Raw genomic sequence first — 57671 nt, 5'->3', positions numbered from 1 at the left:
GCGACGGTCAGGGCGACGTCGCGGCCGTGGTCCTCCTCGACGAGGGCGAGCGCGAGGTCGATTCCGGCGGTGACTCCGGCGGAGGTGGCGAGGCGGCCGTCGCGGACGTAGACGGCGTCGGGGTCGACGTCCACCTTCGGGTGGGTGCGGGCCAGGCGGGCGGCGACGTGCCAGTGGGTGGCGACGCGGTGCCCGTCCAGGAGGCCGGCGGCGGCGAGGTAGAGGGCGCCGCTGCACACGGAAACGAGGCGGGTGGTGTGGGGGGCGTTCCGGCGGAGCCAGGTGGTGAGGCGGGGGTCGAGGGTCTCGGTGCCGGGGCCGCCGGGGACGAGGAGGGTGGTGTGGGGGGTGGTGTACGGGGACGGGGGTGGGGTAGGGCCTTCGGGTGCGGCCGGGGGCGAGAGGGCCGGAGGCGGGGTGGGCCCGGATCGGGCGGGCCGCCCCCTTGCCCGCCCTCCCCCAAGCTCTCGGCTTCGCTCGAGCAGGGGGTACCCCCCTCGACCCCGGGGGGCGGCCCCGCCGCCCAAGGGGGCTACGGAGCCCGAGGGGGCGGGGGTGGTGGAGGGGGCGGAGCCCGAGGGGGCGGAAGAGGTGTCGCTTGAAGGGGTGGGGGCCAGGTTCGGGAGGGGGAGGTCGGGGAGGAGGGTGAGGCCGCTGCTGGTACGGACGGGGTGGCCGTCGAGGGAGGCGGTGCGGATGTCGTACGGGGTGCCGGAGGCCAGCGCGGCGCCGGCGAAGACCTCGACCGGGCCCGTGACGTCGAGGCTCTGCATGCCGTCGAAGAGGACGACCAGTACCTCTCGGCGTTGCTGTGTCACGGTCCGGTTCCCCTCCGTCGTCGGCGTCATGTTCTTCATCGTTGGCGACGCGCGGCATGGCCGCAATGACGAGTTCCCCACCTTTCCTGCCGTCCGGGCCCGCCCTGTACGACGTACTAAGCAGTCGGTAACGTGCGGGCATGACGACTTCCTCGCTGCCCGCGCGTGCCGGGCGACGCTGCCACAATCCGCTCAACTCCCTGCATTCCACGGTCTACTTCTCGCCCGAGTACGCCAAGGAGCTCACCGCGATCGGCATCGTGGACGACGAGGCCCCGTTCCTGGTGGGACGGGCGGCCGCGCTCGGCGCGGTCGGCCCCGGTGTGGTCGCCGCCGCCTTCTACAACTACAGCTACGACCAGATCGCCAAGGTCGTCCCCGCGGTCTGGGAGACCGCCTCCCCGGAAGCCGTGCTGGGGGCACGCGTGCGGGCCGCCGACGCGGCGCTGCGCAGGCTGCTGGGCGAGGACGTGATCGGCTCGGCGGAGATGACGGAGGCAGCCGCGCTGGCGCGGAAGGCGACCGAGGCGTGCACCCGCCACGCCCGGCCGCTGTACGCCGCCCACGCCGACCTGCCGTTCCCCGATGAGTCCCATCTGGCGCTCTGGCACGCGGCGACCCTGCTGCGCGAGCACCGGGGCGACGGGCACCTCACGGCACTGCTGAACGCCGGCCTGGACCCGGTGGAGGCGCTGGTCAGCCACACCGCCACCGGGCGGGGCATGAACCCGCGCTGGGTGCTGCGCACCCGGGGCTGGACGCGGGCCGACTGGGAGGCGGCCGCCGACCGGCTGCGGACGCGCGGGCTCCTGGACGCCGAGGGCGAGCTGACGGAGGCCGGTACGCAGCTGCGGGCCGACATCGAGGACGTCACCGACCGGCTCGACCTCGCCCCGTACGAGCACCTGGGTGCGGAGGGCGTGGAGCGGCTGACCGAACTGGGCCGCGGCTTCCTGATGACGGCCGCTGCGGCGGGCGCTTTCCCGGAGACGCTGCTCGGCAAGGGCTGAGGTCCGGGGCGTTCCGGGGGCGGGCGCGGGACCCGCCGGGTGTGAGCCCGTGAACGGCTTGTCGGTGCCGCACGGCAGAATGCAGGTGCACCCTCGGTGACCCCACCGTGAGGCGCACCATGCACTGCCCGCAGGAGAAGGCGAGTCGGTAACACCGTGACGACGTCCATCGAAAGCATCGAAAGCAGGATCGCCGAGGAACTCGGCGTCAAGGAGCGGCAGGTCAAGGCCGCCGTCGAGCTGCTCGACGGCGGCTCGACCGTGCCGTTCATCGCGCGCTACCGCAAGGAAGCGACCGAGATGCTCGACGATGCGCAACTGCGCACGTTGGAGGAGCGGCTGCGGTACTTGCGGGAGCTGGAGGACCGGCGATCCGCGATCCTCGATTCCGTACGGGAGCAGGGAAAGCTGGACGCCGCCCTGGAGGCGCGGATCCGCAGCGCCGAGACCAAGGCGCGCCTGGAGGACATCTACCTCCCCTTCAAGCCCAAGCGCCGTACGAAGGCGCAGATCGCCCGGGAGGCGGGGCTGGCTCCGCTGGCGGACGGGCTGCTGGGCGACCCGTCGGTCGATCCGCTCGCCGCCGCTGCCGCGTTCGTGGACGCGGACAAGGGCGTCGCGGACGCCGCGGCCGCCCTGGAGGGCGCGCGGGCGATCCTGACGGAGAAGTTCTCGGAGGACGCCGACCTGATCGGCGAGGTCCGCGAGCGGATGTGGACGCGCGGGCGGCTCGCCGCGAAGGTGCGCGAGGGCAAGGAGGAGACGGGCGCGAAGTTCGCCGACTACTTCGACTTCGCGGAGCCCTTCACCGCGCTGCCCTCGCACCGGGTGCTGGCGATGCTGCGGGGCGAGAAGGAGGACGTGCTCGATCTCGTACTGGAGCCGGAGGAGCCGAGTGAGGCCGCCGGGCCGACCGCGTACGAGGGCATGATCGCCCGGCGGTTCGGGATCTCCGACCGGGGGCGGCCGGGCGACAAGTGGCTTGCGGAAACGGTGCGTTGGGCGTGGCGGACCAGGGTGCTGGTGCACCTGGGCATCGACCTGCGACTGCGGCTGCGCACGGCCGCCGAGGACGAGGCGGTACGGGTCTTCGCCGCGAACCTGCGCGACCTGCTGCTCGCGGCGCCCGCCGGGACGCGGGCGACGCTGGGTCTCGACCCCGGTTTCCGTACGGGTGTGAAGGTGGCGGTGGTGGATGCGACCGGCAAGGTCGTTGCGACGGATGTCATTCATCCGCACGTGCCCGCCAACCGGTGGGACGAGGCGCTCGGGAAGCTGGCGCGGCTGGCGAAGGAGCACGCGGTCGAGCTCGTGGCGATCGGGAACGGGACGGCTTCGCGGGAGACCGACAAACTGGCCGGTGAGCTGATCGCCAAGCACCCTGAGTTGAAGCTGACGAAGGTGATGGTTTCGGAGGCGGGGGCATCTGTCTATTCGGCTTCCGCTTTTGCTTCGCAGGAATTGCCGGACATGGATGTTTCGCTGCGCGGGGCCGTTTCCATTGCGCGGCGGCTTCAGGATCCGCTGGCGGAACTGGTGAAGATCGACCCCAAGTCGATCGGGGTCGGGCAGTACCAGCACGACTTGTCGGAAGTGAAGCTGTCGCGGTCGCTGGATGCGGTGGTCGAGGACTGTGTGAACGGGGTGGGGGTGGACGTCAATACGGCGTCCGCGCCGCTGCTTTCGCGGGTTTCGGGCATTGGGTCCGGGCTGGCGGAGAACATCGTCGCGCACCGGGACGCCAATGGGCCCTTCCGGTCGCGGAAGGCGCTGAAGGACGTGGCACGGCTGGGTCCGAAGGCGTACGAGCAGTGTGCGGGCTTCCTGCGGATCCGGGACGGGGAGGACCCGCTGGACGCGTCGAGCGTGCACCCCGAGGCGTATCCGGTGGTGCGGGCGATGACGAAGTCGGCGGGGGTGGACTCGCTGGTCGGGAATGTGGCCGTGGTGCGGGGGCTGCGTCCGGAGGCATTCGTGAACGAGAAGTTCGGGCTGCCGACCGTGTCGGACATTCTGCGGGAATTGGAGAAGCCGGGGCGTGACCCGCGGCCCGCGTTCAAGACGGCCACCTTCAAGGAGGGCGTCGAGAAGATCGGCGATCTGACTCCGGGGATGATCCTGGAGGGGGTCGTCACGAATGTGGCGGCATTCGGGGCCTTTGTGGATGTCGGGGTGCACCAGGACGGGTTGGTGCATGTGTCGGCGCTGTCGAAGAACTTCGTGAAGGATCCTCGGGATGTGGTCAAGCCGGGGGATGTGGTGCGGGTGAAGGTGATGGACGTCGATATTCCGCGGAAGCGGATTTCGCTGACGCTGAGGTTGGAGGACGAGGTGGGGGCGGCATCGTCTTCGCCGCGTGGCGCGGGGGGCTCTGGTTCTGGCTCCGGCTCCGGCTCCGGTTCGGACCGGAGGGCGCCGCAGCAGCGGCGGGGTGGTGATGCGGGGCGTGGTGGTTCGCGCCAGCGCGGGCAGGGGGGCCAGGGTGGCGGGCGGTCCTCGTCGGCTCCGGCGCCGGCCAACAGTGCGATGGCGGATGCGTTGAGGAAGGCGGGGTTGGTGGACAAGGGGAAGCGGGGCTGAAGGCTCCGGGGGGCTGGGGTGCGGGGTGGTGGGTGGTTGCTGTTCCTGCCGGGGGCTCTGCCCCCGGACCCCCCGGTTTTCGCCCCGGCCCCGCCCCTTCACCTAAACCCGCGGGGCAATGGGGGGGTCTCTGTTCCGTGCGGGTGTGTCGTGGCTGGTCGCGCAGTTCCCCGCGCCCCTGAAGGGGCGCGGGGAGGGGTCAGGCTTCTGTGGTCTGGCCGGATGTCACCTGGATGCGGCGGGTGATGTGGACCGCGTCCAGCATGCGGCGGTCGTGGGTGACCAGGAGGAGGGTTCCCTCGTAGGAGTCGAGGGCGGACTCCAGTTGTTCGATGGCGGGGAGGTCGAGGTGGTTCGTCGGCTCGTCGAGGACGAGGAGGTTGACGCCACGGCCCTGGAGGAGTGCGAGGGCCGCGCGGGTGCGTTCGCCCGGGGAGAGGGTCGTGGCCGGGCGCATCACATGGTCGGCCTTCAGGCCGAACTTGGCGAGCAGCGTGCGGACTTCGGCCGGTTCGGTCTCCGGGACGGCGGCGGAGAAGGCGTCCAGGAGCGTCTCCGCACCGTAGAAGAGGCCACGGGCCTGGTCGACCTCGCCGACGACGACGCCAGGGCCGAGGGTGGAGTCCCCCGAGTCGACGGGCAGACGGCCGAGCATGGCGGCCAACAGGGTTGATTTTCCTGAGCCGTTGGCGCCCGTGATGGCGACGCGGTCGGCCCAGTCGATCTGGAGGGAGACCGGGCCGAAGGTGAAGTCGCCCCGGCGGACGGTCGCCTGACGCATCGTCGACACGACCGCACCGGAGCGCGGGGCCGACGCGATTTCCATGCGCAGCTCCCACTCCTTGCGGGGCTCCTCGACCACGTCGAGACGTTCGATCATGCGCTGCGTCTGGCGGGCCTTCGCGGCCTGCTTCTCGCTGGCCTCGCTGCGCATGTTGCGGCCCAGCTTGTCGCCGTCGGTGGACTTGCGGCGCGCGTTGCGCACGCCCTTGTCCATCCAGCCGCGCTGCATCTGGGCCCGGCCTTCGAGGGACGCCTTCTTGTCGGCGTACTCGTCGTACTCCTCGCGGGCGTGCCGGCGGGCCGTATCGCGCTCCTCCAAGTAGGCCGCGTACCCGCCCCCGTACAGCTTGATCTGCTGCTGGGCGAGGTCCAGTTCGAGGACCTTGGTGACCGTACGGGTGAGGAACTCACGGTCGTGGGAGATGACCACGGTGCCCGCGCGCAGGCCCTTCACGAAGGACTCCAGGCGGTCCAGGCCGTCCAGGTCGAGGTCGTTGGTGGGCTCGTCGAGGAGGAAGACGTCGTACCGGGAGAGGAGGAGGGAGGCGAGGCCCGCGCGGGCGGCCTGGCCGCCGGAGAGGCCCGTCATGGGCTGGTCGAGGCCGACGGTCAGGCCGAGGGACGCGGCGACCTCGTCGGCGCGTTCGTCGAGGTCGGCGCCGCCGAGGTCGAGCCAGCGGTCGAGGCTGGTGGAGTACGCGTCGTCCGCGCCCGGGGCGCCGTCGACGAGGGCCTGGGTGGCGGTGTCCAGGGCGAGCTGGGCGGCTGCGACGCCGGTGCGGCGGGCGAGGAAGTCCCGTACGGTCTCGCCCTCGCGGCGCTCGGGCTCCTGCGGGAGGTGGCCGACGGTGGCGGTGGGCGGGGAGAGGCGCAGCTCGCCGGACTCGGGGGTGTCCAGGCCTGCGAGCAGGCGGAGGAGGGTGGACTTGCCCGCCCCGTTGACTCCGACGAGGCCGATCACGTCGCCGGGGGCGACGACCAGGTCGAGGCCGGAGAACAGGGTGCGGTCGCCGTGGCCGGCGGCGAGGTCTTTGGCGACGAGGGTTGCAGTCATGAGGAGGCCGATCTTAATGGAGGGGGTGGGGGGTGCGGGTGGCCGTCGGGGCTCGGCCGGTACCGGAGGGTGCGGGCAGGGGACCGGTGCCGGGGTGCGCCCGGATCGGGCGGGCCGCCCCCTTGCCCGCCCGTCCCGCCCCCGGGGGCGACCCCGCCGCCCAAGGGGGCTACGGAGGTGGAGGGGGCGGCTTCGCCGCCAGGCGGGGGGGGATGGTGCCGGAGGGCATCCATCCAGGGGCGCGGGGAACTGCGTGACCAGCCACGACGCACCCGCACAGGACAGAGACCCACCACACCCGGCCGGAGGCCGGTCAGCGGGCCATCGGCGTGACCAGGACCGAGCCCAGCGTGCGGGCGACGATGTAGGACTGGCCGCGAGTGGCCCTCTCGTTCAGAGGGATGCGGTGCTTGCCCGGTTCCAGGAGGTCCTCGAAGACCAGTTCGGCGTGGGTGCGGTGCAGACGGTCCTGGCGGTACGCGTAGAGCTGGACGCGGCAGGCCGAGGTGACCTCGACGCCCGCTTCGTCGTCGGCCGCGACGAGGCGGACCAGACGGCGCTGCTCCGGGGGGCTCTGGTCCAGGGCGTTCTCGATCTGGGCGACCAGGACCGGGATGATCGGGGTGAGGCCGTCGAGGTAGACAGGTTCGGCGCCCGCGCGGTCGAAGGCGGCGCGTACCGCTTCCTTCTCGTGCTCCGCGATCGAGGCGCCGAAGAGGACCGTCGTGTAGGTGCGGATCTCCGTCGGCGGCACCCGGTCGGCGTCGGCGGCGATCTCCGCGCCGATGTTGATCGTACGGAGGGCGGCGGCCAGCTTCGCCAGGACGGCCACGCGGGAGCCGATGAGGAGGACGCGGCGGCGGAGGAGGGGGGCCGTGCCCTCGGGTGCGTCCTCGGGCGGGAGGAGGCGGGAGAGTTCCGCGCGGTACTGGGCGGCGTCGAAACGGAAGGGGCCGATGCCGTGGTAGCCGTCGCGGTCGAAGTCGAGGGTCTCGGTGGTCTGCCAGGCGAAGTCGCGCCAGACGATGTCGGTGTCCTGCTGCTCTATGACGGCCGTGACGGCCCCGCATTCGAGGCCCTCGCACTCCGGGCAGCCGTAGATCACGTACCGGTTGTCGGGGAGCGGCGGCGCGGCTTCCAGGAGGAGTCTGCGGACGTGCGTGACGAAGATCGCCGGTGGGACGTCGGAGGCGAGGGGCGAGACGGCGTCCAGGTCCGAGAGCTGGTGGAGGAGGGGGTGGCCGTCGACGACGAAGTCCATGAAGTCGCGGTGGAGTTGGTGGACCCCGTTGGCCAGGACTCCTCCGGTCCGGACGGCGGGGGCCAGTCCGAAGGTCGCGTGCGCGGCAGGCATGGGGTGAGTATTCCCCGTGGGCGGTGAATGTGTGCGGGGGTCGCGGAATTCGGTGATTCCCCGGCCCCGGACCGGTGCGGGGCGCCGGGCGGAAACCGCCCGCCTCCCCCCCGCCCCGCACCGCATCCTGCTCAGCCCTTCTCCACCACCTCGGCCTCCGTCGCCCCCGACTCCCCGTTGCCCGGGCCGATGCGGATCTCGAAGTCGCCGTCGTACTTCTGGTGGCCCTCGATGACGGCCGCCTCGACCGCCTCCACGCCCAGCTCGCCCCGCACGATCAGCGGATCGCTGCGCAGGTCGCGCATCAGCGCCCAGCACATGCCGACCATGACCACTGCGAAGGGGGCGGCGACCAGGATGGTGAGGTTCTGGAGGCCCTTCAGGGCGTCGTCCTCGCCGTCGCCGATGAGCAGCATGACGGCCGCGACGGCGCCGGTGACCACGCCCCAGAAGACGACGACCATCTTGGTGGGTTCGAAGGAGCCCTTCTGCGAGAGCGTGCCCATGACGATGGAGGCGGCGTCCGCGCCGGAGACGAAGAAGATGCCGACGAGGATCATGACCAGGATGCTGGTGACCGTCGCGATGGGGAACTCGCGGAGGAGGCCGAAGAGTTGACCCTCGGGGGTCGATTCGTCGGGCAGGTTGCCCGCGGCCTTCATCTTCATCGCCGTACCACCGAAGACCGCGAACCAGAGCAGGCTCACGGTGCTGGGGACGAGGATGACGCCGCCGATGAACTGGCGGATCGTACGGCCGCGGCTGATGCGGGCGATGAACATGCCGACGAAGGGCGTCCAGGAGATCCACCACGCCCAGTAGAAGACCGTCCAGCTGCCGAGCCAGGTCGCGACGTCCTTGCCGCCGGTGGCCTCGGTGCGGCCGATGAGCTGCGGGAGGTCGCCGAGGTAGGCGCCGATGGAGGTGGGGAGGAGGTCCAGGACGATGACGGTCGGGCCCGCGATGAAGACGAAGACCACCAGGAGCAGGGCCAGCACCATGTTGGTGTTGGACAGCCACTGGATGCCCTTCTCGACGCCGGAGACCGCGGAGGCGACGAAGGCGACGGTCAGGACGGCGATGACGGCGATGAGCAGGCCGGTGCCGGCCTTCTCCATCCAGCCGACCTCCTTCATTCCGCTGCCGATCTGGAGTGCGCCGAGGCCGAGCGAGGCCGCCGAGCCGAAGAGGGTGGCGAAGATGGCGAGGATGTCGATGAAGCGGCCGACTCCCCCGTTGGCGTGCTTCTCGCCGATGAGCGGGGTGAAGACCGCGCTGATGGTCTGGCGGCGGCGCCGGCGGAAGGTGCTGTAGGCGATGGCGAGGCCGACGACCGCGTAGATCGCCCAGGGGTGCAGCGTCCAGTGGAAGAGGGTGGTGGCCATGGCGGTCTGCATGGCTTCCGCCGCGTTGGCGGGATCGGTACCGGGGGGCGGGGAGGAGAAGTGCCCCAGGGGTTCGCTGACGCCGTAGAACATCAGGCCGATTCCCATGCCCGCGCTGAACATCATCGCGACCCAGGAGACGGTCTTGAACTCGGGCTTCTCACCCTCGTCGCCCAGCGTGATCTTGCCGTAGCGGCTGATCGCCAGCCACAGGGCGAAGACGACGAAGGAGGAGGCGGCCAGTATGAACGCCCAGCCGCCGTTGTGGATGAGGCCGTTGAGGAGCGTGGTCGACACCGATTCCAGGGATTCGGTGGCGAGGGCGCCCCAGAGCACGAACGCGAGGGTGAGTGCGGCGGTGACGCCGAACACGATGGTGTCGGTCTGCGGCCGGTGGGAGGTCTCGGGGCTGCCGGGCAGATCCGCCATGAGTGGCGAAGCTGCCCGGCCGTCGCCCGACGGCTGGTCGTCGTGGGACACGTGGTCACCTTTCGGGTAGGGAGGATTCCCTGCCGCTACCCGGTATCACAGGTGACGCACGTCACGGTCGGCTAACAGCGCGTGTCGGGTTGCCCCTTTGTGAGGTGGTATGTCGCCCCCGGGTCGAGGAGGAGCGGGATCAGGGCACGCTGGGACTGACGCAGGGGCACGTACGCCCCGTCGCGCGTGGTCCTGAACGCGACGCCGTGCAGGGCGAGTTCGTCCCGTACGTCCGTGATCTGATCCTTCGTCAGGCGGTAGCCGCAGGGCGGGTCGGTGAGGATGTCGGCCGGCTTGGCCGGGTCGTTGTCGGCTCCGCCGAGATAGACCGGGCCCCGGTCGGCGAAGCCCGCCAAACGGGCGCGTGCGGTGGACAGGGCGAGCGGGACGCGACGCTCGGCCGCGTAGGTCAGCGCGCCGTCCAGGGAGACGGCGTGCGAGGTGACCCGGCGGCGCTGGTTGAGGGCCCGGTCCTGCTGTTCGGCCTCGGTGAGGGCGTCGACGCGGCTCTCGATGAGCAGGCCCGCGGAGTGCTTGACGCCGGAGGCGTTGCGCAGGATGCGCTCCTGGCCGTCGCCCGCGACCTGCTGGGTGGGCTCGCCGGTGACGGGGTCGGTCCAGATGCCGTACGTGCCGGTGGTGAAGCCGGAGGCGTGGGCGGCGGGACGGACGTACCGCTCGGAGAGCCGCTGGGACTCGTCGTGCAGATGGGGGTCCGTGTTGAGGTTGCGGGGCCAGAGGTCGAAGAGGTCCTTGTCGTAGACCTTGGGCGTGGAGCCGTATTCGTGCAGGTCGTAGACGAGGTCGGGCTTGCGGTCGCGCAGGACGGCGGCCATGGCGCGGCCCTCGGCGGTGGCGAGCGCGATGTGGTCGCGGTTGATGTCGACGCCGTCGGAGTTGCCGCGGGTGTTGGCGGCGCGCCCGTCGGGGTTGGCGGTGGGCACGACGAGGACGGTGGTACCGCGCAGGAAGTCGCGGGTCCTGCGGTCGGTGGCGTACGCCAGGTCGCGGACCCGGCTCAGGCACGCCTCGCGTCCGGCGGGCTCGTTGCCGTGCTGACTGCAGATCAGGAGCACGGTGGAGGTGGTGTGTTGGCGTTCCGCGATGCGTACGAGCTGGAGCGGGCGGCCCTGTTTGGTGGTGCCGATGGTGGTGAGGGTGGTGCGGGCGCTGGCCCGGTCGACGGCCCGCAGGAAGTCCTGCTCCTCGGGCTGGGTGGTCCAGCGGGCGCCGCCCGAGGATTCGAATCCGGTACGGGGAGGAGTCGCGCCGGCGGTGTCGGCCCCGTGTGCGGGGGCGGCCAGCATCGGGACGGCGAGGGCCGCCGCACCGAGCAGGGTGCCGGTCAGCCGGGCCCTCATCGGGCCTCCCCCGGCATCCGGGACAGGTCCTGCGGGACCGGGACGGAGTCGCGGGCGCCCGGCGAGAGCGGGGCGGCCGGGGCGTTGCCCGAGGTGGCGCGCGCGAAGGCCCGCTCGCCGCCGACGACCGGGAGCCTCGCCGACGTACCGGAGAGCGAGAGGTCGACGGTGGGACGGCTGTCGGGGGCTTCGACCAGGCCCGCGTCGGTGCCGCCGACGATCAGGGCGAGGCGGTGGCCCGCAGGGACGACGTGGTCGGAGGCGGCGAGGTCGATGGTGATCTCGTACGTCTTGCCGGGGGTCAGCGGGCGGGCCCTGCCGTCGCCCCGGTAGTGGGCGAGGCTCGCCCAGCCGCGGCTGAAGACGGTGTGGTCGACGGCCTTGGTGTTGGCCTTGGTCTCCTTGAAGCAGGCGCTGTCGGTCTTGGTGCTCGCGCCCCAGCAGGTGCGCTCGGTGAGGGTGGTGATGCCTTCGCCGGCGGCCGCGTAGTTGCGGATGGTGTCGGGGCCGAGGTCGACCAGGACCGCGCTGAGGTTGGCGCTGGCGGTGGAGGGGGTGACCTTCAGGGTGACCTTGCCGGTGCCGGAGAGGCGCAGGTCGCGGGAGAGCGGCCTGGTGGCGAAGCCTGCCTTCTCCGGGGTGCCGGTGTCGATCTTGGCGGCCCAGGCATCCTCGTCGAGGGCCGGGTCGTCGGTGAAGGTCTCCTTGGTGCCGGGCTTGGCGGGCTTCAGGCCGAGGGTGCCGACTCCGGCCGAACTGCCCGTGTTCGGGCGGATCTTGGTGGTGTCGGTGGAGCGCGGGGGCCAGACCTTGTCGGTGGTCCACTTGTCCGGGGCGCGCTCGATGTCGGCCATGGGCTCGCGGTCGATGCCGTTGTCGTAACCCATCAGCTCGTGGTCGAACCAGCGGTGCAGGGTCTTGACCCACTCGGCGCGCCGGAAGTCGAACGGGTCGACGTGTCCGGTCTGGGAGAGCCACACCTTGCGGTCGACCCCGTTCTTGGCGAGGGCGTCCCACCAGGTGCCGAAGTTGCGCATGCGGACGTTGAGGTCCTGCTGGCCGTGCACGGCGAAGACGCTGGCCCTCACCTTGCTCGCGTCGGGGACGAAGTCGCGGTCGGCCCACATGGCGGTGCGGTCGCCGTTGAGGGGCGCGTTGTCGGAGAGGTACTTCTTCACCGGGGCGCAGCGCTCGGCGTTCTCCGGGTTCTCGATGCCTGCGGCGAGGTCTTCGGGGCCGCCCTGGTAGAGGTCGGCGCCCTGCTGGAAGTAGTAGTCGTACCAGGAAGAGATGGCGCCGATCGGCACGATGGTCTTGAGGCCCTTGACGCCGGTGGCGGCGGTGCCGTTGGCGATGGTGCCGTCCCAGCTCTTGCCGATCATGCCGGTGTCGCCGTTGGACCAGGAGGCGCGGGTGCGCTCGGTGCCGGTGCGGGTGGTGTAGCCGGTGCCGCGCCCGTTGAGCCATTCGATGACGGCTTTGGCGGAGGCGATCTCGGAGCGGCCGCCGATGTCGATGCAGCCGTCGGAGCGGCTGGTGCCGGTGAAGTCGACGGCGACGTAGCCGTAGCCGCGCGGCACGAAGTAGTTGTCGTAGAACAGCGGCAGCTGGAGGGGCTTGCCGTCGGCGTCGTAGGTCTTCTTCTGGCTCTCGTTGCCGCGCCCGCAGCAGCGGTAGTACGGGCTGGCGTCCATGATGACGGGTACGCGGCGGCCGGTGCCGTCGAGTTCGCGGGGGCGGACGATGTCCACGGCGACCCGGTCGGTCTTTCCGTCCTTGTCGCTGTCGATGCGGGTGTCGACCCAGACCGATTCGCGGACGGCCTTGTCGTAGTCGTAGACCGGTTTGCTCTCGGTGGGGCGGCCCGCGGCAGCGGGTGCGTCGGCGCCCTGCGCGGACCCGGTGGGGCCCAGCAGGACGGCCGTCATCGCGGCCACGGTCAGGGGGACGAGGGTGCTTCGTCTCGGGCGCCGGGCCCGCGCTGGTATCGGCATGGCCGGACGGTAACCCGGTCAACTCCCGTGCAAAAGAGGGCAGTAGAGAGACGGTGAAGGTCTCTGGCGGCAAATGGGGTGCGAGCGGTCATGTCGGCCGTATGGCAATCGTGTGACGACGCATGACAGGAGCGACCATGGACATGACTGGTGGCCGAGGGGCTGAATAGAGTGCCAATACGTCGCACCCACTGACCACTTGGAGCACTCGTGCACCGCAGATACATCGCCCCGGGCGTTCTCGCCGCGGCCACCATGCTGCTGGCGATCCCGGCATCGGCCGCCTCCTTCTCCCCCGGCGCTCCGGGGATCGGCGACCCCTACTACCCGGCCAGCGGCAACGGCGGTTACGACGTGTCGCACTACGACCTGCGGCTGAAGTACCAGCCGAAGACGGACCTCCTGGAGGGCACGGCGACGCTGAACGCGACCGCCAAGCAGGACCTGTCGCGCTTCAACCTGGACCTGGGGCTCGCGGTCAGCGAGGTGCGGGTGAACGGCAAGCTCGCGAAGTTCGCCAAGGAGGGCGACCAGGAGCTGGTGATCACGCCGGCCTCGCCGCTCCAGAAGGGCAAGTCCCTCTCGATCGTCGTGAAGTACGCGGGCAAGCCCTCCGAGGTGAAGATCGGCGGGTACACCGCCTGGGCCCGTACCCCGGACGGCGGCGTCGCCGCGCAGGAGCCGGACTCGGCCGCCTGGTGGTTCCCGAGCAACGACCACCCGCTGGACAAGGCCACGTACGACATCTCGGTCTCCGTGCCGGACGGCCACCAGGCCATCTCCAACGGCGTGCTCCAGTCGCAGAGCTCGAAGCTCGGCTGGACCCGCTTCAACTGGCGCTCCAACAAGCCGCAGGCCTCCTACCTGGCCACGCTCGCCGTCGGCAAGTTCGACATCACCACCGACAAGACCGAGTCCGGGCTGCCGGTCCTCAACGCGTACAGCAAGGACCTCGGCGACAACGACGGTGCGGCGCGCGCGAGCATCGAGCGCTCGACCGAGGTCACCGAGTGGCTGGAGGGCGTCTTCGGCCCGTACCCCTTCAACGCCATCGGCGGTTACGTGCCCAACGTGACCAGCGGTTTCGCGCTGGAGACGCAGACCCGCCCGTTCTACAGCCCCCGTCAGTTCGCCAACGGCGCGAACGTCTCGGTGGTCGTGCACGAGCTGGCCCACCAGTGGTACGGCGACAGCGTCTCCGTGCACCACTGGAAGGACATCTGGGTCAACGAGGGCTTCGCCCGCTACAGCCAGTGGCTGTGGTCGGAGAAGGAGGGCGAGGGCACGGCACAGGAGCTGGCCGACTATGCCTACTCCTCCCGTTCGGCCGAGGATCCGTTCTGGCAGGTCAAGCCGGGTGACCCGGGTGCGGACAAGCAGTTCGACATCGCTGTCTACGACCGGGGCGCGCTCGCCATCCAGGCGCTGCGCAACGAGGTCGGCGACGAGAAGTTCTTCGAGATCCTCAAGGGCTGGCCGAAGAAGTACGCGTACGGCAACGCCAAGGTCTCCGACTTCGTGAAGTACGCGGAGAAGGTCTCCGGCAAGCCGCTCGCCGAGCTGTTCGACACCTGGCTGTACCAGCCGGAGAAGCCGGCCGCTCCGGCCGCCGCCGAGTCGAAGATCGCACGCGGTCTGGCCAAGGCCCCGGCCGCGAAGCCGGTCCAGCCGAAGTCCTGGAAGAAGATCGCCGAGACGAACACGGTCCACGACCACTGACCGTCCGTCCGTCGCTTCCGCGCCGTCGCCCGCTGTCGTACGTACGTCAGCGGGCGGCGGCGCGGTGCTGTGCCCTGGCCCGCCGCGCCATCGGCAGATACCGCAGCCGTTCCGGCAGCAGGGGTACGACGCTGCGCACGACCCGGCTGAACCGGCGCAGCCTGCGCTCCTGCGCGGCCGACCACGCGAGGCCGAGCGCCTCGCGCGCGTCGGGCGGCATGTACCCCACCGTGACGAACGACCGGAAGGCGGCCAGCGGCGGAAGCAGCACCGGCCACAGGGCGCGCAGCGCCCACCGCACGGGCAGCGGCCCCCGGTCCGGCGGCGGCACCCGCTGCCCCGGGTCGGTCAACTCCTCGACCACACCGGTGCGTTCGATCTCCTCGGCGAGCATCCTGCGGTAGTACCGCCAGAACTCCTCGACGGTCTGCGGCATGTCCCGGTCGTGGATGCCGAGGATCCGGCCGACCTGGAGCCACTCGGCGTACAGCTGCCGCTCCTGGGCGGCGGTGAGCGGCCGGCGGTTCAGGTAGCGCAGGGAGTGCTGGTAGCAGGGGAAGCCCGTGGCGTGCACCCACGCGTAGTGGGCCGGGGTCAGGGCGTGGTACTTCCGGCCGTGCGCGTCCGTGCCCATGATCGTCTTGTGCAGGGTGCGGAGCCTGCGGCCCTCCTCGGCGGCGGCTTCGCCTCCGTACACCCAGAGCATCACCGACCGCAGCGAGCGTTCGCCGCGTCCCCAGGGGTCGGTGCGGAAGACGGAGTGCTCGTCGACGCCCGCGCCGACCGCCGGGTGGGCGACCTGCATGGTGAGGGCGGCGGGCAGCATCAGCAGGGCGCGGACGTCGCCCGCGACGGACCAGAGGATGCCGCCGGGCGGGGGCGGGGCGGGGTCCTTGCGGGGGGACGGGCGTATGCCGGATGCGGTGGTCATGCGGACGGCTTCCTGGGGGGGGGCGGGGCCGGGTTTGTGCGTGATCCAGTATGCCGGGAGGGGAGGGGATCGCCGAGATGTGGGAGTGACGAGGTGTGGGGGTTGCGCGTTGTCTACCGGGAAGTAACCGGGCCTGGTTTGATGTGCGGCACCAGCTCGTGCCGTACCTCTCGCCCCACCTTTCACGGGAGAACTCTGTGCCGATCCACCCTCGCTCCTCACGCCGCCGCGCCCTCGCGACCGCCGTCGCCGCCGCGGCCACGCTGGCGGCCGCCGCTCCGGGAGCCTCGGCGGCTCCGGCGGCGTCCGGCGCCTCTGCCGACGTACCGGCGCTGAGCGTCCTGTCGTACAACGCCTTCATCTTCAGCAAGAACCTCTACCCCAACTGGGGCCAGGACTTCCGCGCGAAGGCCATTCCGGCGGCGTCCTTCTTCCAGGGGCACGACGTGGTGGTGCTCCAGGAGGCGTTCGACAACTCCGCGTCCGAGGCGCTGGGGCGCAACGCGGCCGCCCAGTACCCGTACCAGAGCCCGGTCGTGGGCCGCAGCAAGAGCGGCTGGGACGCCACGGGCGGCGCGTACTCGGCGACTTCGGCGGAGGACGGCGGGGTGACGGTCTACAGCAAGTGGCCGATCGTGCGGAAGGAGCAGTTCGTCTACAAGCAGGCGTGCGGCAGCGACTGGTTCTCCAACAAGGGCTTCGCCTACGTCGTCCTAGACGTGAAGGGTGTGAAGGTGCACGTGGTCGGTACGCACCTCCAGTCCACGGACCCCGGGTGCAAGGCGGGCGAGGCGGCGGCGAAGCGCAGCGCGCAGCTGAAGGAGCTGGACGCGTTCCTGGACGCGAAGAAGATCCCGGCGTCGGAGCAGGTGCTGGTGGCGGGTGACCTCAATGTCGACTCGCACAGTGCGGAGTACGCCTCGATGCTGGCGGACGCGGGGCTGGACGGGGCGGATTCCCGTACCGGCCACAAGTACTCCTTCGACACGGACGACAACTCGATCGCCTCGGAGCGCTACCCGGACGATCCGCGCGAGGACCTGGACTACGTCCTGCACCGGACGGGACATGCCCGTCCGGCCGGATGGAACAACGACGTCGTCAAGGAGCAGAGCGCGCCGTGGACGGTGTCGAGCTGGGGCAAGTCGTACACGTACACGAATCTGAGCGACCACTACCCGCTGGTGGCGTCCGCCCGCTGAGCGAGCGGTCCTAACGGACCGGCAGGAACGTGGTGTTGAGGTGGGCCGTGGCGAGCAGCGCACGGCCCGCCCGTGCTTCGCGGAGGAGTTGTTCCCGGCTGCGGCGGGCGGTGGCGGGGTCCCTCTCGTAGCGGTACGGGACGGCCGGGTCGGCGAGTTGGACCGCGTGCACCAGGGCGTCGCCGGTGACCATGATGCGGCGGCCGCCCCCGTCGACCAGGACGGATTGGTGGCCGGCGGTGTGGCCGGGGGTGGGCAGCAGGACGACGGCTCCGGAGCGCCTCTTGCCCGCCCCCAACAGCCTGGTCCTGCCGTCGACTTCGTGGAGTTGTCCGGTGCGGCGCAGGGGTGCGACGACGTAGCGGTACGCGGTGTCCTTCTCGGTGAGGGCCGCGGTCTCGGCGCGTTGCACGACGTAGCGGGCCTCGGGGAGCATCGGGACGCCCGCGGGCGAGACCGCCCAGCCGTAGTGGTCCTCGTGGAGGTGGGTGAGGACGACGGTGTCCACGTCGCGCCGCCGGATTCCGGCGTCGGCCAGCACCTGCGGCAGGTGCCCGGGGACCGGGGCCCAGGGTGCGGCGGGCGAGTCGGCGGGGCCGACGCCCGTGTCGACGAGGGTGACCCGGCCGCCCGGGCGGCGTATCGCGTAGCAGCGGAAGTCCAGCACCCAGGTGTCGGCGGGGCCGAAGGCGCGCGGGTCGATGCGCTTGGCGCGGGCCCAGGCCTCGGGGGTCGCCCCGGCGAAGTGGTCGGTCTGCTTGCCGGGGAACGGGCCGTGGGCGTCGAGCAGGGCCAGCACCTCGAAGGGGCCGGTACGGCGGCGGAGGATGCGGCCGGTGGGGGCTTCGGGGTCGGGTGCGGAGGGGGTTGCGACTGCTTGTGGTGCGGCTGCATCAGCTTGTGGGGCGGCGCTCCAGAGGACGGCCGCCGAGCCTGCGGTGGCGGCGGCCGCACCGCGCAGGACGGTGCGGCGGGCGGGTCCCTCGCCGGTCGAGCCGGTCGGGCCGGTCGAACCGGTCGCATCGGTCGCATCGGTCGAACCGGTTGAAGGGGACGGGGTGTGTGGACTGTGTCGGGTCATGGCGTCATGCTGTCGCCGGGCCCGTGGCGCGGGCTTGAAGATTCTTGCGCGGTTGTGACGTGACGCTGTGGGAGGGGCCGACCATGCCGGTGGAGCGGCTGACGCACCTGGACCGCGACGGGCTGCACGTCGCGGGGGTGCGGTGCGAGGACCCCGGGTGCGGATGGACGGAGCCCAGGACGGCCGGGGTGTTCGGGCTGGTGCTGGTGCGGCAGGGGGTGTTCAGCAGCCGGGTGGACGGGGTGGTGCGGCTGGTCGACACGGCGAGCGTGTTCGTCGAACGGGCGGGCCGGGAGCAGCAGTTCGCGCATCCGCAGGGGGCCGACGCGTACACGGAGATCGTGGTCGACGAGCCGGAGCTGGCGGAACTCCTCGGCGGTGACCCGCACGTGCCCGAGGGTCTGGCCTACTGCACTCCGGACGTGGCGTTCGCCCATCGCATGCTGCTGGGCCGGGCGACCGCCGGGGCGGATTCCTTCGAACTCGCCGAGCGCTGCACGGATTTGACGGTACGTATCCTGACCCAGCTCGCTCCCGAGCGCCTCGCGTCCGGCCTGCCGCGCACGGCCGCGGCCCGTGCAGCCCTGGTGGACGCGGCACGGGGCGCGCTCGCCCAGGACCTCGGCCTCGGGCTGGACGCCCTGGGCCGGGAGGTGGGCTGCTCCCCGCACCATCTCAGCCGCATCTTCCGGGCGGGCACGGGGGTTCCGCTGGCCCGCTACCGCAATCGGCTGCGGGTGGCGCGCGTCCTGGAGCGGATCGCGGAGGGAGAGTCGGACCTCGGGGCGCTGGCGGTGGAGTCTGGCTTCAGCGACCAGTCGCACATGACCCGGGTCGTGCGGGAGGCGGCGGGGGTGCCGCCGGGTCGGGTACGCAGCCTCCTGCGCGGTGCGTGACGCCCACTGCGATCCCCCTTCCCGGAGGCCGCCCCCGCTCACCTTGCGCTCCCCCGCACGGCATCTTCACCCCGCCCGCAGCGCCGCCCTCGTCGGCAGCACGCTGCCCGCAAGGGCCAGCAGCAGGCACGCCCCCACCGCCCCCAGCACCGGCACCCCGGGGACGACCAGGTCGACCGGCACCCCGAGCAGCCCGCTCAGCCCCGCCCGGATGCCCAGCAGGGAGGGCAGCGCGACCAGCCCGCCGAGCAGGGTCCCGAGGGCGACCACGAAGACCGTCTCCCCCACGACCACCCCCAGCACCTGCCGCACCGTCGCCCCCGAAAGCCTCAGCACCCGGAAGTCCGCCCGGCGGTCGGCGGTCGCCATGAGCAGCGTGTTCGCCACGGCCAGCGCGGTGTAGCCCGCCGATAGCCCCACCAGCAACAGGGTGAACACCCACACCAGCCGGTCCTCCTCCGCGTCGGCGCTCCCCGCGTGCGCGGCCGGGCTCACCTCGTGCCCGCCCGGCACCTCGGTCCGGGGCCCCGTCCGGTACACGACCTCGGTGAGCGCCGCCGGGTCGTGCGCCCGGACCGCCGCCCGTCCCATGAGTACCTGGTACGGGCTCGAACGGTCGTCCAGCACCGCCGCCACCCGCAGCGTCTCCGTCCGCCCGTCCTCGAAGGTGGCCCGGATCGTCGGCCCCAGCGTCCTGCGTACGGACTCGGTGACCGCGACCCCGTCCCCCAGCCCGTCCCCCAGCCCGTCACCCAGCCCGTCGAGCGACCCGGAGACCACCTTGAGCCTGCTGTTGACCGCCGCGAAAGAGCCGGGGTCGATGCCCGCCGCCGTGAGGGGTGCGCGGTCCGTGTGCAGGACGGTCGGCAGCAGTGCCGCTCCTTGGACGCGGGCGACCGCCGCATCGCTCAGACCGGGGGTTCCGTGCGGGACGACCGCCGCCTCGGCCCGTACGGAGACGGCCTCCTCCGTGCGGTAGGGGTGCGCGGAGGTCTGGGTGTTGCCGGTGATCAGGACGACGAAGCCGACTGTCGCCAGCACCGGCGCGACCGTCGACGCCGTTCGCCGGACCGCCGTCAGCATCCCTTCCCGCACCAGCAGTGCCACCGCCCCGCCGCGCCGGGCGAGGGGTCGCGTGACCAGCCGGACCAGGGGCGGGACGACGGCCGGGGTCAGCAGGGTCACCCCGGTGATCAGGGTGACGGCGGTGAGCAGGGCGAGGCTCACCATGTCGGCGGGGTCGACGACCGCGCTCCCGACGGCCGCCGCGCACCCGGCGACGGTGAAGCCGATTCCTGCGAACAGGCGGGCACGGGACGGCGGCCGGTCGTCGACGGCCGCCTCGCGCAGGGCGTCCAGCGGTGCGGTGCGTGCGGCCCTTCGTGCCGCCGCCCACACTCCGGCCATGGCGACGAGCACACCGATGCCGAACGCCCCGGCGAGCACCGGGAGTTGGATGCGGGCGGCGAATCCCTCCGGCTGGAAGCCCGCGTCGACCAGGACGTCTCCGAGTGCGGGCGCGAACAGTGCCCCCAGGGTCACCCCGGCTCCGGCCGCAACCGCGCCGACGGCGAGCGCCTCCCCGTACAGCATCCTCCGCAACTGCTTCGGCGTGGCGCCGACGGTCCTCAACAGGCCGAATTCGCGGCGGCGTTGGGCGACGGTGAAGGCGAAGGTGGAGGAGACGACGAAGACGGTGACGAATCCGGAGAGCGCGGCCATCGCGCTCAGCACCTGGGCGCCGATCCACCGGGTCTTCTCGTCCTGCACGGGTGCGAGGGCCTCGCGTGCGTCACCGGTCAGGACGGTGCCGGACGCGCCCACGGCCTTCGCGGCGGCGGCCGCGACCGCGCGCCGGTCCGCACCGGGCCCGGTCAGCAGCCCCAGGACACGGACTCCGCCGGAGAGGGCTGCGGCGCGGGCGTCGGTGACGTAGTAGCCGGGCCCGTCGACGGTTCCGGTGACGGTGAAGGGCTCGGGTCCCTTGGCGGTGAGGAGGCTGATCCGAGCGCCGACGGGAAGGTCCAAGTCCTGTGACACAGCCACTTCCTGACCGTTCGTCGGCGGACGACCCTCCCCCATCGCGTACGGTGCGAGCGCCGCGCTCGACCACCCGTGGCCCTCGCGCGCACGTTCCCTCTGTTCCCCGACCGGCTGCCCGTCGTCCCGTACCGCCTGGGCGGGGAAGGACCGGTCGGCGACCACCTCGCGCACGCCCGGGACGGCGGCGAGGTCCCGGGTGAGCTGCTGGGTGCGCTGCGGCGACCAGGGCGCCCGGTCCAGGAACGTACCGTCCGTGGCCGCTCCCTTAGGCGCCTGTACGAGGACGGGGGTTCCGGCATAGCGGCCGGGCACGCCGCTGCCGCCCGACAGCAGGATCAGGGCGCTCGCGGAGAGGATCGCGACGCCCAGGCACAGTGCGAGGAACGATCCGGCGAGGGCGGTGCGGCGTTCGCGGACGGTGGCGAGGGCGAAGATGAGGGGGTTCATGCGCGCTCCTCCAGGACGGCCATGCGGGAGGCGATGGTCTCGGCGCCGGAGCGGGTGGTGATCTCGTCGGCGATGCGGCCGTCGGCGAGGAGGATCACGCGGTCGGCCCAGGAGGCGGCGGCCGGGTCGTGCGTCACCATGATCACGGTCTGGGCGTGGCGGTCCACCAGGCCGCGCAGCAGGGCGAGTACGGCCCGGGAGGTGTGGGTGTCGAGGGCGCCGGTGGGTTCGTCGGCGAAGAGCACGGCGGGCCGGGTGACCAGGGCACGGGCGAGCGCGACGCGCTGCTGCTGGCCGCCGGAGAGCTGGCTGGGCCGGTGTCCGGCCCGGTCGGCGATGCCCACTTCGGCGAGGGCGGCGGTCACGGCCGCAGGGTCGGGGCGATGGCCGGCGAGGAGCAGCGGGAGGGCGACGTTCTGGGCGGCGGTGAGGGCGGAGACCAGGTTGAAGGCCTGGAAGACGAAGCCGACGCGGTCGCGGCGGAGCAGGGTGAGGGCGGTCTCGTCCAGGCCGTCGAGCGGGGTCCCGTCGAGGGCGACGCTGCCGCTGGTGGGCCGGTCGAGGCCGGCGGCGCACTGGAGGAGGGTGGACTTCCCGGATCCGGAGGGGCCCATCACGGCGGTCATGGTGCCGGGCGCGAAGGAGAGGGTGACGTCGTCGAGTGCGGTCACGGTGCTCCCGCCCGTGCCGTACCGCTTGGTGACGGAGGTCAGCTCCACGGGCCGTTGGCTGAGCGCGGAGTGCGCTGCGGGATGTGTGGTCGTCGGCATGGCATCGAGTCAACCGGCGTACGGATCAGGGAACATGGGCCGCCGGACTAGTCCTCGTACTACACCCAGCACTAGTGCCTCCACCGGAACGCTGCGGCTATCGTCGGCCGGATGATCAACCGAACCGTCCTGGAGGCGCTGACCAGTCGCCCGGTGGGCTTCCTGCGTTCCTCCTGGCCGTGGCGTTCGCTGCTGCATCTGCTGTCCGGCGGGGTGCTGGGGGTGGGCACCTGGCTGGCCGTGGGCGGGCTGTTCGCGGCCCGCGAGCGGATCGGGCTGGGCGTGGCGGTGGTGTGCGCGGTGCTGGTGACGGGGTTCGCGGTGCTGCTGTCGGGGCCGCTGGAGCGGTGGCGGCTGCGGCTGGTGGACGTGGCGGCGACTCCGGTGCGGCAGGGGCTCCGTACGCCGGCCGGACTGCGCGGGCTCGGGTACGGGGCGGTGTCGGTTCTCGCCGTGGGGTGGGCCGATCTCGCCCTGGCCATGGTGGCGTTGGGGATTCCGGGGGTGCTGCTCCTTGCGCCGTGGCAGCCGGATGCCGTGCTGTGGGCGTCGGTGGGCGGGCCGGTGGCGGGGGTGCTGCTGCTGCCGGTGGCCGCGTATCCGATCGCGGCGTGGGCGGGGGCGCGGGGTGCGCTCTCGCGTGCCGTACTCAGCTCGCACGAGGTGGAGTTGACGGAGGTGCGCCGCTCCCGGGCACGCCTGGTGGATGCGTACGAGGCCGAACGGCGGCGTATCGAGCGGGACTTGCACGACGGCGCGCAGCAGCGGCTGGTCGCGCTGACGATGAAGCTGGGCCTGGCGGCACTCGACCTCCCGCCGGACTCGCGGGCGGCCCGGGAGGTCGCCGAGGCGCACGCGATGGCGAAGGACGCCCTGTCGGAGCTGCGCGAGCTGATCCGGGGAGTGCACCCTCAGGTCCTCACGGAGCGGGGCCTGCCGGCGGCGGTGCGCGACGTGGCGGGCCGCTCCCCCGTACCCGTCGACGTGGACCTCGAACTCCCGTGCCGCATCGCCGAGTCGGTGGAGGTGGCGGCGTACTTCGCGATCTGCGAGGCCCTCACGAACACGGCCCGGCACGGGGCCGCCACTCGCTGCCGCGTCAGCGGACGCCTCGTCTCCGCGACGCTCATGATCGAGGTGTACGACGACGGGCGCGGCGGCGCGGACCCGGCGGCCGGGTCGGGGCTGACGGGGCTGGCGGACCGGGTGGCGGCGGTCGACGGCAGAATGCTGCTGTCGAGCCCGGCGGGCGGGCCGACCCGGCTGAGGGTGGAGATACCGGTGGGCGCGTACGAGGGGGAAGCGTGCGGCAGTTGAGGATCGTGCTCGCCGAGGACGCGGTGCTGCTGCGCGAGGGTCTGGTGAGCCTGCTGGAACGGTTCGGGCACAGTGTCCCGGCGGCCGTGGGCGACGGCCCCTCGCTCGTCGCCGCGGCGCGCGAACACCGCCCCGACCTGGTGGTGGCGGACGTGCGGATGCCGCCCGCCTTCCGTGACGAGGGTTTGCGCGCGGTACGCGAACTCCAGGGCGAGCAGCCGCACTTGGCGGCGGTCGTGCTGAGCCAGTACGTCGAGCAGACCTTCGCCGAGGAACTCCTCGAATCGCGGCACGGGGCCGGGACGGGCTACCTCCTGAAGGACCGGGTCGGGGACGTCGAGGAGTTCATGGACGCGCTCGTGCGGGTCGCGGACGGCGGCATGGTCGTCGACCCGGAGGTCGTGCGCCAGCTCCTGGCCCGCCGCCGGGACCCGCTCGGGCGGATCACGCCGCGCGAGCGGGAGGTGCTGGGGCTGATGGCGGAGGGCAGGTCGAACGCGGCGATCGCGCGGGCGCTGGTGGTGACGGAGGCGGCGGTGGCCAAGCACATCGCGGGCATCCTCCAGAAACTGGACCTGCCCCCGGCCCCGGACGACCACCGCCGGGTGTTGGCGGTGCTGGCGTACCTGCGGGGCTGACCCGGATTCCCTCGCGATGTCACATCCGTGCGGGTGCCGTTCGTCCAGTGGTCGAAGGGGCACGGAGCCCCTGCGGAGGAGGCTCGCGATGAACGCAATAAACGCTGCGAACGGCAACGTGACCATCATCGGAGGCGGGATCGCCGGTCTGGTGGCGGCGATCACCGTCGCGGAGTCGGGGGCGGGCGTGGACCTGTACGAGGCCCACGGCTCGCTGGGCGGGCGGGGCCGGGCGACTCCGGCGCCGTACGTGGCGCACGAGGGGGCGCACGTCTTCTACGCGGATCTGCCGCACTGGGACTGGCTGGTGGAGCGGGACCTGGTGGGCAGGCTCGGCCGGCCGCCGCTGCGGGACCTGAAGCTGAGCTTCGTACGGGACGGAAGGCTGCGGGCGATGCCGCCCGCCGGACTGCTGCGGATGATGCTGCCGGGCAGGCCCGCGACCGCACCGGTGGACCTGACCTTCCACGAGTGGGCGTCGGACCGGTACGGGGAGGAGACGGCGCGGGCGGCGGCACGGGCGATCTCGGTGGTGACGTACGACGCGGACACGGGCCGGCTGTCGGCGGCCTTCGTGTGGGAACTGTTCCGCCGGGTGTTCGCGCCGTCGGTCCCGACGGTGCGGTGGGTGGTGGGCGGCTGGCAGGCGGTGCTGGACCGGATGGAGGCACGGGCCCGGGAGCTGGGTGTACGGGTGCACCTCGGCGAGCGGGTGACGGAACTCCCCACGGACCGCCCGGTGATCGTCGCCACCGAACTCGCCTCCGCACAGCGCCTGTTGGGCGACCCGACCCTCACCGGGGAGAGCGGCCACTGCGTGCTGCTGGACCTGGCGGTGCGCTCGGACCGGCGGGACCGGTTCATCGCGTTCGACCTGGACGGGGGCGGGTTCCACGAGTCGTACTCGATGCAGGACCCGACGATCGCGCCACGGGGCGAGTCACTGTTCCAACTGGACATGCCGGTACGGGACGGCGAGCCCCTGGCCTCGGCCCGCACGCGGCTGGAGGCACTGGCCGACCTGACCGTACCCGGCTGGCGCAACCGCACGACGTGGAGCCGCACGGCCACGGCGAAGGGCCGCACGGGCGCCCTGGACCTCCCCGGCCGCACCTGGCGCGACCGCCCGCCGATCGACCGGGGCGACGGCGTCTTCCTGGCGGGCGACATGGTGGCGGCACCGGGGATGCGCGGCGAAATCGCGATGCTGAGCGGCCTGGAGGCGGGCAAAGGCGCAGTCCGTGCCCTGCGGGGGCAGCAGGGCCTGCGCAGGGCGGGGTGAGGGGCGGGCCGAGCCGGGGTGGGCGGGAACCCAGGTTGAGCGGGCCCGGGGGCAGGGCGCTGCGAAGCAGCCCCTTCAGGGGTGCGGGGAACTGCGCGCCCAGCCACAACACACCCGCACGCAACCGAGACCTCCCCACCCCGGCCCGAGGGCCCGCCCCCTACACCCCCACCCCCCTCGCAAACGACCTCCGGTAGGACCTCGGCGGCACCCCCCTCCGCCTCACGAACTGCTCCCGCAGCACCGCCGCACTCCCGTACCCCACCCGCCTCGCGATCTCCTCCACCGGCAGGTCCGTCGTCTCCAGCAGTTCCTCCGCCGCGCTCAACCGCAGCCCCACCAGCCACGCATGCGGCGTCGTGCCCGTCGCCGCCGCGAACCTCCGCGCGAAGGAGCGCCTGCTCATCAGCGCCCGACCCGCCAGGTCCGCCACGGACAAGGGCTCGTGGAGGTTCCCACGCGCCCACTCCAGCACGTCGGCCAGCCGGTCGTCCGCGCACTCCTCCGGAACGGGGGCCGCCAGGTACTGGGACTGCCCGCCTTCCCGGTGGGACGGCAGCACCAGGTCGCGGGCGACCGCGTTGGCGACGGCCGCCCCGTGCTCCCGCCGCACCAGGTGCAGGCACAGGTCGAATCCGGCGGCCGCCCCCGCGCCCGTGACCACCGGCCCCTCGTCGACGTACAGATCGTCCGCCGCCACCCGCACCCCGGGATAGCGCCCCGCCAGCAGTTCCGCGAACCGCCAGTGCGTCGTGGCCCGGCGCCCCTCCAGCAGCCCCGCCGCCGCCAGCGCGAAGACCCCTACGCAGTGCGCGGCGACCACCGCACCGCGCGCGTGCGCCGCCGCGAAGGCGTCCAGTACCGCCGCCGACGGTGGAGTACGGAAGTCCGCCCAGGGCAGGGCCAGCACCAGGTCGGCCGTGGCGATCCGGTCCAGCCCCTCCCCGACCGCGACCGGCACCCCGATGTCGGTCCGCACCTGGCCCGGCCGCTCCGTGCACAGCGCGAAGTCGAAGGCCGGCAGCCCGGGCCGCGGGTCGAAGACCTCCGCCACCAGACCCACGGCGAGCATGCCGACCCCGGGCGGCGCATACGCCGCAATCCGCAGGAAAGGGCCCAACACCCCGCCCGATTCCACCTCTTGAGCCTCCATGGCTCCTCAGTCTGGCACGATTCCCGCGATCGCTGGCAGAAGGGCCACTCGTACGCCCTCCCCCGCCCCGGAATGCTTGCAGCCATGACGACAACGACCGCAGCACAGACCGAAGCCCCCCTCGCCCGCACCGCCTCCTACACCGTCCTGCACACCGGCTACACCCTCTCCACCGGCCCCGGAGTCGCCGCCACCGTCTCGTACGTCACCGACGGCGACCGGCACCTGATCTTCGACCCGGGCATGGTGCCGGACCGGGACAGCATCCTGGGCCCCCTGGCCGCCCTCGGGCTCGGCCCGGACGACATCACGGACGTGATCCTCAGCCACCACCACCCGGACAACATCCTCAACGTGGGCGTCTTCCCGGGCGCCCGCGTGCACGACCACAAGGCCGTGTACGACGGCAACCAGTGGACGGACCGCGATGCGGAGGGCCACGAACTCACCCCCTCGCTGCGCCTGCTCCACACCCCGGGCCACAGCGCGGAGGACATCACCCTCCTCGCGGGGACGGAATCCGGCGTGGTGGCGTTCGCGGGCGACCTGTGGTGGCGGCCCAACGGGCCGGTCGTCGACCCGGTCGCCCCCGACCAGGAGCAGTTGCGCCGGTCCCGGCAGCGGGTCCTGGCCCTGGCGGACGTGATCGTGCCGGGGCACGGCGCCCCGTTCCCGGCGGACGAGAACGCGCCGCTCTAGCGGAAGGCCGCTCCGGCGGAAAGGGGCGGCCCACACCCGCGGCTCACGCCCGCAGCCCTTACCCGTGGCCGCCCCCGCGCCCGCCCCCGCTCACCCGTACAGCGCCTCGATCTCCGCCCCGTACTTCTCCCTGATCGCCCTGCGCCGCAGCTTCAGCGACGGGGTCAACTCCCCCGTCTCCGGCCCCCATTCGTCGGCCAGCACTCGGTACCGCTTCACCTGCTCGGTACGGTTCAGGCGTGCGTTGGCCGCCTGAACCGCCCGCGCGATCTCCTCCCGTACCGCAGGATGGCCGGCCGTCACCGGGCCCTCGATGCCCTGTGCCGCCGCCCAGGCCGGAAGGACCTCCGCGTCCGGCACCAGCAGCGCCACCACGTACGACTTCCCGTCGCCGTGGACCAGGGCCTGGCCGATCAGGGGGTGTTCCTTGAGGGTGTTCTCGACGAGGGCCGGGGAGACGTTCTTGCCCGTCGAGGTGACGATCATTTCCTTCTTGCGGTCGGTGAGCCAGAGGAAGCCGTCGTCGTCGATCCGCCCGATGTCGCCGGTCGCGAACCAGCCGTCCGCGTCGAGGGCCTCCTCCAGGGTGCCGTCCGCCCGCAGATAGCCCCGGAAGACGGTCTCACCGCGCGCCAGGATCTCGCCGTCCTCGGCGACCTTGAGTTCCAGGCCGTCGAGCGGGCGGCCCACCGAACCGAGCCGGAAGCCGTCCGTCGGGCTGTTGGCGGTGCACACACCTACGGTCTCCGTCAGCCCCCACGCATCCATGATCGTGATGCCCAACCCCGCCCAGAACCGGGTGACTTCGAGCGGCATCGGCGCGGAAGCGCTCGCCGTCCACACCAGCCGGTCGAAGCCCGCGAGCGCCAGCAGCGGCGCGAGGCCCTTCTTGGCCTCCGTGTGCGCGGTCTCCAGCTCCGGCGACGGAACCTCGCCGCGTTCGCGGGCGGCGATGTGGGCACGGGTGGTCTCCCCCATCCGCTCGATCGCGGCCCGCTGCTCCACGGGAAGTCCGGCGAGCGCGGCCCGTACACCTGCCGCCATCTTCTCCCACACCCTCGGCACGCCGAAGAACTGCGCCGGGTGCAACTCCCGTGCCGTGGCGGCGACTTGAGAGACATCCGCGCACAGGTGGACGTGCGAGGCGCGGAACACCGGGAGGTAGATACCGAGCATGCGCTCGGCGATGTGCGCGAAGGGGAGGTAGCAGATGTGCTCGACGTGGTCGGGCAGGGCGACGACCTTGTCGAGGGAGAGCGCGTTGCTCACCACCATGCGGTGGGTGATGGGTACGGCCTTGGGGTCGCCGGTGGTGCCGGAGGTGTAGACGACGGTGAGGACGTCCTCGGCGCGGGTCTCCCGCCAGGTCTTCTCGAAGGCGTCGGGCTGGTGGAGGCGTCCGCCGGAGGCGTGCAGCGAGCCGTAGGTGCGGTGCGGGCCCGCCTCGGCGGGCTCGGCCACCACGAGCTTCTCCAGGCGGTTCGAGGTGTCCGTCAACAGGGGCTCCCAGCGCGGGAGTTCACCCGCACCCTCGACGATCGCGAAGCGGGCCCCGCTGTGCCGGACGATGTGCGCGACCTGTTCGGCGGCGGCCGTTCCGTACACCGAGACGGGGATCGCACCGAGGTGGGTGAGCGCGAGGTCGCTCAGCCAGTGCTCGGGACGGTTGCCCATCATCATGAGCACCTGCTCGCCCCGCCGCACCCCGAGCGCCGCGTACCCGGCGGCCAGGACGGCGGCCTTCCGTCGCACCTCGCGCCAGGTGAGCGTGGTCCAGCCGCCGTCTGGGGTGCGCCAGGACAGGGCCGGGAGGTCGCCGTGGTCCTCGGTGTTGCGCAGGAGCAGGGCGGGAAGGGTGAGTTCTGCCGGTTCGGCGGGAAGGCGCAGGATCGTGGTCATGACCGCCTCGTGTCGTCAGCGACTGGGCATTACCAGAACGTGCAGGGGAGGCTTTCACAACAGTAGTGAGACAGCAATACTGTTGCACCGACTCCCGACAGGGGAATCCGCCAGGGGATCAGCACAGGAACGGGGCAGCCGCATGACGACGACCACCGGTACCGGGGAGCCGACGCTCACGGTCGACGAACTGGCCGCACGGGCCGGCGTCACCGTCCGCACCATCCGCTTCTACAGCACCAAGGGCCTCCTCCCTCCCCCGGTGATCGGCCCCCGCCGGGTCGGCCACTACGGCCCCGAGCACCTCTCCCGCCTCGCGCTCATCGAGGAACTCCAGCACCATGGCATGACCCTGTCCGCCATCGAGCGCTATCTGGAGCAGCTCCCTCCGGACCTGAGCGCGCACGACCTCGCCATCCACCGCGCGGTGGTCGCCTCCTGGTCCCCGGACTCGGCGGAGCTGGCCACCCGGGCGGAGCTGGAGCGCCGGGCGGGCGGTCCGCTGTCGGACACGGACCTCGACCGGCTGGCCGCGATGAGCGTGCTGGAGCGCGCCGAGGACCCGGACACCTTCCGGGTGGATCCGGGGCTGCTGGCGCTCGGCGTGCAGTTGCTGGGCGTACCGATCGCGCACGAGACGATCCTCGCGGCCCGCACGATCCTGATGGAGCACACCCGGTCGGCCGCCCGCGAGCTGACCCGCCTGTTCCGCGACGAGGTGTGGAGCCCCTACCGGGAGCGCGAGTCGGACCCGGAGCACGTGGAGGCGATGAAGTCGCTGTCCGCGCACATGCAGCCGATGGTGCTCCAGGCCCTGGTCACGGCCTTCCAGCGGTCGCTGAAGGAGGAGCTGCGGGCGGCGTTCGTGGACAAGGAGCGCTAGGAACCGGCCGCCCCGCCCTGCCCGCACGGGGCAGGTCAGCGGCGCCGGAAGGGGGTGCCCCCTCCCGGCGCCGCATCACGCTCCCGTCGCCCGGAAACCGCTCACGCGTCCGTGAACTTCTCGCCCTTCTCCGCCTTCTCGACCAGCAGCGCCGTCGGCTCGAAGCGCTCGCCGTACGCCGCGGCCAGCTCGCGGGCGCGCGCGACGAATCCGGGCAGGCCGCCCTCGTAACCGTTGATGTACTGGATCACGCCGCCGGTCCAGGCGGGGAAGCCGATGCCCATGATGGAGCCGATGTTGGCGTCGGCGACCGTCGTGAGCACGCCCTCCTCGAAGCAGCGGACCGTGTCGATGGCCTCGGAGAAGAGCATCCGCTCCTGCATGTCGCGGAAGGGGATCTCCGTACCCGGCTTGGTGAAGTGCTCGCGCAGACCCGGCCACAGGCGGGTGCGCCTGCCGTCCTCGCCGTACTCGTAGAAGCCGCCGCCCCCGCTGCGTCCCGGGCGCTTGAACTCGTCGACCATCCGGTCGATGACCGCGTCGGAGGGGTGGCCGGGCCAGGTGCCGCCCGCCGCCTCGACGGCCTTCTTCGTCTCCAGGCGGATCTTGCGCGGCAGGGTGAGGGTCAGCTCGTCCATGAGGGAGAGGACCTTCGCCGGGTAGCCGGCCTGCGCGGCGGCCTGCTCGATCGACGCGGGCTCGATGCCCTCGCCGACCATGGCGACGCCCTCGTTGATGAAGTTGCCGATGACGCGCGAGGTGAAGAAGCCGCGGCTGTCGTTGACGACGATCGGCGTCTTCTTGATCTGGCGGACCAGGTCGAAGGCGCGGGCCAGGGCCTCGTCGCCGGTCCGCTCGCCCTTGATGATCTCGACCAGCGGCATCTTGTCGACCGGCGAGAAGAAGTGCAGGCCGATGAAGTCGACCGGGCGCGACACACCTTCCGCCAGGCCCGTGATGGGCAGGGTGGAGGTGTTGGAGCACAGGAGCGCGTCGGGCTCGACGATGTCCTGTATCTCCTGGAACACCTTGTGCTTGAGGCCGGTGTCCTCGAAGACCGCCTCGATCACGGCGTCGCAGCCCGCGAGATCGGCGGGGTCGGCGGTCGGGGTGATGCGGGCGAGGAGTTCGTCGCGCTTGGCCTCGGTGGTACGGCCGCGACCGAGCGCCTTCGCGAGGAGCTTCTCGCTGTACGCCTTGCCCTTGGCGGCGGCCTCCGGGGAGACGTCCTTGAGGACGACCTCGATCCCGGCCCGCGCGCAGGAGTACGCGATGCCCGCGCCCATCATGCCCGCGCCGAGCACGGCGACCTTGCGGACCTTGCGGCGCTCGACGTCCTTGGGGCGGCTGGCCCCGGAGTTGACGGCCTGGAGGTCGAAGAAGAACGCCTGGATCATGTTCTTCGCGACCTGGCCCGTCACCAGCTCGGTGAAGTAGCGGGCCTCGATGGTCAGCGCGGTCTCGAAGTCGACCTGCGAACCCTCGACGGCGGCGGCCAGGATGTTGCGCGGCGCGGGGTAATTCGCCCCGCCCGTCTGCTTCTTGAGGTTCGCGGGGAACGCCGGGAGGTTCGCGGCGAAGCGCGGGTTGGACGGCGTGCCGCCGGGGATCTTGTAGCCCTTGACGTCCCACGGCTGGTGCGACTCGGGGTTCGCGTCGATGAAGGCGCGGGCCTTGGCGAGCATCTCCTCGGGGGTGGCCGCGACCTCGTGGACGAGACCGTTTTCGAGGGCGCGCTGCGGGCTGTACTGGGTGCCCTGGAGGAGGACCTTGAGCAGCGCGTCGGCGATGCCCATGAGGCGTACGGTACGGGTGACGCCGCCGCCCGCCGGAAGCAGGCCGAGCGTGACCTCGGGCAGGCCGATCTTGGAGCCGGGCGCGTCGAGGGCGATGCGGTGGTGCGAGGCGAGCGCGATCTCGTAACCGCCGCCCAGGGCAGCGCCGTTGATGGCGGCGACGACGGGCTTGCCGAGGGTCTCGATCTTGCGCAGGGCGGCCTTGATGGACGTACCGGTGTCGAAGGCCTGCTGGGCGTGCTCGGGGCCGACCTGGATCATGTCCTTGAGGTCGCCGCCAGCGAAGAAGGTCTTCTTGGCGGAGGCGTAGATGATGCCCCGGATGGAGTCCTTCTCGGCCTCCGCGCGGTCGGCGACGGCCGCGATGGAGTCCTTGAAGGCCTGGTTCATGGTGTTCGCGGACTGGTTGGGGTCGTCGAAGGTGAGGGTGACGACGCCGGTCTCGTCCTGTTCCCAGCGGATGGTGGTGGACTCGCTCATGTTCTGGCTTCTCCGTAAAGGGTGGCGGGGCGGGACGAGATTCAGACGCGCTCGATGACGGTGGCGACGCCCATGCCGCCGCCGACGCACAGGGTGGCGAGGCCGTAGCGCTTGTCCTGGCGCTCCAGTTCGTCGACGAGGGTGCCGAGGATCATCGCGCCGGTCGCGCCCAGCGGGTGGCCCATGGCGATGGCGCCGCCGTTGACGTTGATCTTGTCGAGGGAGAGGCCCATGTCCTTGGCGAAGCGCAGGACGACGCCCGCGAAGGCCTCGTTGATCTCGACCAGGTCGATGTCGTCGATGGTCAGGCCCGCCTTGGCGAGGGCCTTGCGGGTGGCGGGGGCGGGGCCGGTGAGCATGATGGTGGGCTCGGAGCCGGAGACGGCGGCGGAGACGATGCGGGCGCGGGGGGTCAGGCCGTAGCGCTCGCCGACCTCCTTGGTGCCGATGGCGACGAGGGCGGCGCCGTCGACGATGCCGGAGGAGTTGCCCGCGTGGTGGACGTGGTCGATCGATTCCACCCAGTGGTACTTCTGGAGGGCGACCGCGTCGAAGCCGCCCATGTCGCCGATCGCGGCGAAGGAGGGCTTCAGGGCGGCGAGGGAGTCGGCGGTGGTGCCGGGGCGCATGTGCTCGTCGTGGTCCAGGACCAGCAGGCCGTTGCGGTCGCGGACCGGGACGACGGAACGCTTGAAGCGGCCGTCCTTCCAGGCGGCCGCGGCGCGCTCCTGGGAGAGGGCGGCGTACTCGTCCACGTCGCGGCGCGAGTAGCCCTCGATGGTGGCGATGAGGTCGGCGCCGATGCCCTGCGGGACGAAGCCGTTCTCGAAGTTGGTGATCGGGTCGTTGAACCAGGCACCGCCGTCGGAACCCATCGGCACGCGCGACATGGACTCCACGCCGCCTGCCAGGACCAGGTCCTCCCAGCCCGAACGGACCTTCATGGCAGCCAGGTTGACGGCCTCGAGGCCGGAGGCACAGAAGCGGTTCTCCTGGACGCCCGCGACCGTGTCGGGGAGTCCGGCGGAGATGGCGGCGGTGCGGGCGATGTCGGAGCCCTGGTCGCCGACCGGGCCGACGACACCGAGGACGATGTCGTCGATGGCGGCGGGGTCGAGGTCGGGGAAGCGGGCCGTGATCTCGTGGATGAGGCCGACGACGAGGTCGATCGGCTTGGTGCCGTGCAGGGCGCCGTTGGCCTTGCCGCGGCCGCGCGGGGTGCGGATCGCGTCGTACACGTACGCTTCGGTGCTCAAGACGAATGCCTTTCGGGAAAAGTGCGCGGTGGTGAGGGAGTTGGATCAGCTCAGCAGGGACCGGCCGATGATCTCCTTCATGATCTCGGTCGTGCCGCCGTAGATGGTCTGGATGCGGCCGTCCGTGAAGGCCTTGGCGACCCGGTACTCGGTCATGTAGCCGTAGCCGCCGTGCAGTTGGAGGCAGCGGTCGGCGACGCGCTTCTGGAGTTCGGTGGCCCACCACTTGGCCATGGAGGCGTGGACCGCGTCGAGTTGCCCGTCTCTGTGATCCACGATGCAGCGGTCGAGGAACGTACGGGTGACGGCGCACTCGGTGGCCATCTCGGCGATCTCGAAGCGGATGTGCTGGAGCTTGGCCAGCGGCCGGCCGAACGCCTCGCGTTCCTTGACGTACTGGGTGGTGATCTCCAGCAGGTACTCGGCGGCGGCGATGGCGGCGACCGCGATGCCCATGCGTTCCTGGGCGAGGTTGGTCATCAGGTGGATGAACGCGCCGTTCAGCTCGCCGAGGAGGTTCTCCTTGGGGACCTTGACGTCGTTGAAGAACAACTCGGCGGTGTCCTGGGCCTTCTGGCCGATCTTGTCGAGGTTGCGGCCGCGCTCGAAGCCGTCCATTCCGCGCTCGACCACCAGCAGGGAGAGGCCCTTCGCGCCGCCCTCCGGGGAGGTCTTCGCGACGACGATGACCAGGTCGGCGAGGATGCCGTTGGAGATGAACGTCTTGGAGCCGTTCAGCAGCCAGTGGTCGCCCTTGTCCTCGGCGGTGGTGCGGATGCCCTGGAGGTCGGAGCCCGCGCCCGGCTCGGTCATGGCGATGGCGGTGATGGTCTCGCCGGAGCAGAAGCCGGGCAGCCAGCGGCGCTTCTGCTCGTCGGTGGAGAGGTCGGTCAGGTAGGGGCCGATGATGTCGTTGTGCAGGCCGACGGCGAGCCCGGAGGCCCCGGCGCGGGTGAACTCCTCGGCCAGTACGGCGCTGTAGACGAAGTCGGCGTTGCCCCCGCCGCCGTACTCCTCGGGAACGGCGAGCCCGAGCAGGCCCTGCCGTCCGGCGGCGAGCCAGGCCTCGCGGCTGACGATGCCGTCCTTCTCCCACTGCTCGTGGTGCGGGAGGACTTCCTTCGCGAGGAAGGTGCGGACGGTCTCGCGGAAGGCTTCGTGCTCGGCCGTGAAGATCTGACGCTTCATCATGACACCCTCTTTCAGAGCCAGTTCTTGACGGTCTCGATGAGCTTCGCGGGCTCGGGCCCGACCGGAATGACGTTGAGCATCGTGACGCCCGCCGCCCGGAAGGCCTCGACGCGCTCGCGGACGTAACTCTCGGGCCCGCACAGCGACATGAGCTCGCAGAACTCGTCGGGGACGGCCGCCTCCGCCTCCTTCTTCTTGCCCTGGAGGTAGAGGTCCTGGATCGTGGCGGCCTCCTCCTCGTAGCCGTAGGCGACGGCGAGGTCGTTGTAGAAGTTCTTGCCCTTGGCGCCCATGCCGCCGACGTAGAGGGCGATCTGCGGGCGGGCGAAGTCCCGTACGGCTGCGGCGTCTTCACCGATGGCGAGGATGCCGCCCGCGACGGTCTGCAGCGGGCCGAGCGCGGGGTCGCGCTTGGCCCGCCCGGCCGCGAGGGCACTCCCCCACACCGCGTCCGCCTTCTCGGGCAGGAAGAGGGTGGGCAGCCAGCCGTCGGCGATCTCGGCGGTCAGCTCGACGTTGGCGGGGCCGAGCGAGGCGACGTACACGGGAATCTCGTCGCGCACGGGCTTGGTGAGGATCTTGAGCGGCTTGCCCAGCTTGCCGCCCTTCTCCTTCGGGAGCGGCATGTCGGTGATGCCGTGGTGGTCGATGACCTCGCGCTTCCAGATGCGGCGGCACAGTTCGACGGTCTCGCGGGTGCGTCCCAACGGTTTGTCGTACGGCTTGCCGTGCCACCCCTCGATCACCTGCGGCCCCGAGGCGCCGAGCCCGAGCAGCGCCCGGCCGCCGGAGATCGCGTCGAGGCCCGCGCCGGTCTGGGCGATGAGGGCGGGGGTGCGGGAGTAGACGTTGAGGATGCCCGCACCGATCTTCATGCGGGTGGTGCGGGCGGCGAGGTAGCCCATGATCGTGGGCGAGTCGAAGCCGTACGCCTCGGCGACCCAGACGGCGTCGAGCCCGGCGGACTCCAGCGCGGCGATCTGGTCGCAGCCCTCGCGGGGGTCGCCCGCGTAGCTCAACGGGACGGATATCTCCATCAGTCGGTGTCACCCTTCGTCAGATTCGGTACGTCCCAGTCGGCGGCCACCTCGGCGGTGTCGGCCCCGGGCAGTGCGGGCCCCCGGCGGATCGCGCCCGGGGTGGCGGAGAAGCGGGGCGCGGGGGCGGGCTGGGTGACGCCGCCGTGCTCGACGTAGGTGGCGCGGGCGGCGAGGTGGGGGTGGCGCGGGGCCTCGCGCATGGACAGCACCGGGGCCACGCAGGCGTCGGAGGCGGCGAAGACCTCGGTCCACTCCTCGCGGGTACGTTCCTTGAAGCGGGCGGCGATGGTGTCGCGCAGGTCGCCCCAGCGGGCCAGATCGCCCCGGTCGGGGGCGGTCTCCGCGATGCCGAGCAGCCCGGTGAACTCGGCGTAGAACTGCGGTTCCAGCGCGCCGACCGCCATGTACTGGCCGTCGGAGGTGGCGTAGGTGCCGTAGAAGGGGCAGCCGCCGTCGAGCAGGTTGGCCCCGCGCCGGTCCTGCCAGCCGCCGGCGGCGAGCATGCCGTGCAGCATGGTGGCGAGGTGGCTCGCGCCGTCGACGATCGCCGCGTCGACGACCTGGCCGGTGCCTTGTGGGGTGCGGGCGTGCTGGAGGGCGGCGAGGACACCGATCACCAGGTAGAGGGAGCCGCCCGCGTAGTCGCCGACCAGGTTGGCGGGGACGGTCGGGGGCTCGTCGGCCCTGCCGATCATGCCGAGGGTGCCGGTGAGGGCGAGGTAGGAGATGTCGTGCCCGGCACGCTGGGCGAGGGGGCCGTCCTGGCCCCAGCCGGTCATCCGGCCGTACACGAGCTTCGGATTGCGCGCGAGGCAGGCGTCGGGGCCGACACCGAGGCGTTCGGCGACGCCGGGGCGGTAACCCTCGATGAGGATGTCGGCGCGCTCGACCAGATCGAGAACCCGTTCAGGTCCTTGTAGGTCCTTCAGATTGACGAGTACGGAGCGCTTTCCGCGGTTGGTGAGGTCCTTCGCCGGGTCGACGGCGAGCGCCGTGCCGCCCGGCCGGTCCACGCGTACGACGTCCGCGCCGAGGTCGGCGAGGCACATCGCGGCGAACGGACCTGGGCCGATGCCCGCCAGTTCGACCACGCGCACGCCGGTGAGCGGTCCCCGGGCGATCCTGTCGTCGGTGCCTGCTGCTGTCCCTGCCATCAAGCCCCCAGCACTGTGACACAACTGATGTAACAGCAGTGATGCTAAGAACGTGTTCCACTCTGCACAAGCCCTTTGGCCAAGCGAGCGCTTAGCCTGCTGAGTACGTGCACCCGACACCTGGAGGAGCGGCATGCCGCGTCCGTACGACATCGTGCTTTTCGGAGCGAGCGGCTTCGTGGGCGAACTCACCGCCGCCTACCTGGCCGAGCATGCGCCGGCCGACTGCCGATGGGCCCTCGCGGGCCGCAGCCTGACGAAGCTGGAGCGGCTGCGGGAGCGGCTGGCGAAGTCCCATCCCCCCTGCGCGGAACTGCCGTTGGTGCAGGCCGACTCTGCCGACACGGACGCCCTGCGCGAACTGGCGCGCAGCACCCGGGTGTTGGCGACGACGGTCGGCCCCTACCTCCAGCACGGCGAGGGTCTGGTGGCCGCGTGTGCGGAGGCGGGCACCGACTACCTGGACCTGGCGGGCGAGCCGGAGTTCGTGGACCGGATGTACCTGGGGTACGACGCGGTGGCCCGCCGCAGCGGGGCGCGGCTGATCCACTCCTGCGGCTTCGACTCCGTACCGCACGACCTGGGCGCGTACTTCACCGTGCGGCAGCTGCCGGAGGGGGTGCCGCTGCGGGTGGACGGTTTCGTGCGCACCGGTGCGCGCTTCTCCGGGGGTACGTTCGCCTCCGCGCTGGGGGCGATGGGGCGCGGGCGGCAGATGATGCGGGCGGCGCGGGAGCGGCACGAGGCCGAGCCGCGCCCCGAGGGCGGGCGGCGGGCCCGGGCCTCGCTGGGGGCGCCGCACCGCAACGGTGAACTCGGCGCGTGGGCGCTGCCGTTGCCGACGATCGACGCGCAGGTGGTGGAGCGGTCGGCCGCCGCGCTGGAGCGGTACGGTCCGGACTTCCGCTACCGGCACTTCGCGGCGGTGAAGTGGCTGCCGGTCGCGGTGGGCGGGGCGGCGGCGGTGACCTCGGTGGTCGCGCTGGCGCAGGTGCCGGCGGCGCGGCGGTGGCTGGGCTCGCTGGTCGCACCGGGGACGGGGCCGGACGAGGAGCTGCGGGCGAAGAGCTGGTTCTCCGTGCGGTTCGTCGGCGAGGGCGGCGGGCGGCGCGTGTACACGGAGGTGTCGGGCGGGGACCCCGGGTACGGGGAGACCGCGAAGATCCTCGCGGAGGCGGCGCTCTCGCTGGCCTTCGACGAACTGCCGCAGACGGCGGGGCAGGTGACCCCGGCGGTGGCGATGGGCGACGCGCTGGTGGAGCGGTTGCAGGAGGCGGGGATCCGGTTCCGGGTGGCGGCGGTGCGGTAGACGGGTGTGCGTGGCGGTAGACGGGTGTGCGTGTGGGTGGTCCGGGCGCGGTCAGTGCCCGGATATCCAGCCGGAGATCGTGTAGATCATGCCGACCGTCCAGCCGACCATCGCCAGCACGCTGACGAACATCGTCACCGCCAGCTTGCGTCCGGCACGGTGGACGGTGACGGACTCGAAGTACTCGGCGGGGGCAGGGGCGGGGGCGGTCTGTGCGCTCGTGCTGATGCTCATGGTGGTCACCCTGTCCCGGGAATTCGTTTTCAACATCCGTACAAGTACTCAGTTACAGGCCTGTTGCCTGTGCCAGGGCGCGTCTGCACAGGGAGTCCGCGAGGCGGGTGGTCTCCGGCTGGCGGTACGAGGCGGCCAGGTGCAGCGTGTGCGCGCAGGCGTTGTCCAGCGATATCCGGTGGCCGACGGAGACGAAAACCGGCTTCACGCCGGGCTGCGTGCGCAGGGCGCGGCCGACCTCGGCGCCGTCGACCGTGTCCAGCAGCGGGGAGGAATCGCCGCGGGCGGGGCCCGGTTGCTCGTACGTGAAGGTGAACGGGTTCTTCGCGACGCCCAGGGTGGGCAGGCCGGTCAGCACGCCGAGGTGACTGGCGAGGCCGAAGCGGCGCGGGTGCGCCTGCCCGTACCCGTCGCAGACGACGAGACCGGGGTCGGCGGTGAGCCGCTCCAGCGCCGCCAGGACCGTCGGGATCTCGCGGAAGGCCAGCAGGCCGGGTACGTACGGGAACTCCACGCGGCCGGTGGCCGTGACCTCCTCGATCGTGGTCAGCGTCGCCGCGTCGAGGACCACGGCGGCGGCCACGACGACGTCGCGCTCGTCGTCGTACGCCACGTCGACGCCGGTGACATGGCCGGTGCCGGGCGTCGGTCCGCTCTCGTCGAGGACGACCCGGGAGCGGAGTTCGTCCTGGACGGAGCGGGCGGTGGCGGCGTCGAGCGGGGCGTGGCTCGGTACGCGGTTCGGTACGTCGTTCATCGTGCTCGCCACTGTAGGACGTGGGTCTGACAGTGGGCCTCGGTAGGGTGGTGATCATGTTCGTACTCGAATTGACCTACACCGCGCCCGTCGAGCAGGTGGATGCGCTGATGACCGATCACGTGGCGTGGTTGGACGCGCAGTACGAGGCGGGGGTCGTCCTCGCGTCGGGGCGCAAGCGGCCGAGGGACGGCGGGGTGCTGCTGGCGGTGGCGCCGTCACGGGCCGCCATCGAGGCCGTGACGGCGGCGGATCCCTTCGTGACGGGCGGCGTCTGCGCGTACCGGATCACGGAGTTCGTCGCGACGAAGACGGCGCCGGGCCTGGAGGCTTACCGCGAGGCGCCGGTCGCCTGAGGGGGGCCGTCGGGACGGCCCGCCCCGCGCCCCTGAAGGGGCGCGGGGAACTGCGCGAGCAGGGGTCAGAACTCCAGTCGGGCGACCCGGCCCTTCTCGCCGGATGCCCAGCAGCCGAAGTCCGCCGTGCACGACACCGTGTCGTACGAGCCCGTGTCGATCTTCCGCCACGAGCGCCCCGCGTTCAGCGTCACGTCCGTGCCCGTCGGCCCCACCGCCAGCGCGATCGAGCGCGAGTGGGGCAGCCAGGTGACCCCCGAGCGGTACTCCGCCGGCGGCACCGCGGACGCCTTCCACGTGCGGCCCCCGTCCCCGGTCAGCGCGGCCGCCTGCGGCGACGCCTGGCCCGCGCGGTAGTCGCCGCCGACCGCGATGCCGTGCGAACGGTCGCGGAAGGCCACGCCGAACACGCCCCGGGCCGGATCGCCCGCCGGGATGGACACGTCGGTGGCCTTCCAGGTCAGCCCCCGGTCGGCGGAGTGCAGGATCCGGCCGCGCGAGGCCCCGCCGGTGGTCAGCCACACGTCCCGCGAGCCGTTGCTCACCAGGCACTGACCCGAGGCCGCGAAGCCCGCCTCGCCCGGCAGGGCCTCCGGCATGCCCTTGTTCGGGAGGACCTTCCAGGACTTGCCGCCGTTGGAGGTCGAGAGGATCCGGAACTTGCCGTCGACGGGGTCGCTCATCGCCAGCCCGTTGCGGCTGTCGAAGAAGGTGAGGCAGTCGTAGAAGGCCTTGGGGTCGGGGTTGCGGAAGGTCTCGGTCCAGGTGCGGCCGCCGTCTTCGGTGCGGTACGTCCGCGACGCCTCTCCCTCGCCGATCGCCAGCACCACCGCGCGCCGCCCGTCGAAGGCCTCGACGTCACGGAGCTCCAGCTCGCCCGCTCCCGGCGGGGAGACGTTGCGCCAGGTGCGGCCCCCGTCGGCGGTGCGCAGCACGGTGCCCTTGGAGCCCGCCACCCACGCCGTGTGCCGGTCCACCGCGGCCAGGCCCCGGAACCGTACGTCCGTGACTCCGGTGTTCCCCAGCCGCCACCCGGCGGGCGCGTGCGCGCGGTCTGCCGGTGTCGGTGCCGGTGCCGACGGTGCGGCCTGTGCCGGTACGGAGCCCAGTGCGGCGGCCACCGCCGCGGCACTCAGTCCCACGGCCATCATTCGTCTCGTCTTCCCCATACCCCTCATGGCGCTGGAAGCTAGCCCACCGGACTGCTGCCGTCCAGAGTGCGGGCCGGGGCACCCGTTCCTATGGTGGGCTCAGAGCCGAGGAGGCGATGAGATGGCAGTCGACGTCGTCGACGCACGGGAGTCCGGTCGGTACGAGGCGCGGGTGGACGGGGCCGAGAAGGTCGCGGGCATCGCCCAGTACATCCGTACGCCGGAACTGATCGCGTTCGTGCACACCGAGGTCGAGCCCGCCAACGAGGGACAGGGCGTGGGCGCCGCCCTCGTCCGGGAGTCCCTGGACGCGGCCCGCGCCGAGGGGCTGCGGGTGCTGGCGGTCTGCCCCTTCTACGCGGGCTGGATCCAGCGCCATCCGGAGTACGCGGACCTGCTGTACCAGAGCCGCAGCTCGGTCACGGACTGAGGAGGGCCGGCCCATGGGCGAGCAGGCGCCGAAGGAGAAGGAACACCGGAGCGAGAAGGAGTACCGGGGCGAGAAGGTGGACGTCACCTTCCGGCCCGGCCGCTGTCTGCACGCCGCCGAATGCGTGCGCGGGCTGCCGGAGGTCTTCGACCTGCAGAAACGCCCGTGGATCACCCCCGACGCGGCTCCCCCGGAGCTGGTCTCCGAGGTGGTCCGGCGATGCCCGAGCGGCGCGCTCCAGTACCGGTTGCACGACGGACCGGCGGAGACGGGCGAGCACCCCACGGTGATCACCCGGAATGCGGTGGGGCAGTTGTTCGTCAGAGGAGATCTGAGGGTCGACGGTTCACAGGGTCCCCACGACGAGACACGGGCGATGCTGTGTGGCTGCGGTGCCAGCGGGAACCAGCCGTACTGCGACCACGCAGGTGTCTGCGGCACGACGTGATCTTGCGGCACCGGACGTGGGTGACGCAGGTCACGCACGGTTCGTGTGCACGGATTCGCGCGTTCCGACGTCTTTTCGGACGGCAGGACGCATCCACCGAGCATGAGAGGTGCTGGCCTTGTCCACCGTCATCGAGCAGGCCGTACAGGCCCGTCTGATTTCTTCCGCGCCGCAGCTGGAGAACGTCCCCGCGACGCTCAGCTACGACCGCACGGACCCCTTTGCCGTGCACATGACCTTCCCGCCCCCGGCAACGCTGGAAGGCGTAGAGGTCGTGTGGACATTCGCGCGGGAGCTGCTGACCTCCGGTCTCGACGAAGCGGCCGGCGTCGGCGACGTACAGCTGCGGCCGTACGGGTACGGGCGGACCGTGCTGGAGCTGCACGCGACGGAGGGCGTGGCCATGGTGCACATCCGCACGGCCGAGCTGCGGCGCTTCCTGAAGCAGACGCTGGAGCTGGTTCCGGCGGGCACGGAGCACCGTTATCTGGACGTCGACCAGGATCTGGCGCAGCTCCTCAGCAGCTGAGGGGTGGCGGGGTTCGAGCACGTGTGCCGTTAATCATTTGCGTCCGCCGAGGGGTGGGCGTACGGTTCGTTTCGCCCTGTTGTCGTCGAATGGAGAAGGACGTTGCTCGTCTGAGGTCTGGGACACCGTGCCGCGAGGCAGCCACCCGTGTGTGGGCTGCAATGATCCGCGTGCCGCGTGCGACCTCGGCGTTCGAGCCGTCTTCTTTCCCTCGGGGCTTCTCTCCGTAACCCATCTCTTGTTACGTCGTCGCCCTGACGCGAGGTCTTCACGCACTGCCGGTGTCTCCACCAGTTGCTCCGCACCACTCACCGCAACCTGGAGGCCCTTTTGTCTACCTATTCACATGCACAGCCGCAGAGCGCGTCGCTGACCTGCACCGCCCTTTCCTTCTCCTGGCCCGACGGCACCTCCGTCTTCGACGACTTCCAGATCGCGATCGGCCCCGGCCGCACCGGTCTCATCGGCGTCAACGGATCGGGCAAGTCCACCCTGCTGAAGCTGCTCGCCGGGGAGCTGACGCCGTCCGGCGGCAAGGTCAAGGCCGCCGGCAGCATCGGCTACCTGCCGCAGAACCTGGTGCTCGACACCGGACTCCGGGTCGACGAGGCCCTGGAGATCGCCGACAAGCGGGCCGCGCTGCACGCCATCGAGGCGGGCGACGCGAGCGAGGCGAACTTCGACGCGGTCGGCGACGACTGGGACGTCGAGGAGCGCGCCCTCGCCACCCTCGACGGGCTCGGCCTCGGCCACATCGGCCTGGACCGCACCATCGGCGAGGTGTCCGGGGGCGAGTCCGTCCTGCTGCGGCTGGCGGCCCTGTTGCTGCGCCGCCCGGACGTCCTGCTGCTCGACGAGCCGACGAACAACCTCGACCTGTACGCCAGGCAGCGGCTGTACGACGCCGTGTCCGCCTGGTCGGGCGTCCTCGTCGTGGTCAGCCACGACCGGGAGCTGCTGGAGCGCGTCGACCAGATCGCCGATCTGCGCGACGGCGAGGTCCGTTGGTACGGGGGCACCTTCTCCGAGTACGAGGAGGCGCTCGCCGTCGAGCAGGAGGCGGCGGAGCGCATGGTGCGCGTCGCCGAGGCGGACGTGCAGAAGCAGAAGCGGGAACTGGCCGACGCCCAGGTCAAATTGGCCCGTCGCAAGCGGTACGGCCAGAAGATGTACGACCAGAAGCGCGAGCCGAAGATCGTGATGGGCCTGCGCAAGCGGTCGGCCCAGGAGTCGGCCGGCAAGCACAAGATCATGCACACCGAGAAGCTGAAGGAAGCCCGGGAACGCCTGGGAGAGGCCGAGGAGTTGGTGCGCGAGGACGCCGAGATCCGCATCGAGCTGCCGTACACGACGGTCCATCCGGGGCGCGGGGTCCTGCTCGTACGGGATCTTGAGATGCCGTACGGGGCGGGTCCGCCCGGTGAGTTCGAGCTGCGCGGCCCCGAGCGGGTGGCGCTGACCGGGCGCAACGGGGCGGGCAAGACGACCCTGCTGCGTACGATCGCGGGGCAGTTGGAGCCGGTGGCGGGCGAGGTCGGGGCGTTGGTCACGACGCGTTTCCTGCCGCAGCGGCTCGATGTGCTGGACGACTCGCTGAGCGTCGCGCAGAACGTGGCGCTGATGGCGCCGGGTGCGACGAACAACCTGATCAGGGCGCGGCTGGCACGCTTCCTGTTCAAGGGTGCGAAGGCGGACCAGGCGGTCGGCACGCTGTCCGGCGGCGAGCGCTTCCGGGCGACGCTGGCAGCGCTGCTGCTTGCGGATCCGGCGCCGCAGCTGCTCATGCTCGACGAGCCGACGAACAACCTCGACATGGCGAGCGTGCGGCAGTTGACGGAGGCGCTGCGGGCGTACGAGGGCGCGCTGATCGTGTCGAGCCACGACGAGCCGTTCCTGGAGTCGATCGGCATCACCCGCCGGCTGCATCTGGGGGCGGAGCCCACGGAGTCCACGGAGTCCACGGAGGAGAGCGAGGAGGGGATCGCTGTGGAGGAATGAGGCCGTGACAGACCCGTCGTGTGCACAGGTCCCCACCGCGTTGTCAGTGACGGCGCGTACGGTCGGGACATGGTCGATCAGAACGCTGCCGTTCCCGACTCGGCCGCCCTGCACGATTTCGCCACGTGGGAGCCGTTGCTGCGGATCCTGCGCATCGACGGGGCCGTGGAGTGGGACGCCCCCTACCGTCGCGTACGGGGAAGCATCGGCCTCCGGACCTGGGACCTGGCCGCGTGGCGGCACCTGCCGTCGCCCGGCCGGGCCGCCACGGAGGCCATGGAGCGAATACGGCGCGCGCCGGCCGCTGCCGGCCTGGAAGAGGTCATGTTCGACGCGACGGCGGAACGGGCCGGGCGCACGACCATGCGGCTGCACGGGTCCAGCCCTGCCGTGGAATCCGGCGGTTCTCCGTACCCCGGGGGCGCTCCTTCTGGTCGAGGGCGCGGTTCCGGAGCCGTGGCGTCGCCTGCCCGGTCCTGCTCCGGCGGCGGTACCGGCTCCCTCCACCGATCCGGTTCTGCTGGAGGAGACACTCCGCGAGCACCTTCCCGACGCGCTCGGGACGGCGGAGGAGGAGACCACTGCCGCGGAGCAACGGCTCGGGGTCACGGACCGGCGGACTGGCGGGTCCTCCTCGACGCGGGAGCCGTTCCCCGCAGCCTGCTGGCCGCCAAGGTCAGGGGACGCGAGACCGACGCCCCCCTGACCGTCACAGCCCTCGCCAACGAGATCCCGACCCTGTGGAACCGGCCGCTCATCGTGCGGACCGTCCTGGACGGCGACCTCGGCCCCCGCTCCGCCACGGACGGCGCCCAAAACCCGACAGAAGGTGTCCGGTATAGCTCCTAGCGTCGATGGCATGGCATCGAACATCACGGTCACGGGCGCCCGGGAGAACAACCTCCGGGACGTCTCCCTCTCGCTCCCCAAAGGAAAGATCGTCGTCTTCACCGGCGTCTCCGGCTCCGGCAAGTCCTCCGTCGTCTTCGACACCATCGCCGTCGAGTCGCGGCGCCAGCTCAACGAGACGTTCACCTGGTACGTCCGCAACCGGCTGCCGAAGTACGAGCGGCCGCTCGTGGACGCGATCGACGACCTGTCGGTGGCGATCGTCGTCGACCAGAAGCCGATCGGCGGCAACGTCCGCTCGACGGTCGGCACGATGACGGACATCTACTCGATCGTCCGGGTCCTGTTCTCCCGGTACGGAGTCCCCAGCGCCGGGCCCGCGACCGCTTACTCGTTCAACGATCCCGCCGGCATGTGCCCGACCTGCGACGGGGTCGGCAAGACCGTGCGCCTCGACCTGGACCGGGCGATCGACTGGTCGAAGTCGTTGAACGGGGGCGCGCTGCGGGTGCCGGGCTCCTCGGTCGGCAGCTGGCAGTGGAAGCTGTACGCGCACAACGACCTCTTCGACCCCGACAAGCCGCTGGCCGACTACACCCCCGAGGAGCGGGAGCGCCTGTTGTACGGGGCGCGCGGCGCCGACGGCACCAAGGTGACGCTGCGGATGAAGTCCGGCACCGCCGAGGTGGACTCCGAGGGCCTGGTCAACCGCTTCGAGCGGCTCTTCCTCAAGCGGGACACCGGTTCGCTGTCCGCCAAGTCCCGTGAGGCGGCGGACGCGTTGACGGTCGAGGGCGTGTGCGAGGCGTGCGAGGGGGCGCGGCTGAACGAGGCCGCGCGGAAGTCCCGTATCGACGGGCTGTCCGTACGGAACTACGTGTCGATGGAGGTCGCGGACCTGGTGGAGGTGCTGGCCAGGATCGACGATCCGGTGGCCGCGCCGATCGCCGCGGCGGCCCGGGAGCGGCTGGAGCGGCTGGTGGGGATCGGGCTCGGTTATCTGAGCCTGGACCGGGAGACGACCTCGCTGTCCGGCGGCGAGGGGCAGCGGCTGAAGATGGTGCGTCATCTGGGGAGTGCGCTGACCGGGCTGACGTACATCTTCGACGAGCCGAGCGTGGGGCTGCACCCGCGTGACGTGGGGCGGCTGAACGATCTGCTGGTGCGGTTGCGGGACAAGGGCAACACGGTGCTGGTGGTGGAGCACGACCCGGACGTGATGGCGGTCGCGGACCACGTCGTGGACCTCGGCCCGGGTGCGGGCGTCGACGGCGGGCACGTGGTTTTCGAAGGCACGGTGGCGGAGCTGCGGGAGGCGGACACGCTGACCGGCAGGTGCCTGCGGCGGCGCACCCCGCTGAAGGAAGCGTTCCGCTCCCCCACCGGGTGGCTGCCGGTCACCGGGGCCGACCTGCACAACCTCAAGGGCGTCGACACCGCCTTCCCGACCGGGGTGCTGACCGTGGTGACGGGGGTGGCGGGTTCGGGGAAGTCGACTCTGGTGTCGGAGGTGTTCACGGCCGCGCATCCGGAGGCGATCGTCATCGACCAGGGGTCGATCGGGGTGTCGTCCCGGTCCACTCCGGCGACGTACGTCGGCATCATGGACACGGTGCGCAAGCTCTTCGCCCAGGAGAACGGGGTGAGCGCGGCACTCTTCTCCTTCAACTCGACCGGGGCGTGCGGCACTTGCGCGGGCCGGGGCGTCCTCTTCACCGACCTCGCCTTCATGGACCCGGTGACGACGGTCTGCCCGCAGTGCGAGGGGCGACGGTTCGACGACGAGGTGCTGGAGCACCGGCTCGACGGCCTGAGCATCGTGGACGTGCTGGAGCTGCCGGTGGACCGGGCGCGGGAGTTCTTCCAAGAGGTCTCGGTCGTAAGGAAGTTGGAGACATTGCACGAGGTCGGGCTCGGGTATCTCACGCTGGGGCAGCCGCTCAGCTCCCTGTCGGGCGGTGAGCGGCAGCGCATCAAGCTGGCGACGCAGCTGCACCGCACGGGCAGTGTGTACGTGCTGGACGAGCCGACGACCGGGCTGCACCTGGCGGACGTGGACACCCTGGTCGCCCTGCTGGACCGGCTGGTCGACGCGGGGAACTCGGTGATCTGCGTCGAGCACAACCTGGATGTGGTCAAGCGCGCGGACTGGGTGATCGACCTGGGTCCGGACGGCGGCAAGCACGGCGGTGAGATCGTGTTCGAGGGGACGCCGGATGACCTGATGGACCATCACAAGTCTTTCACCGCGACCTACTTGCGTCGCGACCTGGGCCGCTGAGCGCGGCCCGGGCCCCTAGAGCGACCGGAGCCGCGCCTGCGTGCCCTCCAGTTCCGTCTGGAGGGCACGCCCGGCCGCATCCGAACTCGCCGTGCCGGCGGGCGCGCAGCGCGTGGAGGGCTGCCTGTTCGGCAACGGCGAGCGCACCGGCAACGTCGACCTGGTCACCCTCGCCCTCAACCTGCACACCCAGGGCGTGGACCCGATGGTCGACTTCTCCGACATCGACGCGGTCCGCGAGGTCGTGGAGCGCTGCAACCGGCTGCCGGTGCCGGTCCGCCACCCGTACGCGGGCGACCTGGTGGACACCGCGTCCTCCGGCACCCACCAGGACGCCATCAGCAAGGGCTTCGCCGAGCACGCGCGGCGGGCCGCCGAGACGGGCGTCCCCGAGCGTGAACTCCCGTGGTCCGTCCCGTACTTGCCGATCGACCCCGCCGACATCGGGCGCAGCTACGAGGCGGTGATCCGGGTCAACAGCCAGTCCGGCAAGGGTGGGATCGCGTATCTGCTGGAGAAGGGGTACGGGATCGACCTGCCGCGCGGGATGCGCCCGGAGTTCTCGAAGGCCGTGCAGCGGGCGACGGACGACAGCGGCCGGGAGGCGAGCGCGGAGGAGCTGTGGGAGCTGTTCCGTACGACGTATCTGGCCGCCGGGACGGACGGGGCGGTGCGCGTGCCCTGGTGGGAGACGCGGGAGACCGCCCCGGGTGCGCACGAGTCGGTGTGCGACATCGTGGTGGCCGGCGGGTCCCCGGCGCGCTTCAAGGGGACCGGGAACGGTCCGGTCGCCGCGTTCACGACGGCGCTGGCGGAGGCGGGCATCGAGGTGGAGGTGCTCAGCTACTTCGAGCACTCCACGACGGCCGGGCAAGGCAGCCCGGCGGTCGCGTACGTGGAGTGCCGGATCGGCGGCAGGGTCCTGTGGGGCGCGGGCCAGGACACTTCGGTGCTGACGGCGTCCGTCCGCGCGGTGCTCTCGGCGGTCAATCGGGCGCGGGTGGAAGCCTGATGACGGAGCATCACATCGCCTGCGTACTCCGTGTCGACCACGTCGACTTCGTGCGCGACGGCAACACGCTGCTGTCCGACGTCTCGCTGACCGTCCGGCCGGGCGAGCACTGGGCGCTGCTCGGTGCGAACGGGGCCGGCAAGACCACCCTGCTGCGGCTGCTCGGCGCGCTCGCGCACCCGACCCGGGGGTGTGTGCAGGTGCTGGGACATGAGCTGGGCCGGATCGATCTGCGCGAGTTGCGGTCGTACGTCGGACATGTCGACCCGCGCCACCCGCTGCGGTCGCCGCTGCGGGTGCGGGACGTCGTCCTGACGGGTCTCACCAACTCCGTTGCATCCGTGCCTCGTTGGCGTCTCACCGACGAACAGGAGCAGTACGCGGACCACTTGATCGCGCTGCTCGGGCTGAAGGACCGGGGCGAGGCGCGCTGGCCGACTCTGTCGCAGGGCGAGCGGGGGCGGGCCCTGGTCGCGCGCGCCCTGATGCCCAGCCCGCGCCTGCTGCTGCTCGACGAACCGGCGACCGGTCTCGACCTGGTGGGCCGCGAGCAACTCGTGGACCGGCTGGATGCGTTGGGCGAGAGCCACCCGGAGCTGGCGTCGGTTCTGGTGACCCATCACCTGGAGGAACTGCCTGCGGGGACGACGCACGCGATGCTGCTGCGGGACGGGCTCTGCCTGGCCTCCGGTCCGGTGGGGCGAGTGCTGACCGACGAACTCGTCAGCGCGTGCTTCGCGTATACGGTGCGGCTGCGGCGGGACGAGGGCCGCTGGAGCGTGCGGACGCGGCGCGGGGCGACCGTCGGCTGACTTTCGGCTCACCCCTGGTCACGGGCCCGTCGTTCGATACGTTCGAGCGGCGGGCCCGGTCTTTCGTCCCCGGGTCCGGTGAGCTTTCGACACATATCGGAGTTGCCGCATGCCCAGCAAGAAGGCCCTCGTCCGCCGTCCCGGTCCGCGTCTCGCCGAGGGGCTGGTGACGCACGTCGAACGGCAGCCGGTCGACGTGGAGTTGGCGCTCGCCCAGTGGGAGGCGTACGTCGCGGCACTGCGCGCGCACGGGTGGGAGACCGTGGAGGTGCCGACGGTCGACGACTGCCCGGACGGGGTGTTCGTCGAGGACGCGGTGGTGATGTTCCGCAACGTCGCGCTGATCGGGCGGTCGGGGGCGGAGTCCCGGCGGCCGGAGACGGCCGCCGTGGAGGACGTGCTGGCGGAGCGGCTCGGGTGCTCGGTGAACCGGGTGCGCGAGCCGGGGACGCTGGACGGCGGGGACGTCCTCAAGGTCGGCGACACGGTGTACGTGGGGCGCGGAGGGCGGACCAACGCGGAGGGGGTCCGGCAGCTGCGGGCCGCGTTCGAACCGCTCGGGGCACAGGTGGTGGCGGTGCCCGTGAGCCGGGTGCTGCACCTGAAGTCGGCGGTGACCGCGCTGCCGGACGGGACGGTGGTGGGGTACGAGCCGCTGGTGGACAGCGTGACGGCCTTCCCCCGGTTCCTGGCCGTACCGGAGGAGGCCGGAGCGCATGTGGTCGTGCTCGACGGGAACTCGGTGCTGATGGCGGCGAGTGCTCCCAAGTCGGCCGAACTGTTCACGGATCTCGGCTTCACACCCGTACCGGTGGACATCAGCGAGTTCGAAAAGCTGGAGGGATGCGTGACATGCCTCTCGGTACGCCTCCGTGACCTGCACACATAGCGGCGTGTAGCGGGATGGAACGGACGGGGACTTGGCTCAGTGCTCACGCCGCGCTTAACCTACGGTCTCGTAACCTACGAAGCCGTAGGTAACCGCTCTCGTCCCCATCCCCCTGGAGTACCCGTGACGATCACCTCTCCCCACCTCGGCAGCTCGGAGGCGTGGACCGACGCCAAGCTGCTGTTCGCGCTGGAAGAGGTGGTGGAAAAGGAACTCAACCGCCACCTGAAGGTCACCAAGGACTGGATGCCCCACGAGTACGTTCCGTGGAGCGACGGCCGGAACTTCCCCGAATTCTTCGAGGACGGGGAGAAGTGGGAGCCCGAGCAGTCCAAGGTCACCGAGATCGGCAAGATCGCGCTGGTCGTGAATCTGCTGACCGAGGACAACCTCCCCAGCTACCACCACGAGATCGCGTCCCTCTTCGGCCGGAACGGCGCCTGGGGCACCTGGGTGCACCGCTGGACCGCCGAGGAGGGCCGGCACGGCATCGTCATGCGCGACTACCTGCTCGCCTCGCGGGCGGTGGACCCGGACAAGCTGGAGCAGTTCCGGATGGCACACATGAGCGAGGGCTTCGAGTCGGACAACCGGCACTCGATGCTGCACTCGGTCGCGTACGTGGCCTTCCAGGAGCTGGCGACCCGGATCTCGCACCGGAACACCGGGCACCAGTCCGGGGACCCGGTCTGCGACCGGATGCTGGCGCGGATCGCGACGGACGAGAACCTGCACATGGTCTTCTACCGGAACCTGCTGGGTGCCGCCTTCCAGCTCGCACCGGACCTGACCATGCAGGCCGTGCGGGACGTGGTCGTCAACTTCCGGATGCCCGGACACGGCATGCCGGGCTTCGAGCGGGCCGCCGCGCAGATGGCCATCGGCGGGGTCTACAACATCCGCATCCACCACGACGACGTGATCCAGCCGGTGCTGCGCTTCCTGAAGGTGCTGGACATCGACGGGCTCGGGGCGGAGGGCCTGAAGGCCCAGGAGGAGCTCGGGCTGTACATGGGCGGGCTGGACTCCGAGGCGAAGAAGTTCGACGAGAAGCTCGCGGCGAGGCTGGCCCGCAGGGCCGCCCGGGGCCTGTAGCGGCAAGCCGAGCCTCCAGCGGCCGGCCGGGCCCGGCACCCTCCCGTGCCGGGCCCGGCTTGCCCCTACTCCGATGCCGTCTCGCGGGACAGTGCCGCGTCCCGGACGTCCGGGACCGGGTGGACCCGGAGCTGGGCCAGTCGGAGCCGGCAGGACGGGGGCCAGTCGAGACGTTCGCCGCAGGCCGCGACCAGGGCCTCCGCGAAGTGGCCCGCCGCCGCGTCGCCGGTCGCCATGAGGGCGTCCGCCTCCGGGAGGAGCAGGAGGGGGTCGCCCTCCGGGGTTCCGTAGGCGGTGATGCGGGTGTGGAGGTGGTCCGCCGTGCGGGCCGCCAGCACCGGACGGCCCTCGAGCAGGCGGGCCAGATCGGGCAGGGTCTCCGTCAGGGTCTCGTCCAGTTCCAGGCCCCGGACCAGGAGGTCCGCAGCCTGTGGCAGGTGGGCTTCGTACGCGGCCAGCAGCGCGCCCGCCTCCCGGAGGATCGGCCGTGCCGTCTCCGGGCGGGGGCCGTTCCACAGCGATTGCGTCAGTCGGCACAGGCCGTCGACCAGGGTTTCCAGGCGGCGGCGGGCCGGGAGGTCGCGGTCCGGGTCGGCGGAGGTGTCCGCGTCGTCGGCCAGGTGACGCAGGGCGCGCAGCACCGTTCCCGAGGTCGCCGGGTCCGTCGCCCCGGCCAGCAGGCCGTCCCCGGCCGCGCGCCAGGTCGTGCGGTTGGCCGGGTCCGTGAAGAGGTCGAGCAGCAGGTCCCCGGCCTCCGGCCACCAGCGCGCCCAGGCCTGCAAGGAGCCGAGTGCCGTGGCGAGGAGTTCCCGGTCGTCGGTGCGGGCGAGGCAGACGTCCCGGACCAGGTGTGCGTAGCGGGCGCGCTGCTGTTCGGGCAGGTGGTGCGGCGGGACACGGAGGAGGGCCACCGCCGAGGTCCGGTCGGCCGTGGGCCGGGCCGCGTCCTCCAGCATCCGCCAGATCCGGTCGTCGCTCCCGGTCCCGGCTCCCGTCCCCGTCCCCGTCCCGGTCCCGGCCAGCGGTGCGCCGTGCGTCAGGCAGGCGGCGCGTACGTCCCCGTGCTGGTCCGGCAGTGCGTAGGCGTCGGTCACCAGCCCGGCTGCGGCGGGGCGCGGCAGCCGCAGGGCCGCCAGCCGGACCGCTTCCTTCCGGCTGGTGACCTTCACTGCCGCACCGGGTGCGAGCAGGTCTGCCAGCAGGGCGGTGAGCCGGGAGGGGCGGGCGTGCCGGGACGCGCCCGTGGCCGCGTACACGGCGATCCGGGCGCGGTCGGTGCCCGCGAGGGCGAGGAGTTCCGGCAGGGTGTCGGCCGGGTGGTCGGTGCGGGCCAGGGCGGTCAGCGCGGCTTCCGCCACGGCCGGTTCCGGGTCGTCGGTCCAGCGGCGTACCGCGTCCGCGCCGAGGCCGGGCAGTTCGGCCAGCCGTCGGAGCGCGGCCGACCGGTCGTCCTGCCAGAGCTCGTCGTCGGCGGCGGTGACCGTCAACTGGCGTGCCGCGGCCCGGTGCTGGCGCGGGGTCCAGCCCCGTGCGTGCCGTCCGACGGGGAGCTGCCAGGGCGTCTCCTCGACGAAGCGTCCGGCGGGCGGCGTCTCGCCGAGCACGGCGTCCAGCAGGTCGGTGCGGGCGGTGGTCAGCACCGACAGGACCGAAGGCAGCACGGCGGTCTCCGGGTCCTCGGCCAGGAGCCGGGCCACCTTCTCGCCCCGGCCGACGGGCGGTGCCAGCCAGAGCTCGATCGCGGACTTCGCGGTGTCCTTGTCGGTGGAACGGGCGGCCCGCCACAGGAGTTCCCCGAGTTCCGGGTGCTGGTACGTCCCGGGCTGCAACTGGCCGGCCAGGGCCAGGGTGAGGCGGTAATCGCCCTTGGCGGCGGCCGTCTCCAGTACGGGCAGCAGCGCGCCGACGACACGGTCCCGGGTCCCTGACCCCAGGGGCCAGGCCCAGCACCGGTACTGCGCACCGCCGAGGTGCACCTCCCCGGAGCTGCGGGCGGTCCGCACCAGCGTCCGCACCGCCCAGTCCTCCAGGGCGTCCCGCGTCCCCTCGTCCTCCCGCTCCCCCGCCTCCAGCACCCGTACCGCCAGCCGGGACAGGCGCTCACGGATGTCGTGGTCCGTGTCCCTGGCGTCCAGGGCGTCCCGGACGAGGACGTCCAGGTGCGGTGCCGCGTCGTCCGTGAGCAGGCGGACCGGGGTCCGGGAGAGTGCCGCGACGGCCGCCGAGCGGACCGGGTGCTGTTCGTTGCGCAGGCGGGCCGTCTCGGCGAGTGCGGCCAGGACCGCCGCGGAGTCGCCGGAGTGGACGGCGTTGCGGATCAGCAGCCGCCAGGCCGCCTGCCGCTCCTCCGCCGACGACCTGCGGGTGGCCTCGACCAGGCCCTCCCGGACCTCGGCCGGCGGGAGGTAGACGTCCGCCTGCGCGACGGCCTGCCAGGACGCGCCCCGCTCGCGGGCGTGTCGCGCCGCCCGCCGGGCGCGGCTGCGGGCGGCCTCCCGGGGCAGCACGTCCAGCAGCTCGGTGTCCAGGCGGGACGGGTCGGCGGACGGCGCATCGGACGGGTCACCGGAGGGGTCACCGGACGGGTCACCGGAGGAATCGGCAGCCGGGTCGCCGGACCGGTCCGCGTGCATCGCCCGGTGCACCTCCTCCCGGCGCCCGGGCGGAAGCGCCTTGAGCAGGGTGAGGGCGGCGTGGTGGTCCCCCACGGCCCGCCCGTACGCGAGCAGGAGGTCCTCCGGGAGCGCCGCGACCAGCCGGCGCAGGACCGGCAGGCGCACGTACCCGCCGATCGCGACGGAGCGGCCGAGCGGGGTCAGCAGGAACCGCAGCAGGTGTTCCGGTTCGGTGGCGGCGAACAGGCCGAGGCGGTCGCGCAGGCGTTGCGGAAGCCGCAGCGGCGGGTGTGTGGTGAGCAGGTCGAGGACGCGGGCCGGGTCGGCGGGCGCGGCGAGGGCGACCGGGTGGCCGTACCGCTTCCACCACTGCTCGCGTTCCCCGGCCGGCTGTGCGGCGAGGTCGCGCGCGGCCACGTCCAGCAGGAGTGCCGGGTGCTTGCGGGCGAGGGCGCTGAAGCCCCGTACGGCCGGGAAGAGGTCGGGGAGCAGGCGTACGACGGTGTCCGCACCGCAGCCGGGGAGCAGGCGGGCCGCCTCCGCCCGGCCCCAGTCGGCGCGGACGGTGTAGATCAGCCGGTCGGCGAGCGCGGGGCGGTGGCCGGCGGCCAGTGCCCGCAGCAGGTCGCGGCGGACCGTCGCGGGGGCGTCGCCGAGGGCGTCCGCGTAGGCGGAGTCCGGTACTCCGAGGCTGTCGGCGGTGCGCAGGGCGTGCCCGCGCACGTAACGATCCGGGTCTCCGAGGTGCGCGGCGATCCACTCCACGTCCTGTCCGGCCGAGGCCGCGAGGACCGCCAGTCCCCGCTCGTACGGACCGCGTGTCTCCAGTTCCTCGAGCACCGGGCGAAGCTCGCCGGAAACCGTCAAGTCCCTTGCGTAAGAGGCGATTTGGCGCAGGCGGCGGGGGTGCGGGAGCGGGTCCAGGGAGGCGAGGAGCCGGTCGGTCCGGCGTCGTGCGGTGGAGGACATGGGGCAATTGTGCCTGCCGGGGCCGGTGCGGCCCAGTGAATTGACGGGCGCGAAGGGGGGCTCTCCTCGCAGGGGCACCGCCCGCGCCACGTAATCTGTTCGGGTGAAACCTCTCACCCGTCTTGTTCTCATCGGCGCCCCGGCCGCCATCGTTGCCACCGCGGCCTTCGGCGGCCACCCCAAGGGGGACGACCCTATCTACGTCGACCCCTGGTCGACCGAGACGACCGCCGACGACCCGAAGCCCGACGAGGCGAAGAAGCCGAAGACCGACCAGGAGGTGATAGCCAAGCTGCCTCCGGGTCTCGCCGACCCCGTCGTCAAGGACCGGGCCGCGCAGATCATCTCCACCGCGGAGAACTCGACGACGCACTGGCAGAGCCAGTACGCGAACATCCGCGACGTCAAGGACGGCAACGGCTACACGGCCGGTGTGATCGGCTTCACCTCGGGCACGCACGACATGCTCCAGCTGATCCAGGACTACACCAAGACGCACCCGAACAACCCGCTCGCCTCCTACATCCCCGCGCTCATCGAGGTCGACGGCACCGCCTCGCACGAGGGCCTGGACCCCGGCTTCACCAAGGCGTGGAAGCAGGCGGCGAAGGAGACGGACTTCATCAAGGCGCAGGACGCGGCCCGCGACAAGTACTACTTCAAGCCCGCGGTCGACCTCGCGAAGATGGACGGCCTGGGCACGCTCGGCCAGTTCATCTACTACGACGCGATGGTCCTGCACGGCCCCGGCGTCGACAAACGCGGCTTCTACGGCATCCGCGACTCGGCGCGGGCGAAGGTCAAGACGCCGTCCGAGCTGGGCGGCAAGGACGACAAGGCCTCCAAGCTGAAGGCGGAGAAGGCGTACCTCAACGCCTTCCTCGACGAGACGCGCGAGGTGCTGCGGACGAAGAAGACGCTGAACGACACGTCCCGCATCGACACCGCCCAGCGGGTGTTCCTGAAGGACGGGAACATGGACCTCAAGCTGCCGCTGAAGTGGAAGATGTACGAAGAGGACTTCAGCATCAACAAGTGACCCAATGACGGGGGCGGTCATGTTCGGGCACGTCGACGGCGGCTTCGAGATGGAGTTCCTGGTGTCCCTGGCCGAGGCCGGGCGCCGGGAACGGATCGTGGAGCGGGTCCGGGAGCAGCTGACCGGCAACCCGCGCACGCACACGCTGTACTACAGCTGGCGGTCACTGAACGCCTCCGCCTGGATGTGGATGCTCCAGGAGGACGACCCCGAGATCAACGCGATTGTGTACGCGAAGGGCCCTCGGGGTGTCCTGCGGGACGAAATCAGGCGCGGGCTGCCCTTCGGGAAGGCGTGCGGGCCGCTGCACGTCGTGGACAAGGTGCGGGACGACCCGGAGGTCCGGCCGGAGGAGGTCCGCTTCGCGGATCCGGCCGCCCTGGAGGCCGCGCTGCGGGCGGTGACCACCATGAAGGCGGCGAACAAGGTCGCCCTGCGGGTCGGCCGCGAGGACTGGGGCACGGTGGTCCGCGCCGACCGGAATCAGCCTCTGCCCGGGTACGCCCGGTGGGCGCTGGCGATGCGTCCGAACTGCCCCGACTGGGCACGGGCCGGTTTCGACACCGTCCCGGGGTTCACCAAGCGGATGCGCCGGGCCGGAATCTTCGACAGCCCACTCGACCTGCTGCTCCACGGGCGGTGGGGCAGGGCCGCGCTGATGGTCCTGCACGACGGCGCCGTGGAGTTCCCCTCCCGCCCGGAGGCCAGGGACCCGCTGCGGCAGATGGTCCGCGAGCAGCTCGGCGGGAACCTGAACTCCTGGGCGTGGACGGCGTATCTGCTGCCGATGTGGAAGGGGACGGTCCCGGAGCTCCTGGAGAGGGCGCGGCGCGAGTCGACCGGGCGGTGAACTCCCTTTACGGGGTTACCCGTTGGCTTGCCGGCTCACCAGTCCGCCACCATGTAGTCCTTGAGGAAGACCCCCGACACCGGCTCCCCCGCCTCGCCGCGCACGATCGGGTCGTACACACGGGCCGCCCCGTCGACGATGTCCAGCGGGGTGCGGAAGCCCCGGGCCGCGCTGCGCGCCTTGACCGGTGCCGGGTTCTCGTCGGTGATCCACCCCGTGTCGACGCTGCACATGTGCACGCCCTGCGCGGCCAGTTCCTCCGCGCTGGTGCGGGTGAGCATGTTGAGGGCGGCCTTGGCCATGTTGGTGTGCGGGTGGCCGCCGGTCTTCTTGCGTACGGCGAACCGCCCTTCCACGGCAGTCACGTTGACGACGTACCGGCGCGGCTGCGGCGACGCCAGCAGGAGCGGCAGCAGCCGGTCGCAGAGCAGGGCGGGCGCGAGGGCGTTGACGAGCTGGGTCTCCAGGAGTTCGGCGGGGTCCAGGCCGCCGAGCCGGGCGGACCAGGAGTTCGCGGGCGCCGGGTCGGGCAGCAGCCCGGCCTCGTCCGGCTCCGTCGGCAGTACGAGGGCCAACGCGCCCCGTGCGGGGGAGAGTTCGGCCGCCATCGGGGCGAAGCCGGGGGCGTGCAGGGTCTGCCCGGCGGGCAGTGTGCCGCGTTCGCCCTCGACGAGCGGGGCGTACGAGGAGGGCGGGCGGCGGACGGTCTGGGCGGCGTTGTTGACGAGGATGTCCAGCGGCTCGCCCCGCTCCTTCAACTGCTCGCACAGTCCCAGGACTTGGCGCGGGTCACGCAGGTCGACGGCGGCGACGGTGAGCCGGTCGAGCCACTCGCCACTCCCCTCCACAGCCCGGAACCGGCACCAAGTGTCGTACGGGAAACGGGAGGTGACGATCAGTTCGGCCCCGTCGCGGAGCATCATCAGGGCGAGCTGAAAGCCGATCTTGACCCGTCCGCCGGTGAGCAGGACGCGGCGCCCGGAGAGGTCGGTGGACAGGGATCGGCGGGTGGCGTTGTCGGCGGCGCAGTCCGGGCAGAGCGCGTGGTAGAAAGCGTCGACCTGCCGGTAGGACTGCTTGCAGACGTAGCAGCGTCGCGGCCGCACGAAGTCGCCCGGCGAGGCCTTCTCGGGCAGGGCCAGCGGCGCGTCCTCGCGGCGGTCGGTGGCGCCGGTCACGGCCTGCGCGATCACGGCCGCGTCGGCCTGCCGGGCCAGCTCCTTGCGCGCCTTGCGCCGGCGGTGCCGCCCCTCACGTACGAACGTCCCGGCGACGCGCTCGGTGCGCAGCCGGACGGGGTGGTCGACGGGAAGGGCCCGCAGCCGGGCGATCGTCCGGTCGAAGGCGGCGAT

The 57671-nt window shown here is 71.8% G+C and carries 44 protein-coding genes and 1 pseudogene (2 of these 45 running past the window's edge); 23 read left to right on the top strand and 22 right to left on the bottom strand.

The window, feature by feature from the left end:
- Positions 1-527 carry the 5' portion of a GlxA family transcriptional regulator gene (locus IE269_RS20880; RefSeq protein WP_189824720.1) on the bottom strand. 415 nt of this gene lie to the left of the window's left edge, so the window shows 527 of its 942 coding nt (coding positions 1-527); it begins with the start codon at positions 525-527; its stop codon lies beyond the left edge, outside the window.
- A 431-nt stretch (positions 528-958) separates the two neighbouring features.
- Here IE269_RS20880 and IE269_RS20870 point away from each other — a divergent pair, with 431 nt between their 5' ends.
- Positions 959-1828: an SCO6745 family protein gene (locus IE269_RS20870; RefSeq protein ID WP_189824553.1), complete on the top strand. Its 870-nt coding sequence runs from the start codon at positions 959-961 to the stop codon at positions 1826-1828.
- Between the two features lie 156 nt (positions 1829-1984).
- The gene (locus IE269_RS20865) at positions 1985-4408 is read left to right on the top strand and encodes a Tex family protein (protein WP_189824552.1); all 2424 of its coding nucleotides are present in this window, start codon (positions 1985-1987) and stop codon (positions 4406-4408) included.
- A 199-nt stretch (positions 4409-4607) separates the two neighbouring features.
- Here the strand turns inward: IE269_RS20865 and IE269_RS20860 are convergent, their stop codons facing one another.
- The 5 genes from IE269_RS20860 to IE269_RS20840 all read right to left on the bottom strand — a co-directional run bounded on the left by IE269_RS20860 (position 4608) and on the right by IE269_RS20840 (position 12819).
- Complete coding sequence (locus IE269_RS20860; RefSeq protein ID WP_189824551.1) at positions 4608-6245, bottom strand: ABC-F family ATP-binding cassette domain-containing protein; 1638 nt, start codon at positions 6243-6245, stop codon at positions 4608-4610.
- Positions 6246-6558: 313 nt separating this feature from the next.
- Entirely contained in the window at positions 6559-7599 is a 1041-nt protein-coding gene (locus tag IE269_RS20855) for an oxidoreductase (RefSeq protein ID WP_189824550.1), read from the bottom strand.
- 131 nt (positions 7600-7730) lie between these two features.
- Positions 7731-9464, bottom strand: a complete 1734-nt coding sequence (locus tag IE269_RS20850; RefSeq protein WP_189824549.1) for a BCCT family transporter — start codon at positions 9462-9464, stop codon at positions 7731-7733.
- A 71-nt stretch (positions 9465-9535) separates the two neighbouring features.
- A complete protein-coding gene (locus tag IE269_RS20845; protein ID WP_189824548.1) occupies positions 9536-10825 on the bottom strand; it encodes a M14 family metallopeptidase in 1290 nt (429 codons plus the stop codon).
- Positions 10822-12819 carry a Xaa-Pro dipeptidyl-peptidase gene (locus IE269_RS20840; protein WP_189824547.1) on the bottom strand — a complete coding sequence of 666 codons (1998 nt, stop codon included), beginning with the start codon at positions 12817-12819 and terminating at the stop codon, positions 10822-10824. The genes IE269_RS20845 and IE269_RS20840 overlap by 4 nt, the downstream gene beginning before the upstream one ends.
- 210 nt (positions 12820-13029) lie before the next feature.
- Here IE269_RS20840 and IE269_RS20835 point away from each other — a divergent pair, with 210 nt between their 5' ends.
- The gene (locus IE269_RS20835) at positions 13030-14538 is read left to right on the top strand and encodes a M1 family metallopeptidase (RefSeq protein ID WP_189824546.1); all 1509 of its coding nucleotides are present in this window, start codon (positions 13030-13032) and stop codon (positions 14536-14538) included.
- A 46-nt stretch (positions 14539-14584) separates the two neighbouring features.
- Here IE269_RS20835 and IE269_RS20830 read toward each other — a convergent pair whose 3' ends face one another.
- Positions 14585-15469 (bottom strand): oxygenase MpaB family protein, encoded by an 885-nt coding sequence (locus tag IE269_RS20830; RefSeq protein ID WP_189824545.1) that lies wholly within the window; start codon positions 15467-15469, stop codon positions 14585-14587.
- Positions 15470-15666: 197 nt separating this feature from the next.
- Between IE269_RS20830 and sph the strand changes: the two genes are divergently transcribed.
- A complete protein-coding gene (gene sph / locus IE269_RS20825) occupies positions 15667-16671 on the top strand; it encodes a sphingomyelin phosphodiesterase (RefSeq protein WP_229897976.1) in 1005 nt (334 codons plus the stop codon).
- 10 nt (positions 16672-16681) lie between these two features.
- Here sph and IE269_RS20820 read toward each other — a convergent pair whose 3' ends face one another.
- The gene (locus tag IE269_RS20820) at positions 16682-17752 is read right to left on the bottom strand and encodes an MBL fold metallo-hydrolase (protein ID WP_189824544.1); all 1071 of its coding nucleotides are present in this window, start codon (positions 17750-17752) and stop codon (positions 16682-16684) included.
- A 59-nt stretch (positions 17753-17811) separates the two neighbouring features.
- Between IE269_RS20820 and IE269_RS20815 the strand changes: the two genes are divergently transcribed.
- Positions 17812-18648, top strand: a complete 837-nt coding sequence (locus IE269_RS20815) for a helix-turn-helix domain-containing protein (protein ID WP_229897978.1) — start codon at positions 17812-17814, stop codon at positions 18646-18648.
- A 66-nt stretch (positions 18649-18714) separates the two neighbouring features.
- Here the strand turns inward: IE269_RS20815 and IE269_RS20810 are convergent, their stop codons facing one another.
- Both IE269_RS20810 and IE269_RS20805 read right to left on the bottom strand, forming a co-directional pair.
- A complete protein-coding gene (locus tag IE269_RS20810; RefSeq protein WP_189824543.1) occupies positions 18715-21138 on the bottom strand; it encodes an ABC transporter permease in 2424 nt (807 codons plus the stop codon).
- The gene (locus tag IE269_RS20805; RefSeq protein WP_189824542.1) at positions 21135-21908 is read right to left on the bottom strand and encodes an ABC transporter ATP-binding protein; all 774 of its coding nucleotides are present in this window, start codon (positions 21906-21908) and stop codon (positions 21135-21137) included. The genes IE269_RS20810 and IE269_RS20805 overlap by 4 nt, the downstream gene beginning before the upstream one ends.
- A 111-nt stretch (positions 21909-22019) precedes the next feature.
- Between IE269_RS20805 and IE269_RS20800 the strand changes: the two genes are divergently transcribed.
- The 3 genes from IE269_RS20800 (at position 22020) to IE269_RS20790 (ending at position 25145) form a co-directional block, all read left to right on the top strand.
- Positions 22020-23225: a sensor histidine kinase gene (locus IE269_RS20800; protein WP_189824541.1), complete on the top strand. Its 1206-nt coding sequence runs from the start codon at positions 22020-22022 to the stop codon at positions 23223-23225.
- Positions 23213-23863 carry a response regulator transcription factor gene (locus IE269_RS20795; protein WP_189824540.1) on the top strand — a complete coding sequence of 217 codons (651 nt, stop codon included), beginning with the start codon at positions 23213-23215 and terminating at the stop codon, positions 23861-23863. The genes IE269_RS20800 and IE269_RS20795 overlap by 13 nt, the downstream gene beginning before the upstream one ends.
- 88 nt (positions 23864-23951) lie before the next feature.
- Entirely contained in the window at positions 23952-25145 is a 1194-nt protein-coding gene (locus tag IE269_RS20790; protein WP_189824539.1) for an NAD(P)-binding protein, read from the top strand.
- 160 nt (positions 25146-25305) lie between these two features.
- Here IE269_RS20790 and IE269_RS20785 read toward each other — a convergent pair whose 3' ends face one another.
- On the bottom strand, positions 25306-26217 hold the full coding sequence (locus IE269_RS20785) for a GlxA family transcriptional regulator (RefSeq protein ID WP_189824717.1): 912 nt from the start codon (positions 26215-26217) through the stop codon (positions 25306-25308).
- A 165-nt stretch (positions 26218-26382) separates the two neighbouring features.
- Here IE269_RS20785 and IE269_RS20780 point away from each other — a divergent pair, with 165 nt between their 5' ends.
- Positions 26383-26997 carry an MBL fold metallo-hydrolase gene (locus tag IE269_RS20780; RefSeq protein WP_189824538.1) on the top strand — a complete coding sequence of 205 codons (615 nt, stop codon included), beginning with the start codon at positions 26383-26385 and terminating at the stop codon, positions 26995-26997.
- A 90-nt stretch (positions 26998-27087) separates the two neighbouring features.
- Here IE269_RS20780 and IE269_RS20775 read toward each other — a convergent pair whose 3' ends face one another.
- Positions 27088-28896 carry an AMP-dependent synthetase/ligase gene (locus IE269_RS20775; RefSeq protein ID WP_189824537.1) on the bottom strand — a complete coding sequence of 603 codons (1809 nt, stop codon included), beginning with the start codon at positions 28894-28896 and terminating at the stop codon, positions 27088-27090.
- 142 nt (positions 28897-29038) lie between these two features.
- Between IE269_RS20775 and IE269_RS20770 the strand changes: the two genes are divergently transcribed.
- Positions 29039-29779, top strand: coding sequence for a MerR family transcriptional regulator (locus IE269_RS20770; protein WP_189824536.1), 741 nt, complete (start codon positions 29039-29041; stop codon positions 29777-29779).
- Positions 29780-29880: 101 nt separating this feature from the next.
- Here the strand turns inward: IE269_RS20770 and IE269_RS20765 are convergent, their stop codons facing one another.
- From IE269_RS20765 to IE269_RS20745, 5 genes are read right to left on the bottom strand one after another with little or no spacing between them, the layout of a single operon-like run.
- Positions 29881-32055 carry a 3-hydroxyacyl-CoA dehydrogenase NAD-binding domain-containing protein gene (locus tag IE269_RS20765; RefSeq protein WP_189824535.1) on the bottom strand — a complete coding sequence of 725 codons (2175 nt, stop codon included), beginning with the start codon at positions 32053-32055 and terminating at the stop codon, positions 29881-29883.
- A 41-nt stretch (positions 32056-32096) separates the two neighbouring features.
- Positions 32097-33311: an acetyl-CoA C-acetyltransferase gene (locus IE269_RS20760; RefSeq protein WP_189824534.1), complete on the bottom strand. Its 1215-nt coding sequence runs from the start codon at positions 33309-33311 to the stop codon at positions 32097-32099.
- Between the two features lie 45 nt (positions 33312-33356).
- Positions 33357-34499, bottom strand: a complete 1143-nt coding sequence (locus IE269_RS20755; protein WP_189824716.1) for an acyl-CoA dehydrogenase family protein — start codon at positions 34497-34499, stop codon at positions 33357-33359.
- A 14-nt stretch (positions 34500-34513) separates the two neighbouring features.
- Positions 34514-35539 (bottom strand): LLM class F420-dependent oxidoreductase, encoded by a 1026-nt coding sequence (locus tag IE269_RS20750; RefSeq protein WP_189824533.1) that lies wholly within the window; start codon positions 35537-35539, stop codon positions 34514-34516.
- Positions 35539-36696 carry a CaiB/BaiF CoA transferase family protein gene (locus IE269_RS20745; protein WP_189824532.1) on the bottom strand — a complete coding sequence of 386 codons (1158 nt, stop codon included), beginning with the start codon at positions 36694-36696 and terminating at the stop codon, positions 35539-35541. The genes IE269_RS20750 and IE269_RS20745 overlap by 1 nt, the downstream gene beginning before the upstream one ends.
- 133 nt (positions 36697-36829) lie before the next feature.
- Here IE269_RS20745 and IE269_RS20740 point away from each other — a divergent pair, with 133 nt between their 5' ends.
- Entirely contained in the window at positions 36830-38005 is a 1176-nt protein-coding gene (locus IE269_RS20740) for a saccharopine dehydrogenase family protein (protein WP_189824531.1), read from the top strand.
- Positions 38006-38056: 51 nt separating this feature from the next.
- On the opposite strand, the gene mmpA is transcribed toward IE269_RS20740, so the two are convergent.
- The gene (gene mmpA, locus IE269_RS20735) at positions 38057-38239 is read right to left on the bottom strand and encodes a morphogenic membrane protein MmpA (protein ID WP_189824530.1); all 183 of its coding nucleotides are present in this window, start codon (positions 38237-38239) and stop codon (positions 38057-38059) included.
- A 52-nt stretch (positions 38240-38291) separates the two neighbouring features.
- Positions 38292-38996 (bottom strand): endonuclease V, encoded by a 705-nt coding sequence (locus tag IE269_RS20730; RefSeq protein ID WP_189824529.1) that lies wholly within the window; start codon positions 38994-38996, stop codon positions 38292-38294.
- A gap of 56 nt (positions 38997-39052) precedes the next feature.
- Here IE269_RS20730 and IE269_RS20725 point away from each other — a divergent pair, with 56 nt between their 5' ends.
- A complete protein-coding gene (locus IE269_RS20725) occupies positions 39053-39352 on the top strand; it encodes a YciI family protein (protein WP_189824528.1) in 300 nt (99 codons plus the stop codon).
- Between the two features lie 65 nt (positions 39353-39417).
- On the opposite strand, the gene IE269_RS20720 is transcribed toward IE269_RS20725, so the two are convergent.
- Positions 39418-40500 carry a WD40/YVTN/BNR-like repeat-containing protein gene (locus IE269_RS20720; RefSeq protein WP_189824715.1) on the bottom strand — a complete coding sequence of 361 codons (1083 nt, stop codon included), beginning with the start codon at positions 40498-40500 and terminating at the stop codon, positions 39418-39420.
- A 124-nt stretch (positions 40501-40624) separates the two neighbouring features.
- On the opposite strand from IE269_RS20720, the gene IE269_RS20715 reads away from it, so the two are divergent.
- The 9 genes and pseudogenes from IE269_RS20715 (at position 40625) to IE269_RS20675 (ending at position 50846) form a co-directional block, all read left to right on the top strand.
- Positions 40625-40933: a GNAT family N-acetyltransferase gene (locus IE269_RS20715; protein ID WP_189824527.1), complete on the top strand. Its 309-nt coding sequence runs from the start codon at positions 40625-40627 to the stop codon at positions 40931-40933.
- 13 nt (positions 40934-40946) lie between these two features.
- The gene (locus IE269_RS20710; protein WP_189824526.1) at positions 40947-41381 is read left to right on the top strand and encodes a (4Fe-4S)-binding protein; all 435 of its coding nucleotides are present in this window, start codon (positions 40947-40949) and stop codon (positions 41379-41381) included.
- Between the two features lie 118 nt (positions 41382-41499).
- Entirely contained in the window at positions 41500-41910 is a 411-nt protein-coding gene (ssgD, locus tag IE269_RS20705) for a spore wall synthesis regulator SsgD (protein ID WP_189824525.1), read from the top strand.
- Positions 41911-42279: 369 nt separating this feature from the next.
- Positions 42280-43908: an ABC-F family ATP-binding cassette domain-containing protein gene (locus IE269_RS20700; protein WP_189824714.1), complete on the top strand. Its 1629-nt coding sequence runs from the start codon at positions 42280-42282 to the stop codon at positions 43906-43908.
- A gap of 859 nt (positions 43909-44767) precedes the next feature.
- Complete coding sequence (locus IE269_RS20695) at positions 44768-47038, top strand: ATP-binding cassette domain-containing protein (protein WP_189824524.1); 2271 nt, start codon at positions 44768-44770, stop codon at positions 47036-47038.
- Positions 47039-47111: 73 nt separating this feature from the next.
- Positions 47112-48050 (top strand): annotated as a pseudogene (locus IE269_RS20690) (alpha-isopropylmalate synthase regulatory domain-containing protein); the annotation flags it as partial.
- Complete coding sequence (locus IE269_RS20685) at positions 48050-48862, top strand: ABC transporter ATP-binding protein (protein ID WP_189824522.1); 813 nt, start codon at positions 48050-48052, stop codon at positions 48860-48862. The pseudogene IE269_RS20690 and the gene IE269_RS20685, both read left to right, overlap by 1 nt.
- A 109-nt stretch (positions 48863-48971) precedes the next feature.
- Positions 48972-49751: a dimethylargininase gene (gene ddaH, locus IE269_RS20680; protein ID WP_189824521.1), complete on the top strand. Its 780-nt coding sequence runs from the start codon at positions 48972-48974 to the stop codon at positions 49749-49751.
- A 123-nt stretch (positions 49752-49874) separates the two neighbouring features.
- A complete protein-coding gene (locus tag IE269_RS20675) occupies positions 49875-50846 on the top strand; it encodes an acyl-ACP desaturase (protein WP_189824520.1) in 972 nt (323 codons plus the stop codon).
- A gap of 65 nt (positions 50847-50911) precedes the next feature.
- On the opposite strand, the gene IE269_RS20670 is transcribed toward IE269_RS20675, so the two are convergent.
- On the bottom strand, positions 50912-54430 hold the full coding sequence (locus IE269_RS20670; protein ID WP_189824519.1) for a hypothetical protein: 3519 nt from the start codon (positions 54428-54430) through the stop codon (positions 50912-50914).
- Positions 54431-54533: 103 nt separating this feature from the next.
- Between IE269_RS20670 and IE269_RS20665 the strand changes: the two genes are divergently transcribed.
- The gene (locus IE269_RS20665; RefSeq protein WP_189824518.1) at positions 54534-55469 is read left to right on the top strand and encodes a chitosanase; all 936 of its coding nucleotides are present in this window, start codon (positions 54534-54536) and stop codon (positions 55467-55469) included.
- Between the two features lie 19 nt (positions 55470-55488).
- Positions 55489-56319, top strand: a complete 831-nt coding sequence (locus IE269_RS20660) for a hypothetical protein (protein ID WP_189824517.1) — start codon at positions 55489-55491, stop codon at positions 56317-56319.
- A 35-nt stretch (positions 56320-56354) separates the two neighbouring features.
- On the opposite strand, the gene IE269_RS20655 is transcribed toward IE269_RS20660, so the two are convergent.
- Positions 56355-57671: the 3' portion of an SDR family NAD(P)-dependent oxidoreductase gene (locus IE269_RS20655; RefSeq protein WP_229897980.1), read on the bottom strand. 150 nt of this gene lie beyond the right edge of the window; 1317 of the gene's 1467 nt are visible here — the last part of the coding sequence; its start codon lies off the right edge, out of view; the stop codon is at positions 56355-56357.

The organism is Streptomyces spiroverticillatus (assembly GCA_014650415.1).
In the GTDB taxonomy this organism is placed as follows: domain Bacteria; phylum Actinomycetota; class Actinomycetes; order Streptomycetales; family Streptomycetaceae; genus Streptomyces; species Streptomyces spiroverticillatus.
This window is presented reverse-complemented; position numbering and strand designations above follow the sequence as displayed.

Excerpts from the sequence above, each read along its gene's own strand:
- IE269_RS20820 (WP_189824544.1), bottom strand. The coding sequence starts at position 17,752 with ATGACCCGACACAGTCCACACACCCCGTCCCCTTCAACCGGTTCGACC.
- IE269_RS20845 (WP_189824548.1), bottom strand. The coding sequence starts at position 10,825 with ATGAGGGCCCGGCTGACCGGCACCCTGCTCGGTGCGGCGGCCCTCGCC.
- mmpA (WP_189824530.1), bottom strand. The coding sequence starts at position 38,239 with ATGAGCATCAGCACGAGCGCACAGACCGCCCCCGCCCCTGCCCCCGCC.
- IE269_RS20770 (WP_189824536.1), top strand. The coding sequence starts at position 29,039 with ATGACGACGACCACCGGTACCGGGGAGCCGACGCTCACGGTCGACGAA.
- IE269_RS20810 (WP_189824543.1), bottom strand. The coding sequence starts at position 21,138 with ATGAACCCCCTCATCTTCGCCCTCGCCACCGTCCGCGAACGCCGCACC.
- IE269_RS20725 (WP_189824528.1), top strand. The coding sequence starts at position 39,053 with ATGTTCGTACTCGAATTGACCTACACCGCGCCCGTCGAGCAGGTGGAT.
- IE269_RS20790 (WP_189824539.1), top strand. The coding sequence starts at position 23,952 with ATGAACGCAATAAACGCTGCGAACGGCAACGTGACCATCATCGGAGGC.
- IE269_RS20780 (WP_189824538.1), top strand. The coding sequence starts at position 26,383 with ATGACGACAACGACCGCAGCACAGACCGAAGCCCCCCTCGCCCGCACC.
- IE269_RS20660 (WP_189824517.1), top strand. The coding sequence starts at position 55,489 with ATGTTCGGGCACGTCGACGGCGGCTTCGAGATGGAGTTCCTGGTGTCC.
- IE269_RS20755 (WP_189824716.1), bottom strand. The coding sequence starts at position 34,499 with ATGAAGCGTCAGATCTTCACGGCCGAGCACGAAGCCTTCCGCGAGACC.
- IE269_RS20750 (WP_189824533.1), bottom strand. The coding sequence starts at position 35,539 with ATGGAGATATCCGTCCCGTTGAGCTACGCGGGCGACCCCCGCGAGGGC.
- IE269_RS20685 (WP_189824522.1), top strand. The coding sequence starts at position 48,050 with ATGACGGAGCATCACATCGCCTGCGTACTCCGTGTCGACCACGTCGAC.
- IE269_RS20695 (WP_189824524.1), top strand. The coding sequence starts at position 44,768 with ATGGCATCGAACATCACGGTCACGGGCGCCCGGGAGAACAACCTCCGG.
- IE269_RS20830 (WP_189824545.1), bottom strand. The coding sequence starts at position 15,469 with ATGACCACCGCATCCGGCATACGCCCGTCCCCCCGCAAGGACCCCGCC.
- IE269_RS20860 (WP_189824551.1), bottom strand. The coding sequence starts at position 6,245 with ATGACTGCAACCCTCGTCGCCAAAGACCTCGCCGCCGGCCACGGCGAC.
- IE269_RS20740 (WP_189824531.1), top strand. The coding sequence starts at position 36,830 with ATGCCGCGTCCGTACGACATCGTGCTTTTCGGAGCGAGCGGCTTCGTG.
- IE269_RS20715 (WP_189824527.1), top strand. The coding sequence starts at position 40,625 with ATGGCAGTCGACGTCGTCGACGCACGGGAGTCCGGTCGGTACGAGGCG.
- ddaH (WP_189824521.1), top strand. The coding sequence starts at position 48,972 with ATGCCCAGCAAGAAGGCCCTCGTCCGCCGTCCCGGTCCGCGTCTCGCC.
- IE269_RS20670 (WP_189824519.1), bottom strand. The coding sequence starts at position 54,430 with ATGTCCTCCACCGCACGACGCCGGACCGACCGGCTCCTCGCCTCCCTG.
- IE269_RS20775 (WP_189824537.1), bottom strand. The coding sequence starts at position 28,896 with ATGACCACGATCCTGCGCCTTCCCGCCGAACCGGCAGAACTCACCCTT.
- IE269_RS20720 (WP_189824715.1), bottom strand. The coding sequence starts at position 40,500 with ATGGCCGTGGGACTGAGTGCCGCGGCGGTGGCCGCCGCACTGGGCTCC.
- IE269_RS20870 (WP_189824553.1), top strand. The coding sequence starts at position 959 with ATGACGACTTCCTCGCTGCCCGCGCGTGCCGGGCGACGCTGCCACAAT.
- IE269_RS20805 (WP_189824542.1), bottom strand. The coding sequence starts at position 21,908 with ATGCCGACGACCACACATCCCGCAGCGCACTCCGCGCTCAGCCAACGG.
- IE269_RS20765 (WP_189824535.1), bottom strand. The coding sequence starts at position 32,055 with ATGAGCGAGTCCACCACCATCCGCTGGGAACAGGACGAGACCGGCGTC.
- IE269_RS20855 (WP_189824550.1), bottom strand. The coding sequence starts at position 7,599 with ATGCCTGCCGCGCACGCGACCTTCGGACTGGCCCCCGCCGTCCGGACC.
- IE269_RS20745 (WP_189824532.1), bottom strand. The coding sequence starts at position 36,696 with ATGGCAGGGACAGCAGCAGGCACCGACGACAGGATCGCCCGGGGACCG.
- IE269_RS20800 (WP_189824541.1), top strand. The coding sequence starts at position 22,020 with ATGATCAACCGAACCGTCCTGGAGGCGCTGACCAGTCGCCCGGTGGGC.
- IE269_RS20710 (WP_189824526.1), top strand. The coding sequence starts at position 40,947 with ATGGGCGAGCAGGCGCCGAAGGAGAAGGAACACCGGAGCGAGAAGGAG.
- IE269_RS20730 (WP_189824529.1), bottom strand. The coding sequence starts at position 38,996 with ATGAACGACGTACCGAACCGCGTACCGAGCCACGCCCCGCTCGACGCC.
- IE269_RS20840 (WP_189824547.1), bottom strand. The coding sequence starts at position 12,819 with ATGCCGATACCAGCGCGGGCCCGGCGCCCGAGACGAAGCACCCTCGTC.
- IE269_RS20785 (WP_189824717.1), bottom strand. The coding sequence starts at position 26,217 with ATGCTCGCCGTGGGTCTGGTGGCGGAGGTCTTCGACCCGCGGCCCGGG.